The organism is Flavobacterium fluviatile (genome assembly GCF_010645065.1).
GTDB lineage: Bacteria > Bacteroidota > Bacteroidia > Flavobacteriales > Flavobacteriaceae > Flavobacterium > Flavobacterium fluviatile.
Window position 1 is genome coordinate 115344 of record NZ_JAADZW010000006.1, and the last position, 57671, is coordinate 173014.

General features: G+C 34.5%; 53 protein-coding genes and 2 tRNA genes (2 of these 55 cut by a window edge). 32 read left to right on the plus strand and 23 right to left on the minus strand.

What is annotated here, in order from left to right:
- From GXM17_RS08910 to rny, 3 genes are all read left to right on the plus strand, one after another.
- Nucleotides 1–226, plus strand: partial view of a hypothetical protein gene (locus tag GXM17_RS08910; RefSeq protein WP_163398981.1) — the 3' portion only. Its footprint begins 65 nt before the window's first position; only the last 226 of its 291 coding nucleotides appear in the window; the start codon falls outside the window, past its left edge; it ends in the stop codon at nucleotides 224–226.
- A 6-nt stretch (nucleotides 227–232) separates the two neighbouring features.
- On the plus strand, nucleotides 233–526 hold the full coding sequence (locus tag GXM17_RS08915; protein ID WP_163398982.1) for a cell division protein ZapA: 294 nt from the start codon (nucleotides 233–235) through the stop codon (nucleotides 524–526).
- A gap of 207 nt (nucleotides 527–733) precedes the next feature.
- On the plus strand, nucleotides 734–2293 hold the full coding sequence (gene rny / locus GXM17_RS08920) for a ribonuclease Y (RefSeq protein WP_163398983.1): 1560 nt from the start codon (nucleotides 734–736) through the stop codon (nucleotides 2291–2293).
- A 192-nt stretch (nucleotides 2294–2485) separates the two neighbouring features.
- On the opposite strand, the gene xerD is transcribed toward rny, so the two are convergent.
- Nucleotides 2486–3382, minus strand: a complete 897-nt coding sequence (gene xerD, locus GXM17_RS08925) for a site-specific tyrosine recombinase XerD (RefSeq protein WP_163398984.1) — start codon at nucleotides 3380–3382, stop codon at nucleotides 2486–2488.
- An 80-nt stretch (nucleotides 3383–3462) separates the two neighbouring features.
- Nucleotides 3463–3969, minus strand: a complete 507-nt coding sequence (locus GXM17_RS08930) for a porin family protein (RefSeq protein ID WP_163398985.1) — start codon at nucleotides 3967–3969, stop codon at nucleotides 3463–3465.
- 352 nt (nucleotides 3970–4321) lie between these two features.
- Between GXM17_RS08930 and GXM17_RS08935 the strand changes: the two genes are divergently transcribed.
- The 4 genes from GXM17_RS08935 to GXM17_RS08950 all read left to right on the plus strand — a co-directional run bounded on the left by GXM17_RS08935 (nucleotide 4322) and on the right by GXM17_RS08950 (nucleotide 8624).
- Nucleotides 4322–4885, plus strand: a complete 564-nt coding sequence (locus tag GXM17_RS08935) for a porin family protein (protein WP_163398986.1) — start codon at nucleotides 4322–4324, stop codon at nucleotides 4883–4885.
- A 142-nt stretch (nucleotides 4886–5027) separates the two neighbouring features.
- Nucleotides 5028–5441, plus strand: a complete 414-nt coding sequence (gene aroQ, locus GXM17_RS08940) for a type II 3-dehydroquinate dehydratase (protein WP_163398987.1) — start codon at nucleotides 5028–5030, stop codon at nucleotides 5439–5441.
- A gap of 239 nt (nucleotides 5442–5680) precedes the next feature.
- The gene (locus GXM17_RS08945) at nucleotides 5681–8170 is read left to right on the plus strand and encodes a DUF5686 and carboxypeptidase regulatory-like domain-containing protein (protein ID WP_163398988.1); all 2490 of its coding nucleotides are present in this window, start codon (nucleotides 5681–5683) and stop codon (nucleotides 8168–8170) included.
- Between the two features lie 136 nt (nucleotides 8171–8306).
- On the plus strand, nucleotides 8307–8624 hold the full coding sequence (locus tag GXM17_RS08950) for a GIY-YIG nuclease family protein (RefSeq protein ID WP_163398989.1): 318 nt from the start codon (nucleotides 8307–8309) through the stop codon (nucleotides 8622–8624).
- 106 nt (nucleotides 8625–8730) lie between these two features.
- Here the strand turns inward: GXM17_RS08950 and GXM17_RS08955 are convergent, their stop codons facing one another.
- The 4 genes from GXM17_RS08955 to GXM17_RS08970 form a co-directional block, all read right to left on the minus strand.
- Nucleotides 8731–9606, minus strand: a complete 876-nt coding sequence (locus GXM17_RS08955) for a cation diffusion facilitator family transporter (protein WP_163398990.1) — start codon at nucleotides 9604–9606, stop codon at nucleotides 8731–8733.
- Between the two features lie 171 nt (nucleotides 9607–9777).
- Nucleotides 9778–11091, minus strand: coding sequence for a UDP-N-acetylglucosamine 1-carboxyvinyltransferase (gene murA, locus GXM17_RS08960; protein ID WP_163398991.1), 1314 nt, complete (start codon nucleotides 11089–11091; stop codon nucleotides 9778–9780).
- 107 nt (nucleotides 11092–11198) lie between these two features.
- Nucleotides 11199–11915, minus strand: a complete 717-nt coding sequence (locus GXM17_RS08965; protein ID WP_163398992.1) for a DUF4290 domain-containing protein — start codon at nucleotides 11913–11915, stop codon at nucleotides 11199–11201.
- Between the two features lie 2 nt (nucleotides 11916–11917).
- Nucleotides 11918–12214, minus strand: a complete 297-nt coding sequence (locus GXM17_RS08970) for a DUF493 family protein (protein WP_110347905.1) — start codon at nucleotides 12212–12214, stop codon at nucleotides 11918–11920.
- A 287-nt stretch (nucleotides 12215–12501) separates the two neighbouring features.
- On the opposite strand from GXM17_RS08970, the gene GXM17_RS08975 reads away from it, so the two are divergent.
- The 5 genes from GXM17_RS08975 (at nucleotide 12502) to GXM17_RS08995 (ending at nucleotide 17085) form a co-directional block, all read left to right on the plus strand.
- Nucleotides 12502–13035 (plus strand): AAA family ATPase, encoded by a 534-nt coding sequence (locus tag GXM17_RS08975; protein WP_163398993.1) that lies wholly within the window; start codon nucleotides 12502–12504, stop codon nucleotides 13033–13035.
- Between the two features lie 65 nt (nucleotides 13036–13100).
- The gene (locus GXM17_RS08980) at nucleotides 13101–14996 is read left to right on the plus strand and encodes a RecQ family ATP-dependent DNA helicase (protein WP_163398994.1); all 1896 of its coding nucleotides are present in this window, start codon (nucleotides 13101–13103) and stop codon (nucleotides 14994–14996) included.
- Nucleotides 14996–15943 carry a methionyl-tRNA formyltransferase gene (gene fmt, locus GXM17_RS08985; protein WP_163398995.1) on the plus strand — a complete coding sequence of 316 codons (948 nt, stop codon included), beginning with the start codon at nucleotides 14996–14998 and terminating at the stop codon, nucleotides 15941–15943. The genes GXM17_RS08980 and fmt overlap by 1 nt, the downstream gene beginning before the upstream one ends.
- Before the next feature lie 180 nt (nucleotides 15944–16123).
- Nucleotides 16124–16396: an HU family DNA-binding protein gene (locus tag GXM17_RS08990; protein WP_012022249.1), complete on the plus strand. Its 273-nt coding sequence runs from the start codon at nucleotides 16124–16126 to the stop codon at nucleotides 16394–16396.
- Nucleotides 16397–16524: 128 nt separating this feature from the next.
- A complete protein-coding gene (locus GXM17_RS08995; protein WP_163398996.1) occupies nucleotides 16525–17085 on the plus strand; it encodes a YqgE/AlgH family protein in 561 nt (186 codons plus the stop codon).
- On the opposite strand, the gene GXM17_RS09000 is transcribed toward GXM17_RS08995, so the two are convergent.
- Both GXM17_RS09000 and GXM17_RS09005 read right to left on the minus strand, forming a co-directional pair.
- Nucleotides 17082–17918, minus strand: coding sequence for an aminotransferase class IV (locus GXM17_RS09000; RefSeq protein ID WP_163398997.1), 837 nt, complete (start codon nucleotides 17916–17918; stop codon nucleotides 17082–17084). The two genes, GXM17_RS08995 and GXM17_RS09000, sit on opposite strands and share 4 nt — an antisense overlap.
- Nucleotides 17919–17973: 55 nt before the next feature.
- Entirely contained in the window at nucleotides 17974–18366 is a 393-nt protein-coding gene (locus GXM17_RS09005; protein WP_163398998.1) for an START-like domain-containing protein, read from the minus strand.
- Nucleotides 18367–18519: 153 nt separating this feature from the next.
- Between GXM17_RS09005 and GXM17_RS09010 the strand changes: the two genes are divergently transcribed.
- From GXM17_RS09010 to GXM17_RS09040, 7 genes are all read left to right on the plus strand, one after another.
- Nucleotides 18520–18593 (plus strand) — tRNA-Met (locus GXM17_RS09010).
- Between the two features lie 431 nt (nucleotides 18594–19024).
- Entirely contained in the window at nucleotides 19025–20479 is a 1455-nt protein-coding gene (locus GXM17_RS09015) for an ATP-binding protein (protein ID WP_163398999.1), read from the plus strand.
- 245 nt (nucleotides 20480–20724) lie between these two features.
- Nucleotides 20725–21084 (plus strand): hypothetical protein, encoded by a 360-nt coding sequence (locus GXM17_RS09020; protein WP_163399000.1) that lies wholly within the window; start codon nucleotides 20725–20727, stop codon nucleotides 21082–21084.
- A 238-nt stretch (nucleotides 21085–21322) separates the two neighbouring features.
- Nucleotides 21323–22429 carry an efflux RND transporter periplasmic adaptor subunit gene (locus tag GXM17_RS09025; RefSeq protein ID WP_163399001.1) on the plus strand — a complete coding sequence of 369 codons (1107 nt, stop codon included), beginning with the start codon at nucleotides 21323–21325 and terminating at the stop codon, nucleotides 22427–22429.
- Between the two features lie 24 nt (nucleotides 22430–22453).
- A complete protein-coding gene (locus tag GXM17_RS09030; RefSeq protein ID WP_163399002.1) occupies nucleotides 22454–25570 on the plus strand; it encodes an efflux RND transporter permease subunit in 3117 nt (1038 codons plus the stop codon).
- Nucleotides 25571–25573: 3 nt separating this feature from the next.
- A complete protein-coding gene (locus GXM17_RS09035; RefSeq protein ID WP_163399003.1) occupies nucleotides 25574–27028 on the plus strand; it encodes a TolC family protein in 1455 nt (484 codons plus the stop codon).
- Nucleotides 27029–27360: 332 nt separating this feature from the next.
- Nucleotides 27361–27618 carry a hypothetical protein gene (locus tag GXM17_RS09040; RefSeq protein WP_163399004.1) on the plus strand — a complete coding sequence of 86 codons (258 nt, stop codon included), beginning with the start codon at nucleotides 27361–27363 and terminating at the stop codon, nucleotides 27616–27618.
- Nucleotides 27619–27692: 74 nt separating this feature from the next.
- Here the strand turns inward: GXM17_RS09040 and GXM17_RS09045 are convergent, their stop codons facing one another.
- The 10 genes from GXM17_RS09045 to GXM17_RS09090 all read right to left on the minus strand — a co-directional run bounded on the left by GXM17_RS09045 (nucleotide 27693) and on the right by GXM17_RS09090 (nucleotide 42801).
- Nucleotides 27693–28730: a substrate-binding domain-containing protein gene (locus tag GXM17_RS09045; protein WP_341872902.1), complete on the minus strand. Its 1038-nt coding sequence runs from the start codon at nucleotides 28728–28730 to the stop codon at nucleotides 27693–27695.
- 96 nt (nucleotides 28731–28826) lie between these two features.
- Complete coding sequence (locus tag GXM17_RS09050; RefSeq protein WP_163399005.1) at nucleotides 28827–29732, minus strand: carbohydrate kinase family protein; 906 nt, start codon at nucleotides 29730–29732, stop codon at nucleotides 28827–28829.
- 131 nt (nucleotides 29733–29863) lie between these two features.
- Nucleotides 29864–30355: a T9SS type A sorting domain-containing protein gene (locus GXM17_RS09055; protein ID WP_163399006.1), complete on the minus strand. Its 492-nt coding sequence runs from the start codon at nucleotides 30353–30355 to the stop codon at nucleotides 29864–29866.
- Nucleotides 30356–30402: 47 nt separating this feature from the next.
- Nucleotides 30403–30660 carry a hypothetical protein gene (locus GXM17_RS09060; RefSeq protein WP_163399007.1) on the minus strand — a complete coding sequence of 86 codons (258 nt, stop codon included), beginning with the start codon at nucleotides 30658–30660 and terminating at the stop codon, nucleotides 30403–30405.
- Between the two features lie 222 nt (nucleotides 30661–30882).
- The gene (locus GXM17_RS09065) at nucleotides 30883–33771 is read right to left on the minus strand and encodes a pectinesterase family protein (protein ID WP_163399008.1); all 2889 of its coding nucleotides are present in this window, start codon (nucleotides 33769–33771) and stop codon (nucleotides 30883–30885) included.
- A 112-nt stretch (nucleotides 33772–33883) separates the two neighbouring features.
- Nucleotides 33884–35347: a right-handed parallel beta-helix repeat-containing protein gene (locus GXM17_RS09070; protein ID WP_163399009.1), complete on the minus strand. Its 1464-nt coding sequence runs from the start codon at nucleotides 35345–35347 to the stop codon at nucleotides 33884–33886.
- 84 nt (nucleotides 35348–35431) lie between these two features.
- Nucleotides 35432–37009, minus strand: a complete 1578-nt coding sequence (locus GXM17_RS09075; protein ID WP_163399010.1) for a DUF5123 domain-containing protein — start codon at nucleotides 37007–37009, stop codon at nucleotides 35432–35434.
- A gap of 31 nt (nucleotides 37010–37040) precedes the next feature.
- Nucleotides 37041–38837 carry a RagB/SusD family nutrient uptake outer membrane protein gene (locus tag GXM17_RS09080; protein WP_163399011.1) on the minus strand — a complete coding sequence of 599 codons (1797 nt, stop codon included), beginning with the start codon at nucleotides 38835–38837 and terminating at the stop codon, nucleotides 37041–37043.
- 16 nt (nucleotides 38838–38853) lie between these two features.
- Nucleotides 38854–42069 carry a SusC/RagA family TonB-linked outer membrane protein gene (locus tag GXM17_RS09085; RefSeq protein ID WP_163399012.1) on the minus strand — a complete coding sequence of 1072 codons (3216 nt, stop codon included), beginning with the start codon at nucleotides 42067–42069 and terminating at the stop codon, nucleotides 38854–38856.
- 537 nt (nucleotides 42070–42606) lie between these two features.
- Complete coding sequence (locus GXM17_RS09090; RefSeq protein ID WP_244307365.1) at nucleotides 42607–42801, minus strand: hypothetical protein; 195 nt, start codon at nucleotides 42799–42801, stop codon at nucleotides 42607–42609.
- Between the two features lie 133 nt (nucleotides 42802–42934).
- On the opposite strand from GXM17_RS09090, the gene GXM17_RS09095 reads away from it, so the two are divergent.
- The 3 genes from GXM17_RS09095 (at nucleotide 42935) to GXM17_RS09105 (ending at nucleotide 44657) form a co-directional block, all read left to right on the plus strand.
- Nucleotides 42935–43495 (plus strand): helix-turn-helix domain-containing protein, encoded by a 561-nt coding sequence (locus tag GXM17_RS09095; RefSeq protein WP_163399013.1) that lies wholly within the window; start codon nucleotides 42935–42937, stop codon nucleotides 43493–43495.
- 220 nt (nucleotides 43496–43715) lie between these two features.
- Nucleotides 43716–44435 carry a heavy-metal-associated domain-containing protein gene (locus tag GXM17_RS09100; RefSeq protein WP_163399014.1) on the plus strand — a complete coding sequence of 240 codons (720 nt, stop codon included), beginning with the start codon at nucleotides 43716–43718 and terminating at the stop codon, nucleotides 44433–44435.
- Between the two features lie 72 nt (nucleotides 44436–44507).
- Nucleotides 44508–44657 carry a hypothetical protein gene (locus tag GXM17_RS09105; protein ID WP_163399015.1) on the plus strand — a complete coding sequence of 50 codons (150 nt, stop codon included), beginning with the start codon at nucleotides 44508–44510 and terminating at the stop codon, nucleotides 44655–44657.
- Nucleotides 44658–44721: 64 nt separating this feature from the next.
- Here GXM17_RS09105 and GXM17_RS09110 read toward each other — a convergent pair whose 3' ends face one another.
- Nucleotides 44722–45174, minus strand: coding sequence for a DUF4442 domain-containing protein (locus tag GXM17_RS09110; RefSeq protein WP_163399016.1), 453 nt, complete (start codon nucleotides 45172–45174; stop codon nucleotides 44722–44724).
- A gap of 254 nt (nucleotides 45175–45428) precedes the next feature.
- Here GXM17_RS09110 and GXM17_RS09115 point away from each other — a divergent pair, with 254 nt between their 5' ends.
- The 5 genes from GXM17_RS09115 (at nucleotide 45429) to GXM17_RS09135 (ending at nucleotide 49807) form a co-directional block, all read left to right on the plus strand.
- Nucleotides 45429–45884: a DUF4870 domain-containing protein gene (locus GXM17_RS09115; RefSeq protein ID WP_163399017.1), complete on the plus strand. Its 456-nt coding sequence runs from the start codon at nucleotides 45429–45431 to the stop codon at nucleotides 45882–45884.
- A gap of 216 nt (nucleotides 45885–46100) precedes the next feature.
- Nucleotides 46101–46433, plus strand: coding sequence for a PadR family transcriptional regulator (locus tag GXM17_RS09120; RefSeq protein WP_017498072.1), 333 nt, complete (start codon nucleotides 46101–46103; stop codon nucleotides 46431–46433).
- Nucleotides 46434–46435: 2 nt separating this feature from the next.
- Nucleotides 46436–48151, plus strand: a complete 1716-nt coding sequence (locus GXM17_RS09125) for a PspC domain-containing protein (protein ID WP_163399018.1) — start codon at nucleotides 46436–46438, stop codon at nucleotides 48149–48151.
- Nucleotides 48152–48154: 3 nt separating this feature from the next.
- Nucleotides 48155–48886, plus strand: a complete 732-nt coding sequence (locus tag GXM17_RS09130) for a head GIN domain-containing protein (RefSeq protein WP_163399019.1) — start codon at nucleotides 48155–48157, stop codon at nucleotides 48884–48886.
- Between the two features lie 87 nt (nucleotides 48887–48973).
- Nucleotides 48974–49807, plus strand: coding sequence for a GIN domain-containing protein (locus GXM17_RS09135; protein ID WP_163399020.1), 834 nt, complete (start codon nucleotides 48974–48976; stop codon nucleotides 49805–49807).
- A gap of 267 nt (nucleotides 49808–50074) precedes the next feature.
- On the opposite strand, the gene trxB is transcribed toward GXM17_RS09135, so the two are convergent.
- The 4 genes from trxB to GXM17_RS09155 all read right to left on the minus strand — a co-directional run bounded on the left by trxB (nucleotide 50075) and on the right by GXM17_RS09155 (nucleotide 53500).
- Nucleotides 50075–51022, minus strand: coding sequence for a thioredoxin-disulfide reductase (gene trxB / locus GXM17_RS09140; protein WP_163399021.1), 948 nt, complete (start codon nucleotides 51020–51022; stop codon nucleotides 50075–50077).
- 196 nt (nucleotides 51023–51218) lie between these two features.
- Nucleotides 51219–52391, minus strand: coding sequence for a cation:proton antiporter (locus GXM17_RS09145; RefSeq protein WP_163399022.1), 1173 nt, complete (start codon nucleotides 52389–52391; stop codon nucleotides 51219–51221).
- Between the two features lie 75 nt (nucleotides 52392–52466).
- Nucleotides 52467–52919 (minus strand): Hsp20/alpha crystallin family protein, encoded by a 453-nt coding sequence (locus GXM17_RS09150; RefSeq protein ID WP_163399023.1) that lies wholly within the window; start codon nucleotides 52917–52919, stop codon nucleotides 52467–52469.
- Between the two features lie 506 nt (nucleotides 52920–53425).
- Nucleotides 53426–53500, minus strand: a tRNA-Pro gene (locus tag GXM17_RS09155).
- A 301-nt stretch (nucleotides 53501–53801) separates the two neighbouring features.
- Between GXM17_RS09155 and GXM17_RS09160 the strand changes: the two genes are divergently transcribed.
- The 5 genes in view from GXM17_RS09160 to lepB are tightly spaced (at most 49 nt apart) and all read left to right on the plus strand, a layout consistent with a single transcriptional unit that may run on beyond the window.
- The gene (locus GXM17_RS09160; protein WP_163399024.1) at nucleotides 53802–54569 is read left to right on the plus strand and encodes a ParA family protein; all 768 of its coding nucleotides are present in this window, start codon (nucleotides 53802–53804) and stop codon (nucleotides 54567–54569) included.
- 5 nt (nucleotides 54570–54574) lie between these two features.
- Entirely contained in the window at nucleotides 54575–55477 is a 903-nt protein-coding gene (locus GXM17_RS09165) for a ParB/RepB/Spo0J family partition protein (RefSeq protein WP_163399025.1), read from the plus strand.
- Complete coding sequence (locus tag GXM17_RS09170) at nucleotides 55477–56043, plus strand: DUF5683 domain-containing protein (protein ID WP_163399026.1); 567 nt, start codon at nucleotides 55477–55479, stop codon at nucleotides 56041–56043. The genes GXM17_RS09165 and GXM17_RS09170 overlap by 1 nt, the downstream gene beginning before the upstream one ends.
- Before the next feature lie 46 nt (nucleotides 56044–56089).
- Complete coding sequence (dapB, locus tag GXM17_RS09175) at nucleotides 56090–56797, plus strand: 4-hydroxy-tetrahydrodipicolinate reductase (RefSeq protein WP_163399027.1); 708 nt, start codon at nucleotides 56090–56092, stop codon at nucleotides 56795–56797.
- 49 nt (nucleotides 56798–56846) lie between these two features.
- Nucleotides 56847–57671: the 5' portion of a signal peptidase I gene (lepB, locus tag GXM17_RS09180; protein WP_163399028.1), read on the plus strand. The gene runs 738 nt beyond the window's last position; 825 of the gene's 1563 nt are visible here — the first part of the coding sequence; its start codon is at nucleotides 56847–56849; its stop codon lies beyond the right edge, outside the window.

Consider the following 57671-nt stretch of genomic DNA (forward strand, 5'->3'; position numbering starts at 1 on the left):
AAAGGCTTTAGAAAAAAACAATCAGGATTTACGATTAGAATTAAACAAAGCAGCGCAAATTATCCAGAAACAGTCTGAAGAAATTGAAGCTTTGAAGAAGCAATATGAAACACTTAAGATAGCCAATTCGTTGCTCGGCAGCGACAATAACAAGAGAGAGACAAAGCTTAAAATAAATTCATTAATTCGCGAAATTGATTACTGTATTGCACAACTATCAGATTAGTAAAATATGGACGGAAAACTTAAAATTAAAATATCAGTTGCAGACCGGGTTTATCCCTTAACGGTTGAGCCTGCTCAGGAAGAAGGACTTAGAAGTGCTTCTAAAAAAATTGATGCTATGATTAAGCAATTCGAAGAAAATTACGCAGTTCGCGATAAACAAGATGTATTGGCTATGTGTGCCCTGCAATTTGCATCACAGGTAGAACAAAAACAGATTGATAATACTAATGATGGACTTGAAACCATCGAAAGGATTAAAAGATTAAATTTGCTATTAGATCAATATCTCGAAAATTAACGTTCTTTACATAAACTAAGATACTGCCTACATTAGTTCACAATTGGTAAACTCAACACTAACAAATTAGAATGAGCAAATCGTCGCTACTATAGTATGCCCAGCTTTGACCGGGAAACTTGAACAGTGAGTTAGCTCAAAACTTGTCTTTACGAGTTTATTCAAGCAATTAATGTAGGCTTTTTTTATATATAAACCCTAACAAACATGGACATCATAACGATCATTATTGGTATTGTAGGTATTGCAGCAGGTTTTGCAATAGCTAAAATTATCGAGAAAAGTAATATTTCTAACCTAATTAAAAACGCAAAAAAAGAAGCAGCTTCAATCTTAAAAGACGCTAATTTAGAAGCAGAAAACATTAAAAAAGACAAAATTCTTCAGGCAAAAGAAAAGTTCATCGAATTAAAAGCAGAGCACGAACAGGTAATTCTGGCAAGAGATAAAAAAGTAGCTGAAGTTGAAAAAAGAGTTCGCGATAAAGAATCCCAGGTTTCAAATGAATTAGCTAAAGCTAAAAAAGTAAACGATGATTTTGAAGCCAAAACTCAGGAATACAATAACAAGATTGAACTCTTAGATAAAAAACAGACTGAAGTTGACAAACTACACAAAAGTCAGTTACAGCAACTGGAAGTGATTTCAGGACTTTCTGCAGAAGAAGCGAAAGAACAATTGGTAGAGGGATTAAAAGCCGAAGCTAAAAGCAAAGCTATGTCTCACATTCAGGAAACTATTGAAGAGGCAAAACTTACAGCTCAACAGGAAGCTAAAAAAATCATCATCAATACAATTCAAAGAGTTGGAACTGAAGAAGCGGTTGAAAATTGTGTGTCAGTATTCAACATTGAGTCTGATGATGTTAAGGGTAGAATCATTGGTCGTGAAGGACGCAACATTAGAGCTCTTGAGGCCGCAACAGGAGTAGAAATCATTGTTGATGACACACCTGAAGCTATTATTCTTTCATGCTTCGATCCTGTCCGCAGGGAGATTGCACGTTTGTCATTGCACAAACTTGTGACTGACGGACGTATTCACCCGGCAAGAATTGAAGAAGTTGTTGCTAAAACTGCAAAACAAATTGATGACGAAATTATCGAAGTGGGTAAACGTACTGTAATCGATTTAGGGATTCACGGATTGCACCCTGAATTAATCAAAGTGGTTGGTCGAATGAAATACCGTTCTTCTTACGGACAAAACTTACTACAACACTCGAGAGAAGTTTCTAAGCTTTGTGGCATTATGGCTGCAGAATTAGGTTTGAATGTAAAATTAGCCAAAAGAGCTGGTTTGCTTCATGATATTGGTAAAGTTCCGGATACTGAAAGTGATCTTCCTCACGCTTTGCTAGGTATGCAATGGGCTGAGAAATACGGTGAAAAAGAAGAAGTTTGCAACGCAATTGGGGCACACCATGATGAGATTGAAATGAAATCACTACTATCTCCAATTATTCAGGTGTGTGATGCGATTTCAGGAGCAAGACCGGGAGCAAGACGTCAGGTTCTGGATTCATACATACAGCGTCTGAAAGATCTCGAAGATGTGGCTTACGGGTTCAGCGGTGTTAAAAATGCTTACGCAATTCAGGCCGGAAGAGAACTTCGTGTAATTGTAGAGAGCGAAAAAGTTTCTGATGATAATGCAGCAAATTTATCTTTCGAAATTTCACAGAAAATCCAAACTGAAATGACTTATCCGGGTCAGGTAAAAGTGACCGTTATACGTGAAACCAGAGCCGTTAATATTGCTAAATAAGTTTCTCAAAAATATTTCCATAAAAAAACTTCTCAGCAACGGGAAGTTTTTTTTATTGTTAATTTATACGTTTACACATATTAACCCACCGTCAGTTCGAGCAGAGTTGAGATGCATTACTGGTTCTCGACTCCGCTCGAACTGACAAACACAAATAAACTAATAATGTCTCTAAAACGTATTAAAACACTATTATCTTCTGGGATGAAAAGTATGCATTACTTCTTTTAGAAAACTTCTGTCCAAATGAACATAGATTTCCGTTGTTGTTATAGATTCATGTCCAAGCATTAATTGAATTGAACGTAAATCGGCACCGTTTTCTAACAGATGTGTGGCAAAAGAGTGCCTTAAAGTATGCGGACTGATATTTTTATTCAAACCTGTTTTTACCGCTAAATCTTTAATAATAGTAAAAATCATAGCACGTGTTAATTGACTTCCTCTGCGATTTAAAAACAAGGTATCTTCGTGGCCTTTTTTGACATTCAAATGAGTTCGTATATCCTTACGATAAATTTCAATATATTTTTGCGTTAAGCCGCCAATAGGCACGAAACGTTCTTTGTTTCCTTTTCCGGTAATTTTAATAAAACCTTCGTCAAAAAACAGATCTGAAACTTTTAAAGAAATCAATTCAGAAACACGAAGCCCGCAGCCGTATAAAGTTTCAAGCATCGCCCTGTTTCTTTCCCCTTCATTTGAACTTAAATCGATAGCTGCTATCAAACTATCAATTTCTTCAACCGATAACGTATCAGGCAATTTACGCCCTGTTTTTGGTGTTTCGATCAGTTCCATCGGATTATCTGTGCGGTAATCTTCAAAAACCAAATAATTAAAAAAGCTTTTTAAGCCCGAAATAATCCTGGCCTGTGACCTTGGATTAACTTCTTTTGAAACCGAATAAATAAATTGCTGAACCGTTTCATCTGAAATTTTTATTGGAGAAATATCTATTTGATTAGTTTCTAAAAAAAGATAAAATCGCTCAATATCGAAACCATAATTCTCGATTGTATTTTTAGACAAACCACGCTCTATTCGCAAATAAGACTGATAATCTTTTATATAATTTTTCCAATTCATATTCACAAAGTAACATATTTTTTGAGCATAAAAAAACCTTCCGGTTAGGGAAGGTTTTAAAATATAAATATTTTCTTTTATTAGAAATGTAAAGCAAATCCAACATTGAATTGAAGAAAACTTTCAGCAATTTCATCATCAGTAGTAACATTGTAACGGATACCTGGCTCAATAGAAACGTTTGGCCCTAAAAAGATAGCATATCCACCTTGTAAACCTACAAAAGAAGGATTATCATCAGCATCTTTAATACTAACTCCAGTATAAGAAAGCTCTACTGGGATTTTGTTTATTACATAATATTTTGCTCCAATTTTGTATGAGAAAATACTACTGTCAAAACCATCATCTCCATATCCTAGACCAAGTTTAATAGCTAAGTTATCAGCTACAAAATATCCACCTTCAGCACCAACATTCCAAGCAGTTTCACCATCTACAGATGTTAAAGAGAAGGCTGTGTTTCCTGTACCAGCACCAAAAGCAGTATTTGCTTCAATTAACCATTTTCCTTTTGCTGTTTGTTCTTGCGCATTAGCGAATCCAAATGCCATAACTGCGATTGCAGATAAAATAATTTTTTTCATTTTTTTTGATAAATTAATGATTATTTAGTAGGACAAATCTATGTGAATTATTAGTACCAAACCAAATTAAAATATCAAATAATCATTGAATTATGTTTAAAAAATCTTGTTAATACAAACAAAAAACTTAAAATCAAATGTTTACATTTTTAAAAATCACTAAAAACCGTTAGATAAAAAATTATTTAATTATTAGTAAAATTCTTTCTTATCTAAATATATAAGGACTGTTTCTTGTTAAATTTTTAAATTAAAAAATGGAAATATTGAAACTACAATCAACAATAATTATAACTAAAATGAGTTTTCATACATGTTACTTTGTAACAATCTAAATCTTAAAATTAACATTATGAAAAAACTATTTTTAGCAGTGGTTTTGTTTTTTGCAACAGCTGCATCCATTCAGGCACAATTATTAAAAATCGGGGTTAAAGCCGGGGTTAACTTTGCTAACCAGACAGGAGATGCCTTTGACGCTCCTAACGTTGACAAAGAAGGTATCACAAGTTATCATGCCGGTTTAGTAGCCGAAATCAAATTACTGGATAAGTTTTCTGTGCAGCCTGAGCTTTTATATTCAACTGTGGGTGCAAAATATAAAATTGACGAGGTAAGCGAGGATATTAAAAATGAATTAGGCTACTTATCTATCCCTGTAATGGCTAAATTTTATTTAACAGATTCTTTTAGTCTTGAAGTAGGTCCTCAGGCTTCCTTTTTATTAAGTGAAAAAGACGATGTAGAGTTGGGAGATGCAGAAACTTTCGAATTTGGTCTTAATGCCGGATTAGGATTTAAGATAACAGAAAACTTTTTTATTCAGGGTCGTTATGGTTTAGGATTAACTGAAGCTTCAAAAAATGCAGATGTTAAAAACTCAACTATCCAATTGTCTGCCGGATTTATGTTCTAAAAAATAATATCACATCTTTTATTAAAACCGTTCTGTTTATTCAGAGCGGTTTTTTATTTTTACACAGTTCAATGGCAATTGCAAAATTCAATGCCAATTGCAATGTCAAAATTAATCCATTAAAGTAAAAAATAAATCATAAATGAAAATCGCTATAATTAACGGTCCAAATTTAAATCTGTTAGGGAAACGTGAACCTGAAGTGTACGGAAGCCAGACGTTTGAAGATTATTTTGAAACGCTGAAACAAAAATTTCCAGGCGTTGAACTTTCTTATTATCAAAGCAACATTGAAGGCGAACTGATTGGAAAGATTCAGGAAGTAGGTTTTACATTCGACGGAATTATTTTGAATGCCGGTGCTTATACGCATACTTCAATTGGTTTGGGCGATGCTATGAAAGCTGTAACCACTCCGGTTATTGAAGTTCATATCTCGAATACTTATGCCCGCGAAAGCTTCAGGCATCAATCGTATTTATCCGGAAACGCAAAAGGGGTAATTTTAGGCTTCGGATTAAAAAGCTATGAACTGGCTATTCAGTCTTTTTTGTAAATATTTGACCTGAACTAAAATTTCAAATTCTCTCGCAGATTTTGCAGATCAGGCTGATCCTATAGAACTTCAAAAAAATCTGCACAATTTGCCAAATCTGCGGGAAATAAATAGTAAGTCTTTCTATGTGCAACTTGCCGGCAACAGATAGTTCATCCGGAACATATTATTTACAATTTAACAAATTATTAATAAGCTCAGATTCAGGTTATTCTATTTTTGTAAGATAATCCACTTACATGAAAAACTTTATTTTATCTGCCTTTTTATTTTTTTCAATTACAAATTTTGCCCAAATCAAAGGAACCATAACCGATGAAAAAGGAAATCCATTGCCGTTTGTTTCTGTCTTTGAAGAGAACACGTATTTCGGAACAACATCAAATGAACAGGGGAAATATCAATTGAATGTAAAAGAACCGGGCAAAAACAAAATCATTTTTCAGTATCTGGGGTTCAAAACCCAAAAACTTTCTGTCTCTTCGGGTTCAAACACCGTAACTCTCGACGTGAAAATGGCTGAAGAGAGTTTTACTTTAAACGAAGTCGTTATTGACCCCAAAAAGAATCCTGCAAATGCAATCATAAAAAATGCAATTGCCAATAAAAAACAAAACTCAAATAAAACAGGACGCTACACTGCCGACTTTTATTCGAAAGGAATGTTTAAAGTAAAAGATCTTCCTAAAAAAATCCTGGGGCAAAAAGTCGATCTTGGTGAAGATATGGCATCTAATTTAGATTCAACCGGAACAGGGATTTTATATCTTTCTGAGACCATTTCGCAAGTCACTTTCGAAAAGCCGGATAAGTTAAAAGAGAAAATAATTGCTTCCAAAATCTCCGGAAACAACAGAGGTTACAGTTATAATACTGCAGCCTTATCCACTTATGATTTTTATGACAACACCTTAGATTTCGACATAAAACTCATCTCCCCTATTGCCGACAACGCATTGAGTTATTACAATTACAAACTCGAAGGCACTTTTTATGACGACAATAGTCACCAGATTAATAAAATCAAAGTAATCCCTAAACGCGATAAAGAACCTGTTTTTGAAGGTTACATTTATATCGTTGACGATAGTTTTGCCATTTACGCAATAGATTTGGACATCAGAGGTTATCGAATGAAAAATGAGTTTACCGAAGTAATGAGCTTAAAACAGAGTTTCAGTTATAATTCTGCCAATAAAATCTGGGCTAAAAATGCACAGACGCTTTCTTTTACTGCAGGCTTTTTTGGAATAAAGTTCTCCGGAAATTTTAATTATGTATATTCTAATTACGAATTTCCAATCTCCTTCGAAAAGAATACTTTTGGAAATGAAATTGTTGCTTTCGAAGCTAGTGCCAATCAAAAAAATGATGCCTTTTGGAATGAAATCCGTCCAATTCCGTTAACCATCGAAGAAAGTACTGATTATATCAAAAAAGACAGTTTACTTACCATTCGTAAATCACGAAAATACACAGATTCAATTGATGCTAAAAACAACAAATTCAAAATTTGGGATATTTTAATGGGCTATGATTACAAAAACACATTCAAAAAATATTCATTTGATTACAAAGGCCTGCTGAATATTGCGTCTTTAAGCTTCAATACGGTTCAGGGTTTCAATTTTGATTCTGGCTTTTCATTCAGAAAATGGAATGAAGAGGAAGGAAAAAGCACCTCGATAGGCACGACTTTTAATTACGGTTTTTCAGATGAGCGTTTTAGGATTACGGGAGAATTCAGCCATCGTTTTAATACGATCAATTATGCCACAATTTGGGGTTCCGGTGGTGTAAAAACGATGCAATTTAGTAATTCGCAACCCATAACTAAGCTTGTCAATTCTATTAGTTCCTTATTCTTTAAAGACAATTATATGAAATTGTACAATTTAGAATTCGCGCAAATCAATTACGGTCAGGATATCGCTAACGGAGTTAATCTGACCGGACAAATTGGTTACGAACAGCGAAAACCATTGCTCAATACTACTGATTATTCTTTTTTCAAAAAAGATGATTTTTATACATCCAATAATCCTTTAGCCCCGAATGATTACACCGCTTCTGCTTTTCAGACCCATCATTTCTTTAAAACACTAATCACTAGCCGAATTAATTTCGGAAATAAATACATTTCAAGACCAGATGGAAGATATAATTTCAAAAATGACAAATACCCAACCGTTTATTTAGCATTTGAAAAAGCCTTTGCTGCAAGTGGGAAAAAATATGAATTTGAAAGAATTGGCGCTTCGGTTCAATATGATTTGGCATTGGGAAATAAAGGAATTCTGGGCACAAATTTCAGAGCCGGAAAATTCTTCAATGCTGAAAATATTGCTTTTATGGATTACAGGCATTTCAACGGAAATCAGACCCACATTGGCACAACAGATCGCTATCTGAATGTTTTCAATTTAATGCCTTATTATTCGAACAGCACCAACGACAGTTATTTTGAAATGCATCTGGAACACAATGACCTTGGATTTGTAACCAATAAAATTCCGCTGATCAGCCTTCTAAAATCAACCATGAATATCGGTTTTCATTCATTAGCAATTCCAGATAGAAAACCGTATTCTGAATTCACAATTGGTTTAGATAATCTTGGTTTCGGGAAATTTAAATTGTTCCGCGTTGACTATGTTCATTCTTATCAGGGCGGCGTTCAGCAAAACGGTGTTGTGTTTGGACTGAAGATTTTAAATGTATTAAACTAGACTCCACATGTATATACACAATATTGTCATTTCGACGAAAGGAGAAATCACTGAGGGAGAGAAATTTTAAGGGTACTGATAATATAACCTACTTTTATACGAAGTAACAAAAATTTACCCATTTTAAAACTAATTTATGCTCAATCCTCAAGAAGGTTTTCATACTTACTATGTTTATATCTTAACCAATAAAAATCGTTCTACTTTTTATATTGGAGTTACTAACAATTTAAAACTTAGACTTCAACAACATAAAGATAATTTAGAAATAGAAAACAAAACTTTTGCATCAAAATACGGTATAGAATTTTTAGTTTATTATGAAAAGTTTGTTTGGATTGAAGAAGCAATAGCCCGAGAAAAAGAAATAAAAAAATGGAGAAGAGATAAAAAACTATCTTTAATTCAAATATTTAATCCTGAATTTGAATTTTTAAATTATCATTTTGAATAAAAGAAGATTCTATGTCTCCCCCTCAGTGACTTCTCCTTTCGTCGAAGTGACAAAAATTACTCATAACCTTTTTGCCGTTTTGAGATTTTTCTCCTTTAAACCTTTTTCAATGATAATCATCCGGTTCAATATGAATCAGAACATTTCCAAGCTGCGGAATTTCTTCTTTTAATTTATCCTGCAACCTATGAGATAAATCATGTCCTTCCTTAACGGAAATTTTTGCAGAAACAATGGCATGAAGATCCACATAATAACGCATTCCTGCTTTGCGGATATAACATTTCTCGGTTCCAAGAATTCCCGGGACTTTCAAAGCAACAATCCGAATCTCTTCAACTAAATCATCGTTTAGGTTTTCATCCATAATTTCACCGAGAGCCGGCCGGAAAATTTTATAGCTGTTATAAAGAATAAAACAGGCTGCAAAAAGTGCTGCCCAATCGTCTGCAGACTCGTATCCTTTTCCCATACACAACGCAAATGAAATTCCGATAAACGCTGCTACAGAGGTTACAGCATCACTTCTATGATGCCATGCATCTGCCGCCAGAGAAGTACTTTTAGTCTGTTTACTTCGTTTCATTAATAATCTAAAAGAGTATTCTTTCCAGATTATAATGGCACCTAAAATGTATAAAGTCCATGATTTTGGTAAATCATGGGAAGTATTAATATTGGCAATACTTTCATAACCAATAATTGTTGCTGAAGTAATTAAAAACCCAACTACCAAGAACGTTATCAGCGGTTCTGCCCTTCCATGCCCGTACGGGTGATTTTCATCTGCAGGTTTATTCGAATATTTGATTCCGAACAAAACCAAAAATGAAGAAAATATATCGGTAGTCGATTCGATAGCATCTGCAATCAGGGCATAAGAATTGCCAAAAAAACCTGCGAAGCCTTTTATGAGGGCTAAGCAGGTGTTTCCGGCTATACTAAAGTATGTAGCTTTTATCGCTTTTTGTTCATTTGTCATTCAGACTTTTTTTTCTGCCACGAATTTCACAAATTACACGAAGATTATCTTTGCGTTTTATTTCACTAATTTTTAAAACAAATTCGTGTAATTGAATGCTAAAAAATTAAAAAATTAGTGCAATACGTGAATTGCTTCGCTCGTTCTCTATCGCTCGGTCGTGGCTAACTTTTATGCTCTCACAATTTTTGCGCCGATTGCTCTTAAACGCTCATCGATACGCTCATATCCGCGGTCAATTTGTTCAATGTTTTGAATTGTGCTTGTCCCTTTTGCTGAAAGCGCCGCAATCAATAATGAGATTCCTGCACGAATATCAGGAGAAGACATGGTAGTTGCCTTTAGTTGCGATTCAAAATTATGTCCCATAACCACAGCTCTGTGCGGATCACATAACATGATTTTTGCGCCCATATCGATTAATTTATCCACGAAAAACAAACGGCTTTCGAACATTTTCTGGTGAATCAACACATCTCCTTTTGCCTGCGTAGCCACAACCAAAACAATACTTAATAAGTCAGGAGTAAAACCTGGCCATGGTGCATCGGCAATTGTTAAGATTGATCCGTCAATATCTGTTTTTACTTCATATCCGTCTTTGTGAGCAGGAATGTAAATATCGTCATTACGTCTTTCAATTGTAATTCCAAGTTTTCTGAAAGTATTCGGAATCAAACCTAGATTTTCCCAGCTTACATTCTTGATCGTGATTTCGCTTTTTGTCATAGCCGCAAGACCAATCCATGAACCGATTTCGATCATATCAGGAAGAATTCTATGCTCACATCCGCCAAGACTATCAACTCCTTCAATTGTTAATAAGTTTGAACCTAATCCGGTGATTTTTGCACCCATAGAATTAAGCATTTTACATAACTGCTGTAAATATGGCTCGCAGGCAGCATTGTAAACTGTCGTTTTTCCTTTAGCCAGAACAGCAGCCATTACAATATTTGCTGTCCCCGTTACAGATGCCTCGTCTAAAAGCATATCTGTTCCCTGAAGACCTTCTTCAGGAGTTTCTACTCCGTAAAAGTGATCTTCTCTATTGTATCTGAATTTTGCTCCAAGGTTAATAAAACCTTCAAAGTGTGTATCTAATCTTCGACGTCCAATTTTATCCCCGCCCGGTTTTGGAATATATCCTTTCCCGAAACGTGCCAAAAGCGGCCCAACAATCATAATAGAACCACGAAGTGCACCGCCTTCTTTTTTGAAAGCTTCCGTTTCTAAATATCCAACATTCACCTCATCGGCCTGAAACGTAATCGAACCCGGCTCATTGCGTTGGATTTTCACCCCTAAATTACCCAGCAAAGTTATTAATTTATTGATGTCTATAATATCAGGAATGTTATTGATTTTTACTTTCTCTCCTGTCAGAAGCACAGCACATAAGATTTGTAATGCCTCATTTTTTGCTCCTTGCGGAGTGATTTCCCCTTTTAAAGGAGTTCCTCCTTCGATTTTAAAAATTCCCATAGATTTTTTTTAAGTTTCTAAGATTCTAAGGTTCTGAGATTCTAAGATTGCAAGCTTCTTAGTCAAAAAACTTAGCAACTTAGCAGCTTAGCCACTTAGCCGCTCTTTTATTTCTGATTGTTATTTTTTTGAAAAGGTTTTTTACCTCCTTTGTTGTTTTTATTGTTCTGGATTTTTGGCTGTCCGGGCTGTGAGGTTTTATTTGACATACGTTTGTTGGTACGCATTAAATCAGTTGTATTTAAAAGCTCCTCTGTGCTTTGCAATAAATTGATTTTTCCTCCTGACAACTCATATAAATGCTCAAAGATAACGTCATCTTTTACAGTGTCTTTGTTCCAGCTTAAAAAAGATTTTTTCATGTGATTGGCAATCACCATTACCAAAGCATTTTTCATTTCGCCTTCCTCCCACTTATTAGCAACATCAATCATATATTTAATGTTGTTACCGTAAAACCTGTACTTTGGGAAGTTTTGCGGATACTGCAAAGCGTCGGGCTTTAGCTGTAATACATCACGGGACGGAATTGGATATGGGGATTCTACATTTAGTTTAAAATCAGACATTATGAAGAGCTGATCCCATAATTTATGCTGAAAATCAGGCACATCACGCAAATGCGGATTCAAACCTCCCATTACCTGAATGATGTATTTTGCAGCTTTGTTGCGTATTTCATCATCTTCAATCATAGTCGCCTGATCAATCAGCTTTTGCAAATGACGACCATATTCCGGAATAAGTAAACGCTGTCTTTCAGAATTGTATTCTAAATTGAAAACAACGTCGTTTGCGTTTTCTTTTTTATATTTTTCGATCATAATTATAATGAAACTATACCTTCTATCGTAGAAACCTCCTTGTATTTGCCAATTACCTCATCAGCACTATTCATTGTTACATCTATAGAAACACTGGTAAATTTACCTGTTTTAGATTTTGTTGTTTTGATAACCGCGCCCATCCTGTCAAACGCTTTTTCAACCCGCTCCACATTATCAGCTACTGAAGGCACTATAAATTTATACAAATATTCTGCAGGCCAGGTGTTTGAATTGTCCAGCTCAACCTTTAGTCTTTCGTAAAATTCGGCGGTGTTTTTTTCTTTATCGTTTTCCATTCCTAATTAAAAATAAACGCAAATATACGGTTTTGGTTTCTGATTTTGGATTTTTTTCAACGACAAACTTCTTATTATTTTCTATTATCAAATAATTCAAAAACAAAACCCATATCTTTTCTTTTAGTCCGCATTTGAGGCAGTATGCTTTTTGTGCCGTGGTCCAACATAAAAGGTAAGCCAAAACAGAAACTAATGTCTGCAAAATTGCGAAATCATTCGCTTCAGGCAAAATAATCTTTCAAATACCAATAACTTTAGGTAAATTTGCGCTTTATTTTACGAAAGTGCAAAAAGAAATCATAGTTCTCCTTGGAGGTCCTGGCACAGGAAAATCTACGTTAATAAACGAATTAGTAGCTCGTGGCTACTGCTGTTACCCTGAAATTTCCAGAAAAGTTACACTTGAAGCGCAACAACGTGGTATTGACCAATTGTTTTTGGAACAGCCTTTATTGTTTAGCGAAATGTTGCTTGAAGGCCGCATTCAGCAATTCAAAAGCGCATTGAAAGAGCCTGAAAGTGTAGTTTTTATCGACCGCGGAATTCCGGATGTTGTAGCATACATGGATTATATTGGTGATGCATATCCTGAACATTTTACCAAAGCCTGCGAAGATTTTAAATATTCCAAAACATTTATTCTGCCACCCTGGGAAGAAATTTACGAAAGCGATACTGAACGTTACGAGAATTTTGAACAGGCACTGAAAATACAAAAACATCTTATCGAGACCTATAAAAAATACGGCTACGATTTAATTGAAGTCCCCAAAGACACAGTTGAAAACAGAATTCTTTATATATTAGACAAAATTTAGCAGGGAGTTTTAAAGTTGTAAAACTAGAAACTGATTTCTAAATTTTAAACTTTAATACTTTTGCCATGCAGGAAGCACAGGATATTCTTTTAAAATACTGGAAACATACCCGTTTCCGGCCGCTCCAAAAAGAGATTATTGATTCGGTTTTAGAAGGTCAGGATACTTTTGCACTGCTGCCAACCGGAGGCGGAAAATCGATTTGTTTTCAGGTTCCCGCAATGATGCAGGCAGGAATTTGTCTTGTAGTTTCGCCTTTGATTGCCTTGATGAAAGATCAGGTTGCGAATCTTCAAAAACGAGACATTAAAGCCATTGCACTTACAGGCGGAATTCATACCGAAGAAATCATCGATCTTCTTGACAACTGCCAACACGGAAACTACAAGTTTTTATATCTATCTCCTGAACGTTTACAATCTGACTGGATTTTGGAACGAATTAAAAATCTTCCCATAAATCTGATTGCTATTGACGAAGCCCATTGTGTCTCGCAATGGGGACACGATTTTCGCCCTGCTTACCTGAAGATTTCAGAACTTAAAAAATATTTTTCAAAAATTCCGTTTTTGGCTTTGACAGCAACTGCAACTCCAAGAGTAGTTGAAGATATTAAAACCGAACTGGGTTTAAAAGAGCCAAATTTTTTCCAACAGTCTTTCGAAAGAAAAAATATCGCGTACATGGTTTTTGAAATAGAAGACAAATTGTACCGGGTTGAGCAAATTTTAAAGAAAAATCCACAGCCTTCCATTATATATGTCCGAAACAGAAAATCCTGCCTCAATATTTCAACACAGTTACAATCATTAGGATTTCGGGCAACTTATTATCACGGCGGACTTTCAGCAAAAGAAAAAGACAAAAATATGCAGCTGTGGATGTCTGAACAGGCGCAGGTTATTGTTGCCACGAATGCATTTGGAATGGGAATTGACAAAGACAATGTAAAAACGGTCATCCATACACAATTGCCTGAAAACTTAGAAAATTATTACCAGGAATCCGGAAGAGCCGGACGCAATGGAGAAAAAGCTTTTTCGATTTTGCTATATAATAATTCAGATGCAAATCAGACAGAACAGCAGTTTTTAAGTGTTTTGCCGGACAAAAAGTTTCTTAAAACCATGTATGTTAAATTGTGCAATTATTTTCAGATTGCTTATGGTGAAGGATTAGATGATTCTTTTTCTTTTAAACTGAATCATTTTTGTAATAAATACGACTTTCCTACTTTAAAGACCTATAATTCTTTACAGTTTTTAAACCAACAGGGAATCATTACCCTTTCTCAGGAGTTTTCGGAGAAGATTACATTGCAGTTTTTAATCGAATCGAAAGAAGTAATAAGATACATGAGCCTCAATCCAAATGATGAAGAAATCATTTTGGCGATTTTAAGGACCTATCCGGGAATTTACGAAATGAAAACACCTTTTAACCTTTCGTTGATTGCCAAAAAATCAAATCATACCGAAAAAGAGGTTACTGCAGTCCTGGAAAAGCTAAGAGAAAAAGAAATCATTGAATACAAATCAAAAAATAATGATGCGACCATATTGTTTAATGAAATCCGGGAAGATGAGCTTACAATAAACAGAGTTTCAAAATATCTTGAAAAACAGAATCAGCTAAAAAAAGACCAGTTGCTGTCTGTTTTACATTATATAAAGGAAAACAAAACCTGCAAAAACAGGTTGGTTTTAGATTATTTTGGAGAAGAAACTAACGAAAACTGTGGCATATGCTCCTATTGCATTACCAAAAAAGGAAAAATCACCGAAGCCGATTCGATTGCTGATAAAATCCTGCACTTATTGAAAACAACTGCATTAACTTCGCGCGAAATTCAGAATCAGATTAAACTGGACACAAAAGATGTTTTAGCCGCAATTCAGGAATTATTAGAAAACAATCATATCGTAATTTTAGCGAACAATAAATACACTTTAAAAACCTAATGGAAAAACTACGAATTATATTTATGGGAACTCCGGAGTTTGCAGTTGGCATTCTGGACACCATTCTTAAAAACAATTATGAAGTTGTCGGTGTTATTACAGCAGCAGACAAACCGGCGGGACGCGGACAAAAAATAAAATATTCAGCAGTAAAAGAGTATGCACTGGCAAACAACCTGACTTTATTGCAGCCAGCTAATTTAAAAGACGAAGGTTTTTTAGCAGAGTTAAAAGCTTTAAACGCCAATTTACAAATAGTAGTTGCTTTCAGAATGCTCCCTAAGGTAGTCTGGGAAATGCCTGCTTTAGGAACTTTTAACCTTCATGCATCATTATTACCCAATTATCGAGGTGCTGCACCAATAAACTGGGCAATCATTAATGGAGAAACCAAGACTGGCGTTACAACATTTTTCATTGATGATAAAATCGATACCGGAGCAATGATCTTAAATTCGGAAATTGCCATCCAACCGGAAGAAAGTGCAGGTCAGCTACATGATCGTTTAATGCTGTTAGGGAGCGCAACTGTCATTGACACCTTAAAAGTGATTGAAGACGGAAATGTAAACACTACAATTCAGGAAGACAATGACAATATAAAAACAGCATACAAATTAAACAAAGAAAACTGTAAAATAGACTGGTCAAAATCCGGAATCGAAATAAATAATCTGATCCGTGGATTAAGTCCGTATCCTGCTTCCTGGTGTTTCTTAAAAGACAAAAACGAAGAATTAAGCATCAAGATATACGAAGCGAAATTAATTTTAGAAGCACATTCACACCAAACCGGAAAATTGATTTCGAATAAAAAAGAGCTTAAAGTTGCCGTCGAAAATGGATTTATATTATTATTGAGTTTACAATTACCGGGAAAAAAGAGAATGCAGGCAGCAGAATTATTAAACGGGATAACTTTTTCTGATGATGCTAAAGTTTATTAAAGCCAATAAAACAGAGGTTTATAGGACTTTTTAGTGGTGAAAGGATTTGTTTTATGAACAAAAAAAACAAGTTATTAACATTTTTTGCTAAATTTAAAGAAAACACTTGCAAGGAACGGATTTCCTACTAAATTTGTGTATTAACAATTTTTTTTAACCAACAATTAATAACTAATTATTATGAACAAATCAGAATTAATCGATGCTATCGCTGCTGATGCAGGAATTACAAAAGCTGCGGCAAAATTAGCTTTAGAATCTTTTTTAGGTAATGTAGGTACTACTTTAAAAAAAGGTGGAAGAATTTCATTAGTAGGATTTGGATCGTGGTCAGTATCTGCAAGAGCTGCCAGAGACGGTAGAAACCCACAAACTGGAAAAACGATCAAAATTGCTGCCAAGAATGTTGTAAAGTTCAAAGCTGGAGCTGAATTAGAAGGAGCAGTAAACTAAAAGAAGAAAGTTCCCTAGACTTATAATATAACTGAAGCCCTCTTTTTTGAGGGTTTTTTTTTACGATTTAACGATTTTATTGGGTTTTTTAATATTTTATGATTAAATTTAATAAAAATTGTAGCCGTATGATTTCAGAAAAATTAAAAAAAGGACACCTGCTTATTGCCGAGCCTTCAATAATTGGAGATTTATCATTCAACAGATCGGTAATTTTATTAGCAGACCATAACAAAGAAGGATCAATAGGTTTTATCATTAATAAGCCGTTAAAATACACTATTAATGACTTAATACCTGATATTGAAGCGAATTTCAAAATATACAACGGAGGTCCTGTAGAACAGGATAATCTTTATTTCATTCACAACATTCCTGACTTAATTCCTAACAGCGTTGAAATCTCTAATGGGATATATTGGGGAGGAGATTTTGAATCGACCAAGGACTTAATAAACGAAGGATCTATTCACAAAAATAATATTCGTTTTTTCTTAGGTTACACGGGTTGGGACGAAAATCAGCTTGAGAATGAAATGCAGGGTAATTCATGGATTATAACCGATAACAGTTATAAAAACAAAATTATCGGAAAATCTACTACTCATTTTTGGAAAGAGCAGATCATTGAACTTGGAGGTGATTATCTTATTTGGTCAAATGCGCCTGAGAATCCATATCTGAATTAATTTTCAGAAATGGATTCATTAAGCTTTTGCACTAATATATGAGCAAAATCACCTGCAAACTCTTTTTTTCGGTATTTTGTTATCGATTGTATCCCAGTGATTACATTTGTCAGAAATAATTCATCCGCTTTTTGAAGATCAAATGGTGAAATTATTTCTTCTAATACTTCTATGCCTTCTATTTTCTTAGCTAAGGCTAAAATCTGCTTACGCATAATCCCATTTAAACAGCCCTCAGAAACAGGTGGAGTGATTAGTTTTTTGCCTGTAACCATAAATAAATTCCCCTGTAACACCTCGACAACATTCTTTACTTCATTAAGCAAGATACAATTATCTAAAGCATTTTCGTTTGCAAAAATACTTCCGGTCACATTTATCAATTTATTAGTTGTTTTAATCGATGATAATAATTGTCTGGCCACATAGAAGTCTTTATACAAATCAACTTCATACGGAGCCAAATTTAATGTATAAAAAGTGCTTTCAAGTGGGGTTGCGTGAATCAGATAGGACACAATATTTGTTTCTGGCAAATACAGTCCGCCATCATTTCTAAAAAATGTTATTCTAGCTCTTGCCGATGCGGCAATACCTTTTTGATTAACGAGATTTAAAACCTGCTCTTCAAAATATTCCATCGTAAAATTCATTGGGATCTCCATTCTCACCACACGCATAGAAGCCATTAACCTGAAATAATGGTCTTCGAGAAACAAAATCTTATTGTTTACTATTTTTAGTGTTTCAAAAACACCATCGCCATACAGAAATGCACGATTTTGAGTTAGTATATTTTCTTCGTTTGCGATGTTTCCGTTAAAATTGATCATAAAAAAACCCTGAATTTTTGTTCAGGGCAAATATAAGGCATAAAATAGATTTTTACTAAACAGAACCTATAAGATGTTTCAGGTCTGAAATCTGATTCTCCCACAATTGTTTAGCTTCACCTATTTCTTCTTTTTCAGCAAAATCGATCACCATCAATGACACATCTTTGGTTAATTCATCTACGAGGATATGCAATTCAAAGAAATATTCTGTATCCTTACTGGCCTCATCGACCCATTTGAATTTAACTTTTTCGCCGGTTTTTTTAGAAGCCAGACGTGCTTTTTCCTGCGAATCATTCCAGATAAAAGTAAAAAACTCCCCTCTTGAGTTTACATTATCTGCAAACCATTCTGACAAACCTGAGGGTGTTGAAATATATTGGTATAATAACTGTGGCGACGAATTGATTGGAAACTCTATTTCGTAACGTATTTTTGAATCCATGTGATGCATTTAATTTTTTGGAAATATAAGAATATCTGTCCAAAAAAAATGCATTTTTAAAAATATTTTTTTTTCTTTGTTTTATGCTTGTCTGCTTTAATATTATTTCTATCTTTGCACCCGCAATCACAAACTGATTCTGATTGCAGTCCAGGCGAGGTAGCTCAGTTGGTTAGAGCGCAGGATTCATAACCCTGAGGTCACGGGTTCAACTCCCGTCCTCGCTACAAAAGGCAAGGCCCTTAAACAGAAATGTTTAAGGGTTTTTTATTTACTTTTCATTTCAAAAGTACAAACTCTAAGTTGCTCGAGTGAGGAGCTCAAGTGAGGACATTAATCATTTACAGATACAATATTTGAATCTAAACATTTAGTCAGACAAAATTCCGAACTTACAAGATCATTCAAAACAACTTTCATTTAATCACTTCAAATCGCATAGTTCTACTTGAAATTCCATACTAAAAATTAGCGAAATTTGCTATCCTGAAATGAGAAATGTATGGATATAAAAGAAATTTTATAGTCTTTACGGAAAAACTTTTTTACTACAATAAGAGGTTATGAGTCACTAAAACGCCTTATTTTACACAAAAATACACAAATAGATAGTTTTAATTCTGCTTATTTAAGTACATTTGCACAAATAACAGCTTTTATGAAAATTTCAGCCCTTATCCCTCAAAATAAAATTATTGAACGTTTACGTTACGAGAACCCTTGGTGGGTAGTCCAAGAAATTCCAGAAGTATATCGTTCTATGTCAAAACGTTTATATTTTAATCTTTTTTATCCATTTGTTCTAGAGAAAGACATAAAAAGAGCAGTGGTATTAATGGGACCAAGGCGTGTGGGCAAAACTGTGATGATGTTTCACACTATCGATCAATTAATTCAAGAAAAAGTTAATCCGCAAAAGATATTTTTTATTGGTATCGATAACCCCATTTACATTAATTTAAGTTTACAAGATATATTAGATTTATGTACAGAAGCATTAAAAATTGCGAATCTCGAAGATTGCTACATTTTTTTTGATGAAATTCAATATCTTAAAGATTGGGAACGCCATCTAAAAGTCTTGGTAGATACTTACCCTAAAACAAAATTTATTGTATCGGGTTCAGCTGCAGCTGCCTTGCGTTGGCATAGTACTGAAAGTGGTGCAGGCAGATTTACAGATTTCATGCTGCCTCCATTAACTTTTCAGGAATTTATACATCTAAAAAACCGTTCGCATTTAATGGTAGAAGTCACCATTAAATACAATGAAAAAGATATATCGTACCAGCTAACTAATAATATAGACGAACTTAATAAAGAATTTGTAAATTATCTAAATTTTGGAGGTTACCCAGAAGTTGTATTATCTGAAAGAATACAAGGAGATATGGGAAGATATATAAAAAATGACATAGTTGATAAAGTATTGCTTCGAGATTTACCAAGTTTATATGGTATTAAAGATGTTCAAGAACTCAACCGTTTTTTCACTTATATTGCTTATAACACGGGCAACGAGTTTTCTTATGAAAGTATGTCAAAAGATAGTGGAATTCAAAAAGACACGTTGAAAAAATATTTAGAGTATTTGGAAGCAGCTTTTTTAATTAAAGTACTGAACAAGTTGGATATAAATGCTAAAAGATTAAAAAGAGTGACCAGTTTTAAAGTTTATCTAACAAATCCATCTTTGCGTACAGCCTTATTTTCTCCTATTTCAGAAAGTGATCAAGAAATGGGGAATATGGTAGAAACAGCTATACTTTCACAATGGATGCACAGGGAAAACCTGAATCTGAATTACGCAAGATGGAAGGACAGGAAAAATGGTGAAGTTGATTTGGTTTTACTAGATGACAAAAATTTCAAACCTGTTTGGGGTATCGAAATAAAATGGAGCAACCGCTATGTTGAAAAAACAAATGAATTAAATAGCATAATGCAATTCTGTGAAAAAAATAAATTATCCTGTGCTTTAGTAACCACAATTAATCAAGAAGGAAATAAAACTTTTCAAAATATTGAATTTACTTTTGTTCCATCAGCCCTATATGCTTATAATGTTGGCGTGAACACATTAAAGAAAAAAGGAAAAAATGAATACTTATAGAAAATTTTTGAAAATAAATTCATTTCAATCATACACTAATCTCCAAAATAATTAGAAATCTTTAAGCTCTCAAGTGAGGAACTTCAGTGAGAAAAACCCAAAAACAGCATAAAACGGAACTATCCCAAAATGTGTTCTTTTTAGAAAAAATTAAGATTGGTTACTTTTCAAATTAGTATATTTGGCACACTCTCTAATGTAAGACTGTTTTAACAGATAACAAATTATAAGCCTCGAATACATCGATGAAAAGTACCAGGTTCAGTTATATAATTATAATATTCCTGCTTCTCTTTATAAGAAGTACGGAGTCTCATAAATACCACTACCAAACTACGTCTCCTGAAAATCAATGTACTTATACTCCCGAAGAGATTTCTCAATTTGCCTCTTCAGATCTGGCTGCTAATGAACTGCAATTTCATTATACCGCGAAAAAGAAAATCAAGTACAGGGCAACAACTTTAGACAACAACACTTTAAAATCTCCTTATTACAGTAATTTTGTTAAGTTTAAACTCTGCAAAAGCAGATTAATTTACGGTATAGCTTCTATATACCAGATCCAGCGTCATACTTATCTTCATTTATATCAATTATTCTAGTTTAGAATAACGTTTGTATTTTTACAGAATGCAGTTTTTTTCAGGCTGCACAAAACTTTTTGCGTTTCACCTTGCGTAAAGAGCGGTCTGTGCTTATAAAAATACTTTGATCAGCCCGAAATTTTCTGAAAATATTTCGAAGCCTCCCATCTTTTTAAATCCAATTACAACTTTACAACTCCCTGTAGCTTCTATAAGGGAGAGAATCTATTTATTTACAATAATACCAAAATTCATCATGAATATTAAAAACAATTCATTTTTCATCTCTGTTTTATCACTATTTGTTTTAGTCTCGTGCGGTGATAAAGCCAAAAAAAATTCAGTTAAAATAAAATCTCTTCCTGTCTATAAAGTAACTTTAAAAGACACAATTGTATCGAGCCGCTTTGTTGCCGATGTGCACGCCAAAAACAATGTCGAAATTCATGCCCGCATTCCCGGAATACTTGATAAAGTGTATGTAAGCGAAGGCCAAAAAGTAAAAAAAGGCCAGCTTTTATTTAAAATAAGTGATGCAGAACTTCAAATACAACTCTTAAAAGCAGAAGCCATTTTCAAAAGCAGCAGGGCCGATTTGAGAATAGCAGCAGTAGAACTTGAACAAGCGCAAGCCCTATTCAATAAAAAAGTAATTGCCGACAAAGAACTCGAATTATCAAAAGCAAAGCATGAGGCAGCTTCTGCCAAAGTTGCACACGCTTCTGCAGAAAAAAAAGCCATAAACCAGCAGATCAGTTTTACCACAATAAGAGCACCATTTGATGGTACAATCGACCGGATTCCGTTTAAGGAAGGAAGTCTGGTTGAAAACGGCTCACTCCTTACCACCGTTTCACAACTGGATGATGTTTATGCTTATTTCTCCATTCCTGAGAATACTTATTTTCAGATGATGGAAGAAAAAACCCTTAATACACAAGGAGACATAACACTCGTATTACCAAACGGAATGGTTTATGGACAAAAGGGCGAACTTAAAACTGCAGATGGAGAAATCGACAGACAGACTGGATCTATTCAGTACAAAGCAAAATTTCGTAATCCCCAGGGATTTATCAAACACGGAACTTCCGGAAAACTGATTATCTCAGAGGCAAAAACCGATGCTATTATAATTCCGCAAAAGGCCGTTTTTTCTATTCAGGACAAACAATTCGTATTTCTGGTGAACAAACAAGGCATTGTAAAAATGACCAACGTTATCATTGGAAGCACTCTGGATGATGTATACATTCTAAACAAGGGTTTAAAAAACAATGATTTAATTGTGCAGGAAGGCATTCAGTCTTTACGCGACGGCGATAAAATAACGATTAAAGAAAAACAAAAAGCAACCCTGTAATTAGCATATATAAAAGATTTTACAATGATAGAAATGTTTATCAAAAGAAAAATATTATCATTAATCATCTCGGTTATGATAGTACTTTTAGGAATACTGGCATTGTTCCAGCTTCCTATCACACAGTTTCCGGATATTGTACCGCCTTCTGTAACGGTTACTGCAAAATATACGGGAGCAAATGCGGAGGTTTCTGCCAATGCTGTAGCGCTACCCTTAGAACGCGCCATAAACGGCGTACCCGGAATGACTTATATGTCAACGGTAACTTCAAATGATGGCTTAACGCTTATCCAGGTTTTCTTTGAAGTAGGTACTGACCCCGATTTGGCTGCCGTAAACGTGCAGAACCGAGTAACTACAATACTGGATGAACTTCCCGAAGAAGTAATTCGTGCCGGAGTAACTACAGAAAAAGAAGTAAACAGTATGCTGATGTACCTGAATATTACCAGTACCGATAAAACTCAGGATGAACAGTTTATATTCAATTTTACGGATATTAATATTCTTCAGGAATTAAAACGTATTGATGGTGTAGGCCGTGCCGAAATTATGGGACAGAAAGAATATTCGATGCGTGTCTGGCTGGATCCGCAAAAGATGCTTTCGTATAATATTTCAGCAAATGAAGTTATCAATTCCCTTCAAAAACAAAATATTTCCGCCGCTCCGGGTAAAGTGGGCGAAGGTTCCGGACAGCTTGACAATCAACTGCAATATGTAATCAAGTACGGTGGAAAATTCTTTGAACCTGAACAATACGAAGAAATTCCGCTTAGGGCGAATTCAGACGGAACAATCTTACGATTAAAAGACATTGCAAACATTGAATTTGGTTCGATGAGTTACGGAATGGTCTCTAAAACAGACGGAAAACCTTCTGCCTCTATTATGTTAAAACAACGCCCGGGTTCAAATGCATCTGAAGTTATTGCCAGTGTCAAAGAAAAAATGGCAGAATTAAAAGGGACTTCTTTCCCCCCCGGAATGGCTTACAACATTGCGTATGACGTTTCGCGTTTCCTTGACGCCTCTATCGACGAAGTCTTAAAAACACTCATAGAAGCTTTTATTCTGGTTGCTTTCGTGGTTTTCATATTCCTCCAGGACTGGCGTTCGACTCTAATTCCTGTTTTAGCAGTACCTGTTGCCTTAATTGGTTCGTTTACTTTTATGTCGATGATGGGATTCTCTATCAACCTGTTGACACTTTTTGCTTTGGTTCTCTCCATCGGTATTGTGGTCGATAACGCTATTGTCGTCGTCGAAGCGGTTCATGTTAAAATTTCCGAGGAACACATGGCACCTTTGCCGGCAACTATTAGTGCCATGAAAGAAATTACAGGAGCCGTTATTGCCATTACTATTGTGATGTCCGCAGTTTTTATTCCTGTAGCTTTCCTTAGCGGCCCTGTAGGCGTTTTCTACAGGCAGTTCTCGCTAACCATGGCCATTAGCATTGTCATTTCAGGAATCAACGCTCTTACACTTACTCCCGCCTTATGCGCCATAATACTTAAAGCGCATGATCCAAATAAGACAAAAACCTCTTTACTGGATAAGTTTTTCGACCGGTTCAACAAATGGTTTGATAGTATTACATCTAAATACATTAAAGTATTAATAAAATTTGCTGACCGTACTTCCGTTACAGCTGGACTGCTGTTACTATTCTGTTTGTGTACCTGGGGAACGAGCAAGTTTCTTCCATCAGGATTTATTCCGTCAGAAGATCAGGGAATGGTATATGTAAATGTGACCACACCGCAGGGAGCAACAGTAGAGCGCACTGAAAAAGCATTAGATGAGGTAACGCGTCTTGCCAAAGAGATAAACGGAGTTGACAACGTTACTACACTTGCGGGATACAGCATTGTAACCGAAATCGCAGGAGCTTCTTACGGAATGGGAATGATTAATTTGAAAGACTGGAAAGAACGTGATATTTCTGTTAATGATTTTATCGCCAAACTTACCGAGAAAACTAAAGGCATTACAGATGCTCAAATCGAAATTTTCGCTCCTCCAACTGTTCCCGGATTTGGTAATACCAGCGGTTTTGAGCTTCGCCTGCTGGACAAATCTGGCGGAACGATTAATAATACAGATGAAGTAACAAGAAACTTTATCAAAGAGCTAAACGCATCGCCGGAAATACAAAATTCCTTTACCAGTTTTGATGCTACTTTCCCTCAGTATTTAGTCCATATAGATTATGACCTTGCAGCCAAAAAGGGAATTTCTACAGAAAATGCCATGGCGACACTGCAGACGATGCTAGGTTCATTTTATGCAACAAATTTTATTCGTTTTTCTCAAATGTATAAAGTAATGGTTCAGGCAAGTCCGCAATTTAGAAGAAATCCGGAAAGCATTCTGGATATGTATCTGAAAAATGATGCAGGTGAAATGGTTCCGTTTTCAACTTTTATCAAACTGGAACGAGTTTATGGACCAGAGGTTTTAACGCGATATAACATGTACATGTCTGCTATGATTAACGGAGATCCGGCTGAAGGTTACAGTTCAGGAGATGCTATTGCAGCGGTAGAGAAAATAGCTGCTGAAAAACTTCCGGGCCGGTTTGAACTGGAATGGTCCGGGATGACGCGTGAAGAAATCCTTTCCGGAAACCAAACGATTTACATTTTTGCTTTATGTATTCTGTTTGTTTACTTACTCCTTGCCGCGCAATATGAGAGTTTACTGCTTCCGTTTCCGGTGCTTTTGAGTCTGCCCGTGGGTGTTTTTGGTTCTTATCTTGCCCTTTTAATGGTTGGTTTAGATAATAACATTTATGCTCAGGTAGCGCTCGTGATGCTGATTGGTCTTCTCGCCAAGAATGCCATTTTGATTGTAGAGTTTGCAATGGCACAAAATAAATTAGGACGAGACATTGCCGAAGCAGCGATTGAAGGGGCAAGACTTCGTTTCAGGCCAATTCTTATGACATCGTTTGCTTTTATTTCAGGGTTGATTCCACTGTGTATTGCAACCGGAGCAGGAGCTGTGGGTAACCGTTCAATTGGTACGGCAGCCGCAGGAGGAATGCTTATAGGAACAGTATTTGGGCTTGTAATTATTCCTGGGCTTTACATCATGTTTGCCAAATTAGAAAAAGCAATGAATAAAAATTAAAAAATGAAACTTCAAATAAACAGATATATAATTTGGGGAGTAGTGATGCTTCTTACAGCTTGCTCTGCTCCTAAAATCAATGATAATTTAACGGCTAAAAAACTGCCCGAAAACTTTGACCTTAAACGAAAAAAAGCGTCAGACAGTCTGCAGGATTTTATTCCGTTGCAAACAGATACCTATTTTAAAGATGAGAAATTAGAAAAACTTTTACAGAAAGCCATGGATCAAAATCCTAATTATTTAATTATGCAGGAAAGAATTTTGATTGCCAATTCGAATCTAAAAGTAGCTAAACTGGGACTTCTCCCCTCTTTAGATTTTGTCGCAGAAGGTTCCGGAACCCATTATGGAAAATATACAATGGATGGCGTGGGGAATTTTGATACTAATTTTTCTCAAAATATCAACGAAAAACAAAGAATTAACGAAAGTGTAACCCCGAACCTGTTTTTAGGCGGCAGAGTTTCGTGGGAAGCTGATATTTGGGGAAAACTCAGCAATCGTAAAAAAGCAGCGCGGGAACGCTTTTTTTCTTCGCAACAGGGAATGCGCTTACTGCAAACCAGACTATTAAGTGATGTTGCTGATTTGTATTATAAACTGATTGCTTTAGACAAACAGGCTTTGATTTATGACAGAAACCTGAAAACACAGCAAAAAGCGCTTGATATTGTATCAGCTCAGCGCTCTGTGGGAAAAGCAACTGAATTAGCCGTTCAACAGTTTAATGCGCAGAATAATAATATTTTGGCTGAAGCCGAACAACTCAATCTAAGTATTGATCAAACCGAGAAAGCCTTATTAAATATTTTAGGAGAATATGGCGGCAAAATCGAGAGAAGCACTGATTTTTTATCGGGACATCTGGCGGTTTTAAATCAAAAAATAAGCGTAGATTCAATCATTCATAAAAGGCCTGATGTCGCTGAAGCGTATCATGAGCTGCGTGCTTCAAATGCCGATGCAAAAGCAGCACGTGCTGCCTTTTTCCCGACTTTAAATTTAGGAGGTTATGTTGGATTTAACTCCTTTTCGTTCTCTACTTTCTTTGATAAAGGATCGTTTGCCTGGCAGTTATTGGGCGGCTTAACGGCCCCGGTTTTCAACAAAGGGCAGATTAAACAGGATTTTTTTGTATCCAATACAAAACAACAGATTTCATTGCTTCAATATCAAAATACGATAACAACTGCTTATAATGAACTGAGTGCTTTACTACACAGAACAGAATCTTTTGTGGATGTCTTAAAATACAAATCAAAAGAAATTGAGCATCTGGAAATTGCCGTTGATGTTTCAAATAATTTATACCTGAACGGTCATGCTAATTATCTGGAAATTATTAATGCGCAAAAAAACAAACTACAGGCCGAACTGGACTTTGTTGACATTCAATTAAAAAATGCAGAATCCCAGGTGCTATTGTACAAAGCTCTGGGAGGAGGAATAGACTAATTTTTATTTAAATTTTTGAATTAGTTATTTAATAGAAAAAGGGCTGTATAAAATCAAACAGCCCTTTTTTAATTGAACTGTTCAGACGATTCAAAATGAACCTATGGCTTTGACTTTACAAATAACTTCTATGTTTTGCATCAATTCTTATTAGTAAAATACCATGAATTATCAGAAACATTACATCCAAACAGATCCAAAACAAAACACAAAATATTAGTATTACATTTTATAAAATAAGAAAGAATACTTATTCTAAATTTCAGTTATCTCTTTATAGAATTAATTATAATACAATAACTTTGTACTTCTCATTAAATGAATTACAAAACATGGACATAGTCAAATTTAAAATCACATCGAAAACGATAAAAGTAGAAGTACGCAATTCGAATAATTATGTTTTTAATTTTAATACAGCTTTAGAAATTGCAAAAGAAGACAGGGATGTTTTATTAAAACTATACAATGCCCTTGATATTCTTTTCAGGAAAGAAACTCCAAGCGAAATAAAAAACTACATTTCGCCAAACCAGACCAATATATTAGATCAGATTTCTGCTGCTGATAATTTGGAACAGGAGAAATAACATTGCTGCTTCAGACAAATAATAATAAAATGCAAAGCGGGAAAAATGAAATGATAAATTTCATTTGTGAAGACTCACATATAATTTTCTTTTACAATTATATCGAGTGGTATAAAATGTGAGCCATCTAAATTTTCCTGTAGAATAATTTTTTTATAAAGGTAATTTACTCCTAAATATCCCTGTTCTTCCGGTTTTTGATTAATTAAGAAATCAATTATACCTGAATTTAAGTATGCTATATTTTCTTTTAAGAGGTCGTAACCAATTATTCTTATTCCTTTAATGTTTTGCTTCTCTAAAAATTGAGCTACAACATAGGTCCTGGAGTTAGGAACAAATATACTGTTAATATTTTCAAACATTTCCAAATTAAGCAGATTCACATCAGGATTTTTAATCGTGATTTCAGAAAAACTAAAATTAGTCAGTTCCGGATGTTCTTCAAAAAAAGTATAAAATCCTTTGATGCGCTGTAAATAGACTGAGGTATTATCTATTTCTTTGGCTATCTTAACTATAAGTACATTTCGCTTATTTTTAACTGCAAAACTAATAAGCCGTCCAGCCAGATATCCGCTTTTAAAAGCGTCCTGACCAATATAATAATGATCGATTTTGTCTTTAATATCTGAGTCAATCATAGCTACCGGTTTATTTTTCTTTTTATATTCATCTAAAAAGAAAAGCGATTCCTCATGAAAAATAGGAGAAAAAAGCAATCCGTCACATTCAAAATCAAGCACCTCTGAAACCATTTTTTGAAAAGACAGACTATCAAAATCATAAAGAAAGTAATGTAATTCAACACCAAATTTCCCAAACTCTTCGGCTGCCTTATTTACTCCGTTCAGCTGACTTTCCCAATATTCAAAATTGTGGGTCTTTGGCAGAAAAACAGCTATTTTACATTTCTTATTAGAGGCTAAATTGCTTGCAAAAATATTTCGTTTAAATCCATGTTCTTTAATTATGGCATTTACCTTATCTATATTCTCCTGGGAAACCTGTCCCCGCTTGTGAATAATCCTGTCAACTGTTCCCGGCGAAACATTGGCCAGTTCTGCTATTTTTTTGATTGTTATGATATTCTTTAGCTTTAAGTTAATAATTTAATTAAGGAGTAAAATTATTTTTTTTATTTCAAAAGTTAATTTTTATTTGAATTTATAGAAAACCAACTATTCGATTTTACGAAAATATATCAGTTATTTATTCTCACCGGAAATTATTTTTTCGACTTCTGTAAAAGAAATTTCCGGATTTGCACCAGATGATGCAGCAACCAAAGCCCCTACTGCACAAGCAAAATCAATGGATTGTTGAGGTTGTTTTCCTGTAAGCAAAGAGGTAATTAATGAGGCCAAAAACGAATCGCCAGCTCCTACCGTATCCGCTACCTGAACAGCATAACCTGCATTTTTATACAATTTCCTTTCCCATAACAATAAAGCTCCGTCTTTGCCTTTTGTTACGCATATAGAAGGTGTATTTGTCTTAGAAGCTATAAAATCTATATTTTCTTCAAGGGTTGAAAAAGGAGACTGCAATGCCGTGGCGATCTCAAGAATTTCATCATCATTGAATTTTATAAAATTTGCCGACAACATCAGTTTCTTCATAGTTTGATAGGAATAATGCGGTTTTCTTAAATTGACATCAAATACTTTATAAACTTCATTTTGCAATAATAATTCCAGTGATTTTCCTGATACTTCATCCCTGCTGGCTAAACTTCCGTAAATTAAAACATCCGCATTGTTTACCAATTTTCGAGCAAAATCGTTAATCTCAATTTTGTCCCAGGCAGATGGATACTGAATATCGTAGGTTGCTGAGCCGTTTTTATCCAATGTCACATTTACCAAACCTGTTGGATATGTTTCTGATTGTAAAATTGCATCTGCATTAATCCCTAAAGCTTTTACTTCATCCAGAATTGCTTTTCCATCCTGATCTTTCCCTACACTGCTGATCATGGAAACTTCACAGCCTAAGCTTTTCATCCGCAAGGCAACGTTTAATGGCGCTCCTCCAATCCTTTTTTCGTTATCAAAAACATCCCAAAGGATCTCTCCAAAGGCTACTGCTTTTATTTTTTTATTACTATCCATTTAACTTTTTTCTAAAATTACGATTTAAAATAAAAAACAGTCCCATTTCAATAAACATTAAAAATTCATTTCATAAAAAAAGGGAATATCCATGAACTGAATATTCCCTTTTGATATTTTTTAGAACTAAATTAGTTCACCAATACTTTTACTGATTTTTCTCCTTCAGCCGATTTTGATTTTACGATATACAAACCTGTATTTAAATCAAAACTTGTATCTGATGAAGTTTTAAGTGATTTAACCAAAACACCACTAATAGCGTAAACATCCACTTGTGTGTCTGATTTTACATTAGAAACAAAAACCAATTTTCCGTTTGAATAAATGTTTGATACTGCATTTGCATGGAAATCATTCACCCCAAGTGTTGGAGCTGTCACAGTAGCTCCATCCACTTCAATTTTATAAAGGTTATGACCCGCATCACTATAAATATAAAGTGTCCCAGCAGCAGTTACATTAGCCGTTGTGATAGCATTATCAGTATTACTACCTGAATTTGTTGTTGCAACCCCATAAATAGTTGTACCATCCGTGACATAAAGATTACGTACAGCTCCATTCGTACTTGTTTTAGCCCAAACTTTTACTGTACATGGACCACTAACATTAAATTTCAAATATTTATTTGTTGGAACAGCAGGAGCCGTCACACCTCCACCTCCACCTAATTGAAACCTAACTCCCGCAGTATATGCATCTCCAGGAAAAGCACCAGATGTACCTGTATTAACTTTCCAAAATTACCAGAGCTAGCACCAGGAAATAAACCTAAGAGGTCTACAACTTTATTTGCACTTACTCCTGTAGCATCTAAAGGCCAATTTGTACGATCGTTCCCAAAATCCCAAACTTTAGTTTGAGCGTTAATAAATCCTACTGAAAAAAGCAAAACAGTAGTTAAATAAAGTAATTTTCTTTTCATAATTTATAGTTTTTATAGTTCATCAATATTAATCAACTTGCAATCGATTACATAAAAATAAGTTTTTTTTTATTAACTATGAAAATTTTTGCCATTTATTTTACATACATCATTTTAAATTAATCAATTATTCATTTTATTCTAAATTACAAATAAATAAAAAACAAGCCTCAAAAAAGATTCAGAGGCTTGCTTTTATAAAAAATTCAAATTAAATAAATCTTAATGCGTAATAACTTTTACTGATTTTTGACCGTCCTCAGCTTTAATCACAACAATCCAAAATCCGTTTTGGAATTCAAAGTCGATATCCTGACTTGTTTTAAATGATTTTACTTTAGCCCCGGCAATACTGTAAATCGCTACCGCAGTTTCAGATTTCACATTTGAAACCATAATTCTATTTTTGTATCCAATTACATTCACGGCAGAAGTTGGTGTATTGTCTTTTACCCCTAAATTTTCGTTAGAAATTAATTGCGGAAACGGGTCCCAGCCATCGCTTCCTTTTGTAAAGTTTAAAGTTGTAATGGCGGTAGCGTCCGCCAATGTAGGTGTTGCCAATTTTGTAGACCATGCTGCACGGCTTGCGCTATTATTTATGCCTGAATTTTCAATAGTTCCGTATTCGTACATTTTTGCAGATTGCCCAGTACCGGGAGCTAACGTTGCCATCCATCCAGCAGGCATAATTAAGGACAAATCATTAAACGAAGGATTATTGGATGTTTCTATTTTAGTATTGTAAAAAACCACTTCACTAGTATTTTCTGACCATGGACGGCCAAAATAACCTGGCTTAGAACGATATAATGAAGCTGTTTCTGTACCCGGAGTTGCAGAGGTTACAGTACATTCGTACATCAAATACCCTCTTCCTGAAGCTTGCTGCGCTGCAGTTATATAACTTACATCATTAGAATCTTCGCTCGTATTCATTGCCAAATCGGTTTTATAGAATACTGCATTCATTCCTCCAAAAATATAATCGGTGCCTCCCATCATTACTCCTTTGTAGACTGCCACTCTGGATCCTGTACCGCCAAAGAAAGAATCCTGACGACCTACTACTCTACATTTATTTAAAACTACTTTGTCAATATTATTAGCAATAGCTAATGCAGCAGCTCTTTCAACAAATGATTTGTTCTGAACAGCAGTGCTTCTGTACGTAGTTGGCCGGACTCCTTTATTACCAGATGCCAATTCAACAATATCCTGAGACTCTTTTAATGAGATATACTGATTATACGAATTTTCAAAAATAATATCATTTGCTTCAAAACCATTTGCTGCTATTACAACAGTTGCATTCCAATAAGAACCGTTTGTAGTTCCGGAACCGGCATTTGTTGAAGTCAAATATCCATTTTCCTTATTAACTCTTAAAACATCAGCATCCCATTTTTGATTTTTCATACTATAGTAATTGTATCCATGACCATAATAAGAAGTGATTCTAACTGATGAGCTTCCAATATCAACTCCTTTATTCAATAGCTCAATAGTTGGAGTTGAAGCAGCATTTTTCAAAGTCACATTCGCCTGACTAACAACCAGCATTTCTTCATAATTCCCCGGATCAATCATAATCGTTACACGCTCCGTAGATGTACGCGTCATTCTTGCAACATCTGCAAGTGCTGCATTAATCGTTTTATACGGTTTGTCTGTACCTACTGCAAGTACCGAAGTATAAGGCAAACTACCAGTTGAAGGCGGAGCCACAAAATCAAGTGTTTTAGAAACTGCTGCATTGTTTACTTTCAAATTAGAAGTAAGCGTCATTACCACTGCATTATTATCTAATCCGGTATAAGAAATGCTATACGTTCCATTACGCAAAGCTATTCCTGAAACTGAATTAAAATTATAGACATAGCCGCTTTCGTTTAAGTTTGTAAAAGTCAGCTTCAAATTACTAATTTGCGTAGCATCCAAACCTGTTGTATTAATTGTAACAGGGTATGTTTGTTTTGGTGTAAATGCTATATCTGCATTTGTAGCTGCAGAAATATTTATTGTATTGGCTAAGATTTCAAAATTATTAACCCCTCCTCCTGAAATAGTATATGTTGTATTAGCTTCTAAATCTACCGTATAAGTACTGTTCACAGTATTAACAACTGGTTTAGGTACATATACTTTAGAAACACTTGGAGTATAAGTCAAACTTAATTTTGAAATATCGGTTCCTAAGCCAGTAACTGAACCGGTTAAGGTAAACAAATCAACTTTTTCAACTTTAACATTATAATTTGATGTTGTAGCCAATACATCTACTGTTTCACCATTAGTAATAATATAGCCATTGGCATCAACTAATCCTATTTGATATTTATAACCAGCAGGAAGTTTTACATTATAAGCACCTGAAGCAACATCAGCTATAACAACTTTTCCTGCAGGATTTTTAAATGAAATTTTATATCCGGCAGGAATTCCGGCAGCTAAAGTTTCGTCAATTGTACCTGTAATATTGGCGTAAGTTGCGGGTTTTCTGTAAATCCTAAAAAAACTAGCTTTTTGAGTTACATCAAAAATTCGATATTTACCTTTTGTTTTGGCAACAAACTTCGCCTCAGTAGTTGCACCAGAAACAGAAGTTATAGGATAAGAGTCTTTTTGCAACAAATAATTAGATTCAAGTGCAAAAGTCAATGCCCCTATTTCTGCATCACATCTGGAAATCAAAGTTATCTCATCATCTTCATTTAAATCCATTAATAAATATTTTGATGATGCCAAACCTGCGCTTAATGACGGTATACCATTTGCATACAATCTACCTCTATAAGTAGTTGCGTCAGGAACGCTCGCAACATTCGCATCATAACGTGTTAAAGCTGTGTTTGTGGTTCTTAATCTGTCACTGCTACCAACCCAGCTCAATACATTTACCGTAAAAGTAGTATTACCAACCACATTAGACGTAGAAGCTGTACCGGAACTTCCTAACAAACCATTTAAAGTTGACACATTCAATTGATTGTTGTACAAATTGGCATCTAAAGCAGTTGCACCAAAATCCCAGACATCAGTTTTCTGGGCATAAGTAAACGATACAGAAAGCAGTATCGCAATAAGCAATAAGTGTAATTTTGTTTTCATAAATAGTGGTTAAAATAGTTAGTAAATTTTTGATTGTTTATTATTAACGGTTAATATTAAATCCGTTGGCTTATTATGGTAAACTAATAAGCCAACAGATCGTTTTTATTTTCTAAAATTCAAAAGCGCCTAAATCAGGCAAAGTACCGTTGAATGGTAATCCAACATCTACTCCTTTATTGATCATATCACTGTCTGACTTTAAGTGAAAGAAAGTTACATCCGGTAAACTTCCATCTGCTTTTCTCGCTCCAAGTAATTGAGTATAATCAATACTTGTAAAATCATCAGCGGTCACTGTTATTCCGTTTTGCCAGCTGTTATTGCTACTATCCACTACATCAGCCAGAGTTGTTCCGTAGGCACCCAATACATTACTGTTTTTAATAATCAGTTTTGCTAACGGATTCGAGCTGCTGAAAGAATAACTTCTACCATTGTCATAAGCAGAGCAATTGTAAATCGTAACTTCTCCACGGTTACTGTTATGATCGAAACCATCAGCAACGTTTCCTGCCGCTATACAATTGGTATATTTTGCATTGTGTTTTAATAGTTTATCATCACTTCCTCCAGTTTTGAATCCGTTTCCGTCTCCGGCTCCTTTACTTCCATCTTTAAGGTAACCGTTTTTAACAGCCCAGCAATTTTGGTAAGTCGTAGAAATATTATCAGTTCCTCTTAAATAACCATCCCAACCATCATCCAGATTTTGCCACGCACGACATCCAATAAATTTATTACCGGTGCCTGCATTTAGTTTACACGCAAAACCATCAGCATTTTCAAGTGATGAATCGGCATTGAAATACGAATCACAATTCAGTATTGTATTGTTTGCTGCACCGTTATCCAGTTGCAAACCCGAATCTGAACATTCTGAGAAAGTCATAAACTCGATTACGTTATTACTCCCTTTAACCTGCATTCCGTTATCACCTGCTTTGTAAATATCAATCCCTTTGATATGCCAATAACTTGCAGTTAAGACAATTCCCTGATTAGCTGAACCTTCCGACATTGCAGAAAAATCTAATTTTGGTCTTGCCGCTCCATCTTTTGCTTTAAGCGTAATCATTTTATCGGAAGTACCGGAAGTTGTTATCGTAATTTTTGAAGTCATTGCATAAGTTCCTCCGTTTAAAACAATTGTTTCACCCGCCTTAACTTTCCCAAGAGCTGTATTTAATTCAGCTACAGTTGAAACCTCGTAATCAGCTATCGGAGTAGTTGAAAAACTCTTTACATTAATCACTTTGGTAACAACAACTGCACTTTTATCATTTGCTGTAGCCGTTACGGTAATAGTTCCGTTTTTCTTGGCCGTAATTAAACCTGTAGCAGAAATATCTGCTATTGTTGCATCCGAGACTTTCCATATTACTGATTTATCTGTTGCATTATCCGGCGTTACTTTGGCTGTCATTTGACCAGTCACCCCTGAAGTTATATCTGTTCCCTGAATTTCAATTTTTTGAATCAGGACTGGTGAAACTTCATTAGGAGCATCATCATCTTTTTGACAAGACAATAGTGCAAAAAACACTATTAATCTCAACATCATTTTTATTCTCATTGTCTAAATTTTATTTTGGAAAGAAAAAGGCATGCGTAAATGGTTAAATTCAGCATGCCTTTTTATGATTAACAAAAAAGTTTTTTATTTAATCCAACGTGGATCACCTACCTTGTTATCAATTAAAGTTTGATTACTAATTGTGAAATCACCTGCTGCTGCATTTGTAAAGCCCGGATTTAAAGCTGTTCCTCCCGTATCAGCTTTTACTGAAGCTGTAACAGGACCAGTATTAAGTGTAACAGCATTGAAATAATTATTATTTGAGAATGTTGGTATAACTGTTGCAGAGTTATTAGTAAATCTCGCAATAGTTTCAGCAAAAATAGAATTACGTATTATAGTAGCATTTGACACAAAACGAACATAAAGAATATTATAACCACTTGCAGAAATTGTATTGGTAACACCATACAAAGTACAACTATCAATTAAAACATTCGATGTAAGCGTGCTACCAAATCCTGTATAAGCATCTTCACGAATAAAGGCTCTTCCAGTCGCACAATTATTAAAAGTACTAGACTTTAAAGCAATTAATCCAACATAAGATGTTCTAAAATCAATAAAATCTCCTGTTGCACCAGAAACACAAACATTTGTAACAATAGAATTTTCGACTGTTATCGATTCAATTTTAGCATTTACATCTGTAATAGCCCCTACCAATGATTTACCGTAATCTTGAATTGTACAACCGCTAATTAACAATTTGCCATAAGTTGAAGATGCAGCATATTCAACCACTTGAGTTTTAACAGCAGCTGTATTAGCTTTACCAGATAAATCTAAATCAATCAAACTTACATTAGAAGACCCCGCCTGAATTACGAAAGTAACGTTCAATTTAGGTTTATCATAACTTCTTAAACCACGAAAAGTTACAGCTCCAGCCGGTAAAGTAATATTTACACCCTGAGAAGTATAATCACCAGGTTCAAATACATATTCAGTATAACCGCCCGCTTCAATAATAGCTTTAATATCATCTGAAGTATTAAGTAAAATAGCTCCAGCTGCTAAATCATAAGCTGTTGTGAAAGTTGCAGCTCCTCTTTTCTTGGTACCATTGTATAAATTTGCCTGATAATTTGCTTCTGGAGTTAATCCTCCAACAGTTGCGACACCTGCAGCTTTTTCTTCGTTTGTAATTACATGTGTTACATCACCAGGAGTCAAAACTATGTTTGTAACATTAATACCCGGAGTCCATCTTAGTGTAACTGATTTTGCCTGAATATCACCATCTTGAAATGGTAAAAATGATTGTTCTGACAAAGTATTAGCAGTCGTTACAGACCATTTTGAATCTTCTTTACCGGCACTAACAGCTTTAACCCTAATTGAATAAAGTGTTTCTCCTTCTAATGAAACCAGCACAGGCAGTTCATCTGCAGTAACTTCTACTGTCTTAAAAATTGTAGTAAACTCTGGATCATCTGCACTAAATTCAATTACATAGTGATCATCTTCAGTCCTAGTTTCCCAATTTAATTCAACATTAGTTTGATTTCTAATTTGAGGTTTTTCCAAAATCGGCGAAAACAGTCTTTTGTTTCCAATATCTGTAAGCAATGCATCATTGTAACTCTCGCAGCCTGTAAAAAATACAAGTAACAAAAGAGTAGCTAACAGCCCTTTAAATATGTTTTTTATTTTCATAATTATAAAATATAATTTTATCTATTATTTTTTAGTTACCAAAAACCCAATCATTTTTTAACATACCATTACTTCCCTCAATAAACACCTGCCAAATTGGCCAAAATTGTCTTTTATCAGGATTGTTTCCTTCTTTGTAAAGTGAAGTAATTTTAATATCCTCCAGTTTTTCCCAACCTTTAGACGTATATCCAGCTCCAGGATCTGCAGTTTCACCACGATTCAGTCCATATATATCAAGAGAAATATTGTCTGCTTTATATTTGTAATATAGCGTTTTAGGAACATCACTGTAATTACCAGATCTTGTTTTTAAATCGGCCATTTTAACTTTGGCTTCATCCAACTTAGTCTTTAGTAAATTCCAACGAATTAGTGCAAACTTACGTTCCATTTCTCCTGTAAATTCATACTGATATTCATTGATAATTGCATTCATCATATCTACTTTGCCAGTTAGAGCATTTACATAATTTTCAACTTTTACAGGACGATCAGCTGCAGCAAAGGCTCTTGAACGAATTTCTTTTAAATAAGGTGCAGCAGCAGTAGCTCCTTCTATTTCATTTGCAGCCTCAGCAGCAATTAGCAGTACTTCAGCATAACGCATATAAATTTTATTTACACCATCGTCTGAAGGAGCAGAAGGAATTCTACTCATCCATTCGTATCTGTATTTTCCAAAATACCACACTTGCAAATCCGTAAGTTCCTGTTTTGCAACATTATCAACAGCTTTACCCCATTTGTAAGGCACACAGGTTACATCTCTTCTCGTGTCTGCTTTATCGTAATCGTAATAAACAAATGGTAAGGGTCCTGCACTTCCTCCATTACTGTCAGTCATGATTTGAAACTGATCTTTGGTATCATGCTTTACTGCAAATGTGTATAACATTCTACCTCTGGTATTTATAAAAGGAATTTCCCAAAGTGATTCTCCTCCTGCAATAATGTAATCTTGGTTATATTTTTTCCATAATCCTTCGAAAGAATTGTCTAAATGCGCGGTGCCACTCTGAATAACCAAACGGCACTCATCCAAAGCTAACTTATACATTTTCTCCACTGAAAGATCAGGATCTGTACTTCTGCGTACTCCGTCAGGATATTGTTGATATCCACTTGCCATCATAGCCAAACGTGCTCTTAATCCTTTTACAAAAGCTTTATTCACATATTCAACGGTTGCCGTTGCGGCTGTTTCATTTGGCCAGGCAACTAATGTCGACGCCTCACCCAAATCTGCGATCAATTGTTTGTAAATTATATCACGGCTTGTTTTAGGTATATAAATGGTAGAATTTGTAACAGGCTCAAAACGAGCTGGAACATCTCCCCAATTTCTAATTAAATCCGCATAGTAAACAGCACGCAAAGTTAATGCTTCACCTAATAATTGGCCCATCTCATTTCCTGGTGACGGATTACCATAAGCACGTATGCCTCTAATACACAAATTTGCACGCTCGATTCCTTCATACATTTTTGCCCATACATTTACCGCTTTATTCATTTCTGTATTACCCGCTTTCGTATCGTATACGACCAAATCGGTCTTAACACCCGGAGTTGATGAATTTAGAAACCATTCTACATCACTATTCAATCCTTGGTAAGCCAAAAGTCTTCCTCTGTATGAATCTGTTTCTGCAAAAGATTGTTTTATTCCATCTATCGCTCCTTTGGCTAGCCCTGCGTTAGAAAAAAGAGCTTTTTCATCTAAAGTTGACTGTGCAGGTGCGTCTAAAAAATCATCAGCATATTCCTGACACGAAGTCAAAAAACCTGATATTATCAAACCTGCTATTATTATTTTATGTTTCATTTTCTGATAATTTAAATTAGAAATTAAGATTTAAACCAAACACGAACTGTCTGCTTCTCGGATATGCTGAATAATCAACACCAGGGGTAAGTGGTGATTTTCTTCTTGTGGAAACCTCTGGATCCGGACCAGAATAGTTTGTCAGCAAAAACACATTAGTTGCAGTACAATAAAATCTTAATTTGGCTGCATGAATTTTAGAAGTAAGTGACTCTGGCATTGTGTAACCTAATGTCAAAGTATTTAATCTAATAAATGATCCATCTTCAACAGCATAATCTGTAAATAAAAAGTTAGTCATATATGGAGACCACATGGTTGTATTTGCATTTAAAGCAGCCAAGTCTGTTGGATTATTAACTATTTGCCCTGTAGCAGGATCAATATTTGTCCATCTTACGCCATCTGCCATATCAGTACTTAAATTTTTATATTTTCCATTTCTATTGGCCGTAGTAAATTCTGATTTGTTTGCATTATAAATATCATTTCCGTAGCTCCAGTTAAAAGCAGCTGAAAGGTCAAAGCCATATGCATTTCCATTAATTATAAAACCACCTGTATTTTTAGGATTTGCGTCACCGATAACTCTTCTGTCTGCTGCCGTAATTTTATTATCCCCATCTAAATCTTTTAATTTCATAGAACCAGGGCGTAATGTTCCAACAACTTCTGAATTTACAACCCCTGATTTTAAAGCATAACTTGACCCATTGTAATCAAAGTCTGAAACTTCATAACGCCCATCACTAACATAACCGTACATAAGTCCTAAAGGCGAACCTGCATATACTGCATAATCAGCTGTTATATCAGAAGTCCACGTACTACTTGTTAAGAAGTTATCCATAACTCCTAAAGAATTTATGCGATTTTTATTGAATCCAATGTTAAAAGAAAAATTCAAGCCAAAGTCTTTTTTCTCTATTGCCGCAAAATTCAAAGTAGCCTCAAGACCAGTATTTTGAGTTTCCCCCATATTTCTATATTGTGTATCATAACCACTACCCCCTACTGGAAAACCAAGCAGCAAATCTTGTGTTAGGTTTTTGTAGATATCTAAAGTACCATTTAAACGATTCTTGAAAAATCCAAAATCCAAACCAATATTTTGCGTAATTGTCGTTTCCCATTTCAAATTAGGATTAGACATGATTTTTGGAGCAGCCCAGTAATTATCAATATTATTAATCCATTGATTAGCAGTAGAATCAAAAGTCTGAATCGTTTGTCCTACAGGTATATTATTATTACCCGCTTCACCATAACTTATTCTAACTTTAAGAAGATCTAGCCATGAAACATCTTTTAAGAAATCTTCTTGCGAAATTTTCCATGCTGCTGCTGCTGCCGGGAAATACCCCCAACGATTTGATCCGGCAAATTTACTGGATCCATCGGCACGGAATGTCGCTGTAAAAATATAACGATCTTTAAAATCGTAATTCAATCGTCCAAAAAATGATAACAATTTATCATCCGCACTATAATAATTATCAACCGACAAAGGCGTTCCTTGTGTTGTTAATATTTTAGCTTCTGCTAAATGAAAGAAATCAGGAAATTTAAGAAAGGTAGACGTAACGTTGTTAGAACTTTTCGTAATTGACTCTTCACCCACAAGCACCGTTAAATTATGATTTTCACCAAGTAATTCTTTAAAATCATAATTCAATGTATTAGCATTTCTAAAACTTACATCTTTACGATCACTCATAACCATACCAGGTTTTCCCGCACCAATTTTCGCTGTTGATGAAAAATAAGTTGAAGAACCATAAAAACGGTAATCTAAATTATTATAATTATCAAGACCTATATCACTTTTAAACTTTAAGTTTTTTATAATTTCCCAGCCAAGACTACCCAGCATATTAAAGTTTTTTCTATACTGTTCACGATCATTATCTACTAAAGACACAAAAGGATTTACTAAATCATTTACATCCGGATCTACATTTACAGATCCTATTTCCTGAATTGGAACAGGTGAATAACCTAATGCGTTACGTAAACGCGAATCTGTTGAAGATTTTTCATTTTGCTCGTTAACTCCTGATCCTAATATTTTAGTATCTGAATAGCGAACAGTGAAGCCTAAATCGACTTTATCACTAGTTTTATTCTTTAAAGCCAATGAAAGGTTGTTTCTTTTATAAGTTGATCCTTTCATAATCGATTTTTCATCGTAGAGCGTATAATTAAAATTATAACTTAATTTCTCTGTTCCTCCACGAATTCCTAAATCGCGGCTTTGAACCTCGCCTGTGCGTCCAAAAAGCTGTTTCTGCCAATTATCTCCCTTTACTCCCTCATACAAATCACGATCCTGCCAGTTACCAAAATATTTGGTGTAAGAGTCAGGATTACTCAAAACTGTATTATCAGTATTAGTTAACATTGCGTATTCATATTGCCAGTTTACGTAATCATCCGGTGCCAATACATCTATCTCATCTGCCAGTGTTTTCATACCATAAAAGGCATTGAAACTAATATCCATTTTACCATTTTTACCAGTTTTAGTAGTAATAATAATAACACCGTTTGCACCACGCGATCCATAAATTGCTGTAGAAGAAGCATCCTTTAAAACCGTCATTGATTCAATATTAGAGGCTGCTATATCGTTCATGCTGCTAACAGGAAAACCATCAACTATAATTAAAGGTGAAGCATCCTGAGTAAGAGAACCACCTCCACGCACTCTAATTTTAATTTCAGCATCAGGCGAGCCTTCTGAACTTGTAACATTCACTCCAGCTAATCTACCCGTTAATGCTTCAGAAACGTTTGAAACAGGGATTTTAGCTAAAGTATTTCCAGAAATAGTCGATACAGCTCCTGTCAAATCAGATTTTTTAACCGTTCCATATCCAACAACAACTACTTCATTTAAAGCATTTGCTTCTTCAGCCAAAACGATATTTATTGTTTTTTTTCCGGCAACGGCAACATTCTGAGTTGTGAATCCAATAAATGAAAATTCCAAAGTTGCTTTTGAATTTGATAATTTGATTTTATACTTTCCGTCAAAATCAGTTGCGACACCATTTTTCGAACCTTTTTCTAAAACATTTACTCCAGGCAAGGTCAAACCTGACGCATCTTTTACAACACCTTCAACTGTTAAGTCCTGTGCATTTACCTTAGTACTGGCAAGCATGCACAATAAGAAAACAATTGCCAGATAACAATTTGTTCTTTTATTAAATAACTCTTTTAAATTCATAGTTTACTGTTTAGTTTGTGATTAATTGTTTGTTAAGTTTACTTTACGGTTTAAATTATACTTTTCTACAAATTGTTATTATATCTGTTTTTCATTTATCCTCGTAAAGCACTGAAATAAAAGGAAAAACAGACCTTTTAAAAAACAAATAAGTAGTCTGTAATCGATTACACAAACATAAAATTTTTTTTTGTATTAAAAATTATATTTCACAAAAAAATCATAAAAAAAATTATTTATAAAAAAATTAAGTATTCTAAAATGTCAAATTCGTAATTTTAAGTCAGTAAATCCAATAAATAATCTTTTATTTTTTTATAAATGAAATATAATTAAACAAAATTCAATCGATTGCATTTAAAAATTTCCTATAATAATTTTAGTTAAAATACTATTTTAAATAGTTTTCTGACAATATGTTTTTAATATTTCGCCCAACATTTTATTTATACATTCAACACCAACATGCAATTAATCCAACTCATATATAATTTATTGAAAGGTTAAGCATTTTTATCGTTTGCATCAAAACAAAAGTTATCCCGAAAGAAATCCAAAGGCAAATAAAAAGTTATAATTGGCCGCTATGATCCGAAAGCGCATTAAATACCCAGCAACCGGAATTGAAACTTTAATATCTGAAGCAATGTTAGCTAACAAACCCATCATTATAAATTCAATTATACCAATAGTTATGCCTCCTAATGAGAGTACAATAAGAATATTTTTCATAGCAAATAGAAAAAACTAAATTTTCCAGATTCAAATTTAGGATAGTCATATGAAACAATACCTGCACACTTACATTATTTATCAGTAAATTTATTATCCGGAAATTTTTAAAATATCAATTATATCATTCAAAATGAAATTATATGTCAAAAACATGGTTTGCGGCAGATGCAAAATGGTAATAAAATCTGAGTTTGAAAAGCTCGGGCTTCAGACAATTTCTGTTGAATTAGGTGAAGTTGAGCTTCAGAATACCATAACAGAAGATCAAAAAAAAGAACTTTTAAAACATTTACGCCCGTTGGGCTTTGATTTAATTGATGATAAAAAAAGTAAAACAATCGAGAAAATCAAAACACTGATTATTGATTTGGTTCATTATAAAAACAATGATTTAAGAACGAACTTGTCTGAATATTTGTCCGAAAACCTAAATCAGGATTACAATTCGCTGAGTAACCTTTTCTCTGAAGTTGAAAACACAACAATTGAAAAATATTTTATCAGCCAAAAAATAGAAAAAGTAAAAGAATTAATCATTTACAATGAACTTTCGTTAAGTGAAATAGCCGATATTTTAAATTACAGCAATGTGGCACATTTAAGCAATCAGTTTAAAAAAGTAACTGGTTTTACCCCTACCTATTTTAAACAATTGAAAGACAGAAAACGTATTCAGATAGAGAATTTGTAGTTTAACCGCAAAGTCTGCAAGGGATTTACACAAAGTTCGCAAAGTTTCACTTAAAAAAAAAAACTTTGCGAACTTTGTGTTTTATAAAACATGGCGCATCAAAAACCTTGCGATCCTTGCGGTTAAAAAAATTGTAAATCTTGCAAATCATTCCCAAAATTTTACAATTACAAGTGTGTCATTGTTCGGAAATTTGTTTTTTAATCCGAAATCAAATATTATGACACATACGTATCAAATCAGCGGAATGACTTGCAACAGCTGCGAGGAAAAAGTGAAGAAAGCATTAGAAGCACAAGACAACATCACAAATGCCATAGTTTCAAAAGATAACGGAACCGCAACTGTAACTATGACAAAACATCTTTCGTTAGCCAGTCTTCAAAATGCTTTAGACAGTAAATATCAAATTTCAGAAATTAACAATCCTCATGAGATTGCTTCAGAAACAGGATCCTGGTTCGAAACCTACAAACCCATTTTATTGATTTTCTTTTATATTAGTCTGGTTACGGTTCTGATTCAGTCAACAAATCATCATTTTGACTGGATGCAGTCCATGCAGCACTTTATGGCAGGATTCTTTATCGTTTTTTCATTTTTTAAATTGCTCAGCCTAAAAGGCTTTGCTGAGAGTTATCGTATGTATGATGTTTTGGCAAAAAAAATTCCGGCCTGGGGATATGCCTACGCATTTTTAGAGCTTGGATTAGGAATTTCTTATCTGCTTAATTTTGATCCGATAATTACAAATACCGTTACTTTTATTGTAATGAGTTTCAGCATTATTGGTGTTTTACAATCGGTTTTGAATAAAAAGAAGATTCAGTGCGCCTGTTTAGGAACTGTTTTCAATTTACCAATGAGTACTGTAACTATTATAGAAGACGGGCTGATGATTTTAATGAGTTTGGCGATGTTAATTCCACTATTTAACTAAATCTTCAGAATGATCAAACTAAATCTTATTATATTTGGCGATGGCAATCATTAACAATTAAACTATATACTAATGAAAAAACTATTTACCGTATTAGCAATCGCATTGTTTACAATTAGCATTCAGGCTCAGGAAAGCAAACCAGCGAAAGAAAAAGCAAAAAAAGAATCTTGCTGCAAAAAGACTGCAACAGAAAAAAAATCTTGTTGTAAAAAAAAATAAATTGAATAATTTAAACAAAAAAGGCCTCAAATTGAGGTCTTTTTTGTTATAAATGATAGTTGAATTATTTTAAGCGGACACTCCATTCAAAATCCATTTCAGAAACCTGAACACCTTGTTCGTTTGTCCCTACAGATTTCATCCAGAACGTCTGTCCTTCTCCGGTTTCTATCGTTCTCCTGATAGCTTCAGCAATTAAATGCCCGTCGTTACAGACAAATGTAATTCTGCCTGTAGCTTTTTTTGTGAAGTTTCCTTTATTATTGGCAACCAGCATAGAGATTTTCTTTCCGCTTTCCTGAATTTGTGAGATTACCAAAGCGCCTGTTGTTAGTTCAGCTGCCATTGCCTGAACTGCAAAATACATGGAGTTAAAAGGGTTTTGATTAATCCATCTGTGCTTTACGGTTACTGTACAACTGTTGTCGTTTATATATTTTACACGCACTCCGCAAAAGTAAGCTGAAGGTAATTTGAACAACACAAATTTATTGAGTTTAGAAACTGAAACTGCCATTTGATATATTTTTTATGTAAAAATACAAAAAAACTATGCGCGCACAATAAATTCATTATACTTTCAAGCAAACCCAATAAAATCAAGTGCTTCAAGTGATTTTCAATAAATTATATGTGTATTACAAATTTTAAATTTGTTAAAATTTTGTTAATATATGGTACTATGCAAAACAAGATACTGTCTTTTAGATATATATTTGCATAAGAAATTACTATATACTTTTAATCATGGAAACATCAACACCACTCATCATGGAAAAAACATCAGAAAAGAATACAGCAGCATTTACTCATTTGAGTGCATTAAGTCAGTATATTATTCCGTTTGGGAATTATATTTTTCCCCTAATTATCTGGACGAATTACAAAGACAAATCTGAATTTGCAGATCACCACGGAAAGCAGACTTTGAACTTTCAGTTAAGCTTATTGCTATACACTTTGATTTTAGCACTTATTGCAATTCCGGTTTTTGTAACTGTATTTTTGCAGAATCTTCCTATAGAAGCAATTATTAATGATGAAGATTTCATCATCAGAAATTTTAACCTACAGGGAAATATTGGTCTATTAAGTGTGGGTATTACAGCAGTTGTTCTTTTTGGATTATTAAAGTTTGTTGAATTCTTTTTAGTGATTTATGCTTCGATAAAAGCCTCAAACGGAGAGTTATACAAATATCCGTTAACGATTCCTTTTATCAAGTAATTAAAAAAAAGGGCTTCGACTTCGCTCAGCCTGACAAGATTAAAAGTTCTTATGAATACCGGAGTTTTAGCCCTGATAGAAGCGGTATCCTTTTGTGGCGGGGTTCGCCACAAAAGATAAAGCGGATAGCAGGAAACAGCTCCTGAAAAAATCAATCATCAATCAAAATCATCAATCAAAAAACGAATTGTTCAATCAAAATAACAAAATGAAATTATGAACATTGAAAACACGAAAGCACAGATGCGCAAAGGTGTTCTTGAGTTTTGCATCTTATCAGTACTGAAAGAAAAAGACGCATACACCTCTGAGATATTAGACACTTTAAAAAACGCGAAATTATTAGTTGTTGAGGGAACTGTTTACCCTTTATTAACGAGGCTAAAAAACGACGGTCTGCTGAATTATCGCTGGGAGGAATCGACCTCAGGACCGCCCAGAAAATATTACGGACTAACCGAAATAGGGCAGACATTTTTAAACGAATTAAGCGGAACCTGGACAGAATTGTCTGATGCCGTAAAACTAATCACCAATCAAAATCAATAATCATGAACAAAACAGTAAATATTAACTTAGGCGGGATGTTTTTTCACATCGATGAAGATGCATACTTAAAATTAACACGCTATTTTGACGCAATTAAGCGATCGTTAAACAATTCATCCGGACAAGATGAAATTATTAAAGACATTGAAATGCGTGTTTCTGAACTTTTAACAGAAAAACAAAAAAGCGAAAAACATGTTGTTGGCTTAAAAGATGTTGATGAGGTGATTGCGGTAATGGGACAGCCTGAAGATTACAGACTTGAGGACGAAGAAAGCACTAATCAGTCTTTTAATTATGATAACAGAAAACACAAAAAATTATACCGTGACAAAGAAAAAGGTATGATTGGCGGAGTTGCAACAGGTTTAGGACACTATTTTGGAATAGATGCTGTATGGATAAAAATTATATTTCTAATCTTCGTTTTTGCAGGTTTCGGAACCGGAATACTGGCTTATTTTGTATTATGGGTTGTAACTCCTGAGGCGGTTACAACCTCAGAAAAACTGGAGATGACAGGAGAACCTGTCACGATTTCAAACATCGAAAAAAAAGTTCGTGAAGAGATTGACTCATTGTCTGATAAATTTAAAAATGCAGATTATGACAAAATGGGAAACCAGGTAAAGTCGGGAGCCGGGAGAATAAGTAGTTCATTTGGAGACTTTGTGATGACGGTTTTTAAAATTTTTGCTAAATTTCTTGGCGTGATTCTGATTATATCAGGGATTTTAACCTTAATCATGTTATTTATTGGAGTATTTACTTTGGGAACAAATATTTTTATTGATTTTCCATGGCAAAACTTTATCGAAGCCGGCAATTTTACTGAATATCCAATCTGGTCATTTGGCTTACTGATGTTCTTTGCTGTTGGAATTCCGTTTTTCTTTCTGACACTTCTGGGTTTCAAATTGCTTTCACCAAATACAAAAACTATCGGAAACATTGCCAAATATACTCTACTGGCAGTCTGGATTATAGCTGTTGCGATTGCCATTAGCATTGGAATAAAACAAGCTACAGAAATATCATACGATAATAAAACTGTAGAAAAAAAGACAATCAATATTAGTCCGAAAGACACACTATATGTAAAATTCAGATACAATGACTATTATGCAAAAGATCTGAACCATCATAGAGACTTTGAGTTCGTCCAGGATTCTGCCAACAATGATCTGATTTATTCAAATGATGTCCGGTTGCATGTCTTACACACTGATGAGGCTGTCCCTTATCTGCAAATAGAAAAAAGCGCGAGAGGAAATTCGTTTACGAATGCCAAAAAAAGAGCAGAAAAAATCAATTATAATATTGCAGTTAAAGGAAATTATTTAATTTTGGATAATTATTTTCTTACAGACGTCAAAAACAAATTCAGAGGTCAGGAGGTCGATGTGTATTTGTACTTACCAGAAGGACAATTATTTAAACCGGATGCTTCGATACAGGATTATGACGAATCTGAAGATGATTTTTTCAACTTACACTTTAGCGGAAACTACAACTACAAAGTTGAGGGTTCTAAAATAAAATGTCTGAACTGTCCTGCTGATGAAGACGAATACAATGATGTGGAAGAAGATACTATTGTAAATGATACTGTAAAAGAAGTTTCAATTAAAATTAACGGTGAAGAAGTTTTAAGTGCAAAAAAAGGTAAAGGAAGACTAACCACTGACAAAAACGGAGTTATAATCAAAATTAACTAAGCCATGATAAAAATAATCATTCATATTACGAAATTTATTATTGCAGCTATCACTGCATTATTGTTCGCTTCATGCAACTTTAACATCAATTCCATTGAAGGCAGCGGAAATGTTACTACCGAAAAAAGAATTGTTCAGGGTGATTTTAAAAATGTATCTGTCAGCAATGCCATTGATTTAGTTATTGAACAATCGGATTCTACAGAAATTATTGTTGAAGCAGACGATAATATTCAAAAAGAGATTACGACAAAAGTTCAAAACGGAACTTTGGTAATTTCATGCAAATTCAGTTCATTTAACAATGTTACTAAAAAAGTAACTGTAAAAATGCCGGTTATTGACAAAATCGAAGCTTCGAGTGCCTCATCTGTACATAACAAAAATGTAATTCAGGGAGAAAATATAAGTCTGGAATCATCCAGTGCTTCTACAATAGATGTCAACGTAGAATCTGATAATATTACTTGTGATTCAGGAAGCGGAAGTACTATAAATTTACAAGGAAAAGCATTAAAAATTAAAACATCGGCCTCTAGCGGTTCGAGTATTAATGCAGAAAAATTATTGGCAAACGAAGTAGAAGCAGATGCGTCAAGCGGCGCGAGTATAAGTGTTCATCCTATTTTGCGATTAAAAGGAGATGCTTCAAGCGGCGCAAGCATTAATTATGATTCATCTCCTAAAACAATTGAAAAATCTGAAAATTCAGGAGGCAGTGTCAGTAAAGCATAACACTATTGAAGTGTTAAATATAAAAGAAATCATTCATCAAAAAGTGGATGATTTTTTTATATTTGTCAAAATCAAAATTTAGAATTAATGAAAAATAGAACAGCACTATTCTTACTACTATTAGTTACGACTTTAACTTTTGCACAAAAGAGAGAGAAAATAAAAGGTTCTAAAATTGTCACCACATCCATAAAAGAAGTTGGTGATTTTGATGCCCTGGAAGTAGATGATAATATTGAAGTTTATTTGGAGAGGGGTGAAAAAAACGAAATAAAAATTGAAGCCGATGATAATTTACATGATATTATCGGGATGGATTTGAGAGAAAAAACGCTTCGTTTGTACACTTCAAAACAGTCTACTATTTTTAAAAAAATGTCAGTCCGCGTTACTTATACTAAATCATTAGCAAAGGTAATTACTAAAAATGAAGCTGTAGTATATGCTATTCAGGAACTTCAGTTAGACGATATTACATTTAACAGTTTTGATTATTCTAAGTTGCTTTTGAATATAAATGCAAAGAAATTCAGTTTAGCTGCAGATGACAAATCTAAATCGGAAATAAATTTAAAAGCCGAGGACGCTTATTTACAATTAAGCAAAAATTCTTCTATAAAATCTTTGGTTTCCGCAATTAAATTCAAATGTGATTTATACCAGAAAGCAAATGCTGCTATCGAAGGTGTTGCTGAAAAAGGAAGCGTTCGTATAGATAACAATTCGACTTTCACCGGAAGTAAATTTACCATTAAAGAAGCCAATTTTACAGCTGAAAACAATGCAATCGGAACTGTATTGGCAGAAACTTCAATTTCGCTTGCTATTGGAGACAAAGCCGAAGTTTCGCTTTTGGGCAAACCAACAATTCAGCTCACGCGTTTTAGTGAAGAAGCTAAACTGATCAAGAAGATTAAATAAAAAAAGTTTCAGGTTTCAGGTTTCAGGTTTCAGGTTTCAGGTTTCAGGTTTCAGGTTTCAGGTTTCAGGTTTCAGGTTTCAGGTTTCAGGTTTCAGGTTTCAGGTTTCAGGTTTCAGGTTTCAGGTTTCAGGTTTCAGGTTTCAGGTTTCAGGTTTCAGCAAATAAAAAATTCCATTCGCATTACGAATGGAATTTTTTATTTTTGCGGAATTCTAGATAACTCCAACAACTTGAAACTTTAAACAAAGAAACCTGAAACTGAATCTTTATTCTTTAGCAGCCAGATAGCGTTCTGCATCAAGTGCGGCCATACATCCGGTTCCCGCAGCAGTAATTGCCTGTCGATATACATGATCTGCAGCATCTCCGGCTACAAAAACACCTTCAACATTTGTTTTAGATGTTCCAGGAACATTCACAATATATCCTGTTTCATCAAGTGTGATGTAATCTTTAAAAATATCTGTATTTGGTTTGTGACCAATTGCCACGAAAAACCCTGTTGCAGGAATTTCAATTACTTCCGCAGTAGTTTTGTTTAAAGCTTTGATAGCGTGCACTACATTTCCGTCACCTAAAACTTCAACCGTATCGTGATTCATTAAAATCTCAATGTTTTCAGTTTTACGAACACGTTCTTCCATAATTTTTGAAGCCCTGAATTTTTCGCTTCTTACCAGCATCGTTACTTTTTTGCATAATTTAGACAAGTAATGCGCCTCTTCACAGGCAGAATCCCCGGCTCCTACAATTACTACTTCCTGATTACGGTAGAAAAATCCGTCGCAAACCGCACAGGCAGAAACTCCTCCACCCATATTCAAATAATGCTGTTCTGAAGGTAATCCCAAATATTTAGCTGAAGCGCCAGTCGAAATAATGACCGTTTGACAGTGTAATTCTATTTTATCATTAATCCAAACTTTCTTAATTTCTCCTGAAAAATCAACTTTTGTTGCCCATCCGTCACGAATATCAGAACCAAAACGTTTGGCTTGCTCTTGCAATTGAATCATCATTTCAGGTCCTGTAACTCCATCAACATAACCCGGAAAGTTCTCCACTTCATTTGTAGTTGTCAGCTGACCTCCTGGCTGCATTCCCTGATATAGAACCGGATTCATATTTGCTCTGGCAGCATAAATCGCAGCAGTGTAACCTGCCGGACCAGAACCAATAATAAGGCATTTAATTTTTTCGATTGTATCTGACATAATAATATGGTTGTGTTAATAATTATGGTGCAAAAATAAGTTTTTATTGTTGGAAAAAAGAATATGATTAATCAGTTTTTATTATTCTAAAATAGAGAACAGAAAATCTATTTAAATAAAATTCCATCCTAATGTCAAGAGAAGTTTTGATTTGAAAGCCTATTTTAGTACCAGAACTAAGCTTTAATTTTAATTGTTATCGATTATCTGATATAACAGGCAATCGGTAGATTAGCCGCTGTATTATTGTCAGCCAAATACTTGAAAACAACATCGTAAAAGTTATAACTGAAAGCGTAATCTGATGTATGTAACTATTAACAAGTCCCAGAGAAGCAGCTAAAGTTACCAGTATAAAACTAAATTCACCAATCTGGGACAGAAGTCCTCCTGCATATAAACTGTCGCGCAAATTATTTCCGGTAATTTTAAAAAGTATAGCATTAATACAACTGTTAATCACTAATACACTGATAGCAATCATTATAATTATACCTGCATGGGCGCTGACAAAGTAAACATCAAGCTGTAGTCCAACAGCAAGAAAAAAGAAAGCCATAAAGAAAACCCTAAATGGGATTAGTGACTTTCCAAGCCATCTTGTTGCTTTATCCTGACCTATCACAACTCCACCTGCAAAAGCACCAAATGCAGGGGATAGACCAAACCACGAACTAAACCAAGCCATGCCAAAACAGATACAAAAACCAATAAATACTTGTAGGTCATGGTCTGCCATTATTTCTTTATGCATAGGAATCTGAAAAAGTTTTTTCTTAATTACTGCCCTCAAAAAGAGTAATATTAAGAATCCGCCTGTACAAACTTTTACAAGCTCAAAAATAGTTATATGACTACCGGAGATAAAATTCAGTGATAAGATCATTGGAATAACGAGTATATCTTGTACTAACAGCACTCCACACGTTATAATGCCCAACTGGCTTTTAATTTCTCCTGTCCTTTCCAAATATTGAAACACAATCGCTGAACTGCTTAGACTTATTACAAAGGACAACAGTAAAATTGTATTAAATGTCCATCCAGACTTTTCTCCTATTAAATATATACAGATAAAACTCAACACAATCTGGACAAGTGCAATTACAAAAGGTTTATAAAAATTCTGGCTAAAGTGGCGCAAATCTAAATCAGCACCAATGGAAAACATCATTAGTACAATTCCTATTTCTCCCAAATCCGCCACTACTTCAGGAGCGTGAATTATATTAAAAAAATGGGAGCCAAGAAGTACGCCGGATATTATATAGGCAATAAAATAAGGCTGTTTAAAGCTTCGAAGCACTAGAATTAGAAACAAAACGACACAGGACAGCACAGCTATCCCTGAGAATAATTGTGAAGACATACAATAAGAACATTTAATAATAACAATAAAAGCTGCCCTAAAAGGACAGCTTTGCACAAGGGTAAAAAAACGAAATTAAGCAATTTCGATCATTCTTGGAGGTTTCTGCTTAGCCTCTTCCCTTTTTGGAATAGATAAATGAAGCAGTCCATTTTCATAACGGGCACTAATCTTGTCCTCGTCCACCACGTTTTTAGGAAGTTCAAAACTTCTCTGAAATGACTGATAGCTAAATTCCCTGCGGGTAAAATTCTCCTGCTCAGTAGTGTGTTGATTTTGCTTCTCTGACGAAATAGTCAACAGATTACCGTCAAGTGTTACCCTGAAGTCATTTTTTTCCAGACCAGGAGCAGCAACTTCTACTTCGTAATTATCTGAAGTTTCTTTGATGTTTACTGATGGCAGCGTAGTGCTTGTAGTTGAAAAATTGTTGCTTTCCCAATTGAAAAGCTCACGGCCAAAAACGTCATCAAAAAACGTACGTGGCAAACCATTAATCTGGTTACCGTTTCTCTTGATAAGATTCATAACATTTTACTTTTAAATTGTTTGACAATATTTTTTTGAACATACACTGAGTAGCAGTGCTTCAGGTCTAAAAACCAAAATTATGCCAAACAAAAAAAATGACATTTTTTCAGTTTATGCTGTGTAATCCAATTTCATTTGTAATAAATTATTACAAAAATTATGATTCAAATTTTTCAAATTTTTATTTCAGATATTTTAAAAATATTACAACTCTTAGAATTAAATAGTACTGAACAGGACTCTTAAGTACTGACAATTTTACAATCTTTATCTGAAAATTTGTCAACTTTCAAAAAAAGAAATTATCTTAAAGGTGTAAATAGATTTTATTTTTAGACTTAAAGTTTGGTATTGAAATTTAATGCAACTGATTAAAAGATAGCAACTTATAAATTATAATTACGATAATACGAATCTGAAATGTGAGGTATTTTTGTAAAAAGAAAAACCTCTTAAATCATTAAGATCTAAGAGGTTTTGACTGCCTTTGAAAGGCTCTTTAGTCGGGGTGGCAGGATTCGAACCTGCGGCCTCCTGCTCCCAAAGCAGGCGCGATAACCGGGCTACGCTACACCCCGTAAGCGGGTGCAAATATATAACTATTTTTTGCTTATCCAAAACAATTTAAGAAATAAGAAAAATTTAATTAAAAGTTTCAGAAAAGCTACATTATGTATTAATAGATAATGATTGAAAACAGAACCACTTTTTTACTAAAAAGAGAATTAAAGTAAAACAATGCACGTTAGGTAATTATTTTAAATTGTTTTAAAAACACCCACCAGACAAAGGCTGCACAACGTTTCACAAATGTTAACAAAATAGATTTTCAAAAACCATAAATAATTGTATTTTTACGGTTCAAAATTTAGAAAATAAATGGGCAAAATCATTGCTATTGCTAATCAAAAAGGAGGCGTTGGAAAGACTACTACATCAGTAAATCTTGCTGCCTCATTAGGTGTTTTAGAGAAAAAAGTTTTATTGATCGATGCTGATCCTCAGGCCAATGCGACATCTGGTCTTGGAATCGACGTAGAAACAGTTGAAACCGGAACCTACCAGATTCTTGAGCACACTGTAACACCAAAGGAAGCCATTTTAAAATGTACAGCTCCAAATGTCGATGTCATACCGGCTCACATAGACCTTGTTGCGATCGAAATTGAACTGGTTGACAAAGAAAACCGTGAGTACATGCTTAAAAAAGCATTAGAAGAAGCTAAAGAAGAATATGACTTTATCATAATCGACTGTGCACCATCTCTAGGTTTGTTAACCCTAAATGCTTTGACAGCTGCAGATTCTGTAGTGATTCCGATTCAGTGCGAATATTTTGCTCTTGAAGGATTAGGAAAACTGTTGAATACTATAAAAAGTATTCAAAAAATCCATAATCCTGACTTAGATATTGAAGGATTACTGCTAACCATGTATGATTCAAGGTTGCGTTTATCAAACCAGGTTGTTGAAGAGGTTCAAAAGCATTTTAACGATATGGTTTTTGAAACCGTTATTCAGCGAAATGTAAAATTAAGCGAGGCTCCAAGTTTTGGAGAAAGCATCATTAATTATGACGCAACCAGCAAAGGAGCAGTGAATTACATTAATTTAGCTCAGGAAATTATAAAGAAAAACAGCAAATAGTTTTTATGACAAAAGCAATTAAAAAACAAGCCTTAGGAAGAGGATTATCAGCATTATTAAAAGATCCGGAAAATGACATTACATCAGTAGAAGATAAAAATGCTGACAAGGTTGTTGGAAACATCATTGAGCTTGAAATAAGTGCTATCGAAATAAATCCGTTTCAGCCCAGAAGTAATTTCAATGAGGAATCTTTACGCGAATTAGCCACTTCGATCAAAGAACTTGGCGTGATTCAGCCTATTACTGTCCGAAAATTAGATTTCAACAAATACCAGTTAATTTCCGGAGAGCGTCGTCTGCGTGCTTCGACTCTGATTGGTTTAACACATATCCCTGCTTACATCCGTATTGCTAATGACAATGAATCGTTAGTAATGGCTTTGGTTGAAAACATTCAGCGTCATGACTTAGACCCTATTGAGATTGCACTCTCATACCAACGCTTGATGGATGAAATTCAGCTCACCCAGGAACAAATGAGTGAACGTGTTGGGAAAAAACGTTCTACTATCGCTAATTATCTGCGTCTTTTAAAATTAGATCCAATTATTCAGACCGGTATTCGCGATGGCTTTATCAGCATGGGACATGGCCGTGCAATCATCAACATTGAAGACTTAGATGTTCAGACTGATATTTACCAAAAAATAGTAAGTCAGAACTTGTCCGTTCGTGAAACTGAAGCTTTAGTTAAAAATTATCACGAAGGGTATCAGCCAAAAGCTGAAGTAAAACCAAAAGCAGCTTCTTCATTTGTAGTTAAAGAAACGCAAAAAAACACATTCAACGACTATTTTGGTTCAAAAGTTGATATAAAAGTTACCAGTAACGGAAAGGGAAAAATCACGATTCCGTTTAACTCAGAAGCTGACTTTATCAGAATTATAAAATTAATAAACGGATAGTGAATAAAATTGTCCTCATAAGTCTATTGTTCTTTCTCTTAGGAACCGTCTCTCTTTTTGCCCAGGCAAAAGAAGAAACGGTTTTAGTCGCTAAAGACACTAGCAAACTTGAAGAAATAGACCCGCTCAGACCAGCAAAAGCGGCTTTTTACTCGGCAATATTACCAGGTCTTGGACAGGCATACAATAAAAAATACTGGAAAATCCCACTTGTTTATGGTGCAATTGGTACCAGCCTTTATTTTTACCTTGATAGCAACAAAAAATATAATCAGTATCGTGACGAGTACAAACGAAGGCTTGAAGGCTATAGTCCTGAAAGTGGAGATTTTGATTATCTAAGTGACGACAGACTTATTGCCGGTCAAAAATTCTATCAGCGTAATCGTGACTTGTCAGCCTTATTTGTTGTTGGATTCTACGTTTTAAACATCATTGATGCAAATGTTGATGCTGCCCTGATGCAATTTAACGTCAATGAAAGATTATCTCTGCGTCCGGAAATTTACCCTTCGGATGTAACTTTAAAACCAAATGTTGGACTAACTTTTAATTACAACTTTTAAATAGCTTTTTTACTTTCTATTTAAATTAAAAAAAATATAAAAAAAAATGAAAATTGCACTTTTAGGATACGGAAAAATGGGTCAGGTAATTGAAAGAATTGCTCTGGAAAGAGGTCATGAAATTGTCTTAAAAAAAGATGAATTCAATACTTATGACGGACTTTCAACAGCTGATGTTGCTATAGACTTCAGTGTTCCTAACGCTGCTGTAGCCAACATTACAAGCTGCTTTCATGCAAATGTCCCGGTAGTTTCAGGAACAACAGGATGGCTGGAACATTATGATGAAGTAGAAGCTCTTTGCAAAGAAAAACAAGGTGGCTTTATCTCTAGTTCAAATTTTAGCTTAGGTGTTAATATCTTCTTTGGACTTAATGAATATTTAGCTAAAATTATGGCTCAGTTTGATTCATACAAAGTATCGATGGAAGAAATTCACCATACCCAAAAATTAGATGCCCCAAGCGGAACGGCTATTTCTTTGGCAAAAGGAGTTATAGAAAACAGCGCTTACGCAAATTGGACTATGGAAGATGCGAAGTCAAATGAAATTCATATTGAAGCCAAAAGAATTGGTGATATTCCGGGTACTCACACTGTAACCTATGACTCAACCGTGGACAGCATCGAATTAAAGCACACTGCACATAATCGTGAAGGCTTTGCTTTGGGGGCTGTTATTGCTGCTGAGTGGCTCGCGGGTAAAAAAGGAATCTACACGATGAAAGACGTTTTGAATCTGGAATCCAAATAAAATCTGAAAAATAATATTTCTGAAAATTTCAGAACTAAAACATACAAATATGACACTTTATCTTTGGTTTGTTTTTTTCTTAGCTGTACAAATAATCCATTTTCTGGGAACCTGGAAATTATATCAGGCTGCAGGCCGAAAATCATGGGAAGCCGCAATTCCTGTTTATAATTCGATTGTTTTAATGAAAATTATTAGCCGCCCAACATGGTGGACAATACTACTTTTCATACCAATTATCAATCTGATTATGTTTCCTGTAGTTTGGGTTGAAACTTTGAGAACTTTTGGAAAAAAATCAACTTTAGATACCGTATTAGGAATTTTCACTTTAGGGTTTTACATATATTATGTCAATTATACCCAAAAATTAGAGTATAATGCAGAGAGACAATTAACTCCTGAAAACAGAGCTGCAGACACGGTTAGTTCTTTACTTTTTGCCATAATTGTAGCAACGTTAGTACATACTTATGTCGTACAGCCTTTTACAATTCCAACTTCTTCATTAGAAAAATCGTTATTAATTGGCGACTTTTTATTTGTAAGCAAAGTAAACTACGGACCAAGAGTACCAATGACAACTGTTGCTTTACCAATGGTTCATGACTCTATTCCGTTAACAAAAAAGAAGTCATACTTAAGCTGGCCGCAATTGCCTTATTTAAGATTGCCTGCTTTAGAAAAAATAAAACGAAATGACATAGTTGTTTTTAACTGGCCTGTAGATACCGTTCATTATTTCTTTGAACCAAAAGGGAGACCTGGTGTTATAAAACCAATTGATAAGAAATCAAATTACGTAAAACGATGTGTAGGTGTTCCCGGTGATAGTTTATCCATAAAAGACGGTTTTGTTTACATCAATAATAAA

Coding starts and splice junctions, on each gene's coding strand:
- GXM17_RS08915 (WP_163398982.1), top strand. CDS start 233: ATGGACGGAAAACTTAAAATTAAAATATCAGTTGCAGACCGGGTTTAT.
- rny (WP_163398983.1), top strand. CDS start 734: ATGGACATCATAACGATCATTATTGGTATTGTAGGTATTGCAGCAGGT.
- xerD (WP_163398984.1), bottom strand. CDS start 3,382: ATGAATTGGAAAAATTATATAAAAGATTATCAGTCTTATTTGCGAATA.
- GXM17_RS08930 (WP_163398985.1), bottom strand. CDS start 3,969: ATGAAAAAAATTATTTTATCTGCAATCGCAGTTATGGCATTTGGATTC.
- GXM17_RS08935 (WP_163398986.1), top strand. CDS start 4,322: ATGAAAAAACTATTTTTAGCAGTGGTTTTGTTTTTTGCAACAGCTGCA.
- aroQ (WP_163398987.1), top strand. CDS start 5,028: ATGAAAATCGCTATAATTAACGGTCCAAATTTAAATCTGTTAGGGAAA.
- GXM17_RS08945 (WP_163398988.1), top strand. CDS start 5,681: ATGAAAAACTTTATTTTATCTGCCTTTTTATTTTTTTCAATTACAAAT.
- GXM17_RS08950 (WP_163398989.1), top strand. CDS start 8,307: ATGCTCAATCCTCAAGAAGGTTTTCATACTTACTATGTTTATATCTTA.
- GXM17_RS08955 (WP_163398990.1), bottom strand. CDS start 9,606: ATGACAAATGAACAAAAAGCGATAAAAGCTACATACTTTAGTATAGCC.
- murA (WP_163398991.1), bottom strand. CDS start 11,091: ATGGGAATTTTTAAAATCGAAGGAGGAACTCCTTTAAAAGGGGAAATC.
- GXM17_RS08965 (WP_163398992.1), bottom strand. CDS start 11,915: ATGATCGAAAAATATAAAAAAGAAAACGCAAACGACGTTGTTTTCAAT.
- GXM17_RS08970 (WP_110347905.1), bottom strand. CDS start 12,214: ATGGAAAACGATAAAGAAAAAAACACCGCCGAATTTTACGAAAGACTA.
- GXM17_RS08980 (WP_163398994.1), top strand. CDS start 13,101: ATGCAGGAAGCACAGGATATTCTTTTAAAATACTGGAAACATACCCGT.
- fmt (WP_163398995.1), top strand. CDS start 14,996: ATGGAAAAACTACGAATTATATTTATGGGAACTCCGGAGTTTGCAGTT.
- GXM17_RS08990 (WP_012022249.1), top strand. CDS start 16,124: ATGAACAAATCAGAATTAATCGATGCTATCGCTGCTGATGCAGGAATT.
- GXM17_RS08995 (WP_163398996.1), top strand. CDS start 16,525: ATGATTTCAGAAAAATTAAAAAAAGGACACCTGCTTATTGCCGAGCCT.
- GXM17_RS09000 (WP_163398997.1), bottom strand. CDS start 17,918: ATGATCAATTTTAACGGAAACATCGCAAACGAAGAAAATATACTAACT.
- GXM17_RS09005 (WP_163398998.1), bottom strand. CDS start 18,366: ATGGATTCAAAAATACGTTACGAAATAGAGTTTCCAATCAATTCGTCG.
- GXM17_RS09015 (WP_163398999.1), top strand. CDS start 19,025: ATGAAAATTTCAGCCCTTATCCCTCAAAATAAAATTATTGAACGTTTA.
- GXM17_RS09020 (WP_163399000.1), top strand. CDS start 20,725: ATGAAAAGTACCAGGTTCAGTTATATAATTATAATATTCCTGCTTCTC.
- GXM17_RS09025 (WP_163399001.1), top strand. CDS start 21,323: ATGAATATTAAAAACAATTCATTTTTCATCTCTGTTTTATCACTATTT.
- GXM17_RS09030 (WP_163399002.1), top strand. CDS start 22,454: ATGATAGAAATGTTTATCAAAAGAAAAATATTATCATTAATCATCTCG.
- GXM17_RS09035 (WP_163399003.1), top strand. CDS start 25,574: ATGAAACTTCAAATAAACAGATATATAATTTGGGGAGTAGTGATGCTT.
- GXM17_RS09040 (WP_163399004.1), top strand. CDS start 27,361: ATGGACATAGTCAAATTTAAAATCACATCGAAAACGATAAAAGTAGAA.
- GXM17_RS09050 (WP_163399005.1), bottom strand. CDS start 29,732: ATGGATAGTAATAAAAAAATAAAAGCAGTAGCCTTTGGAGAGATCCTT.
- GXM17_RS09060 (WP_163399007.1), bottom strand. CDS start 30,660: ATGAAAAGAAAATTACTTTATTTAACTACTGTTTTGCTTTTTTCAGTA.
- GXM17_RS09065 (WP_163399008.1), bottom strand. CDS start 33,771: ATGAAAACAAAATTACACTTATTGCTTATTGCGATACTGCTTTCTGTA.
- GXM17_RS09070 (WP_163399009.1), bottom strand. CDS start 35,347: ATGAGAATAAAAATGATGTTGAGATTAATAGTGTTTTTTGCACTATTG.
- GXM17_RS09075 (WP_163399010.1), bottom strand. CDS start 37,009: ATGAAAATAAAAAACATATTTAAAGGGCTGTTAGCTACTCTTTTGTTA.
- GXM17_RS09080 (WP_163399011.1), bottom strand. CDS start 38,837: ATGAAACATAAAATAATAATAGCAGGTTTGATAATATCAGGTTTTTTG.
- GXM17_RS09085 (WP_163399012.1), bottom strand. CDS start 42,069: ATGAATTTAAAAGAGTTATTTAATAAAAGAACAAATTGTTATCTGGCA.
- GXM17_RS09090 (WP_244307365.1), bottom strand. CDS start 42,801: ATGAAAAATATTCTTATTGTACTCTCATTAGGAGGCATAACTATTGGT.
- GXM17_RS09095 (WP_163399013.1), top strand. CDS start 42,935: ATGAAATTATATGTCAAAAACATGGTTTGCGGCAGATGCAAAATGGTA.
- GXM17_RS09100 (WP_163399014.1), top strand. CDS start 43,716: ATGACACATACGTATCAAATCAGCGGAATGACTTGCAACAGCTGCGAG.
- GXM17_RS09105 (WP_163399015.1), top strand. CDS start 44,508: ATGAAAAAACTATTTACCGTATTAGCAATCGCATTGTTTACAATTAGC.
- GXM17_RS09110 (WP_163399016.1), bottom strand. CDS start 45,174: ATGGCAGTTTCAGTTTCTAAACTCAATAAATTTGTGTTGTTCAAATTA.
- GXM17_RS09115 (WP_163399017.1), top strand. CDS start 45,429: ATGGAAAAAACATCAGAAAAGAATACAGCAGCATTTACTCATTTGAGT.
- GXM17_RS09120 (WP_017498072.1), top strand. CDS start 46,101: ATGAACATTGAAAACACGAAAGCACAGATGCGCAAAGGTGTTCTTGAG.
- GXM17_RS09125 (WP_163399018.1), top strand. CDS start 46,436: ATGAACAAAACAGTAAATATTAACTTAGGCGGGATGTTTTTTCACATC.
- GXM17_RS09130 (WP_163399019.1), top strand. CDS start 48,155: ATGATAAAAATAATCATTCATATTACGAAATTTATTATTGCAGCTATC.
- GXM17_RS09135 (WP_163399020.1), top strand. CDS start 48,974: ATGAAAAATAGAACAGCACTATTCTTACTACTATTAGTTACGACTTTA.
- trxB (WP_163399021.1), bottom strand. CDS start 51,022: ATGTCAGATACAATCGAAAAAATTAAATGCCTTATTATTGGTTCTGGT.
- GXM17_RS09145 (WP_163399022.1), bottom strand. CDS start 52,391: ATGTCTTCACAATTATTCTCAGGGATAGCTGTGCTGTCCTGTGTCGTT.
- GXM17_RS09150 (WP_163399023.1), bottom strand. CDS start 52,919: ATGAATCTTATCAAGAGAAACGGTAACCAGATTAATGGTTTGCCACGT.
- GXM17_RS09160 (WP_163399024.1), top strand. CDS start 53,802: ATGGGCAAAATCATTGCTATTGCTAATCAAAAAGGAGGCGTTGGAAAG.
- GXM17_RS09165 (WP_163399025.1), top strand. CDS start 54,575: ATGACAAAAGCAATTAAAAAACAAGCCTTAGGAAGAGGATTATCAGCA.
- dapB (WP_163399027.1), top strand. CDS start 56,090: ATGAAAATTGCACTTTTAGGATACGGAAAAATGGGTCAGGTAATTGAA.